Source organism: Lysobacter hankyongensis, from assembly GCF_039543145.1.
Classification (GTDB): Bacteria; Pseudomonadota; Gammaproteobacteria; order Xanthomonadales; family Xanthomonadaceae; genus Lysobacter_I; species Lysobacter_I hankyongensis.
The window spans coordinates 1-55,599 of the sequence record NZ_BAABJE010000007.1; the positions used below are offsets into that span (position 1 = coordinate 1).

Here is a 55,599-nt window from a genome sequence, read left to right on the forward strand (position 1 = left end):
TTGGTCTGTCGAGGGTAGAGAACTCACCTGCCGATCGGCTACATGATTCGTCTCAGGTCACTCTCTCTCTTAAGCTCTCGGCAATCGATGTAACGGCTTCTTTCAACAAGGAATCCCCCTAGGATGATTGGAGTCAGTTCGTGGAGCTAACGCCTGAGTTAAGCCGACGGGGTGGCGGACGCGTGCTAGCGTAGCGCAGGCACGTGGCCGACGCCACGATGCGGGGTCGGCTTGAATTGTTAGCCCTCATACCCTGAGCGTTGAGAGCCATTGTTTGAGCTCATTGGTGTTGCTGAACGGGTAATTTTGGACCGGAACATGAGCGCTGGCTTTTGCAATCCGATACGCGCCGCGCTTTAGTCCGTCGTATCCGAATGCGGAATCTGATGCATCAGCTAAAGCAGTCATCCAGTTGATAATGTGTATGACATCTCGCTCCAATTGTGCTGATTGAATTCCTTGGCCAGTTTGCTGCCCGTGCATGATCTTGTTGCGATAGACTTTAATTCTCTTGATTTCTGCCCATAGCCCAGCATGAGCGTTGCCAAGTAACTTCGGTATTGGTGTTACTCCAAGCTCTTTGATCCCTGAGATAAATGTTTCCGGATTTAAGTTCCTATTAGCTACAAACGCGGAAATAACATCATCCAAGGTCTTCTCGTTGATCTTAGGGTGTTGGAACACGAAGAAGCTAAAGAGACGCCGCAACTGCTTCTCGTACTTAACCCAGCTAACTACGAGAGCGTCTACTCTTCGAGTAGTTCCATTGCAGTACCAGAGGGCCTCAACTGTACTGAACTCTTCTTGGAGTGCTTCTGGGATTATCAGCTTGCGCATGTCTGTCCTGAGGGCTAACTACCAATAGACGCCGAACCGGGGCATATCCAAGAGCCTGCCACTGGCCATGGCCTCGGTCAATTCAATAGACCCTGTAATCATCAACAGGATGGGTCGCCGAGCATCGAAATTCGATGCCACCCGCTCAAGAATCATCGCCCGCCTGCAGGCCAAAAATCGCTTCGGGTTGGTATTGCCAAAAACTACAGCCGCCCGCTTCTGAAAACAACGGGCAATGCCCATCACCCCACCCTCCCCCGCGAAACCACCAACACCCCCGCAGCCACCAGCACCGTCCCCGCCACCTGCCAGGCGCCCATCGGCTCGTGCAGGATCAGCAGGCTGAGGATGATCGTGGAGACCGGGCCGATCATGCCGATCTGTGCGGCGGGGCCGGAGCCGATGCGGCGGATGCCCATCATCGTGGCGAGCACGGGGAGCACGGTGCAGAGCGTGCCGTTGAGCAGCGAGAAGGCGTAGACCTCGCGCGCGACGCTTGCCAGCGGCATGGGGCGCAGGATCAGGTACTGGCCGATGCACAGCAGGCTGGCGACGATGCTGGCGTAGGCGGTGAGGCGGACCGCGCCGATGCGGCCGACGAGTTCGCCGCTGCCGTAGAGGTAGGCGGCATACGAGAGTGCGCTGCAGAACACGAGCACGCTGCCGATGAGCGTGCCCTCGCCGTCCACGCGCAGATCGTGGCCGAAGGCGAGCGCGACGCCGAGGTAACTGACGCCCAGCGCGATCCATTGCAGCCGCGAGGGCCAGCGCCGCGCGAGCAGCACGCCGATCAGCAGCACCAGGGTGGGCGTGAGGTAGAGGATGATGCGTTCGAGCGTGGCCGAGATGTACGCCAGGCCGAGGAAGTCGAACAGACTGGCGAGGTAGTAGCCGCAGGCGCCGAGCGCGAGGATGCGCCAGCGGTCGCCGGGCTGCAGCGGTGCGGCGCGACGCGCGGCCCACACGGCCATCGCGGCGAAGAACGGCAGCGCGACGACCATGCGCAGCGCCAGCAGGCTGACGGCGTCGACGCCGTGCCGGTAGCAGAGCTTGACGATGATGGCCTTGCCGGAGAACGCGATCGCGCCGCCGGCCACCAGCAGCACGCCGATGGCGTCCGGCCTGTGCGGCGCGCTCACGCGAGACAGGCTTCGAGCAGGGCGCGCAGCACCCGCTGCGTGTCCGCCGCACGCGCCTCGTCGTACTCGAAACTGTCCTCGTCCATGTAGATGCGCTGGCTGATCTCCAACTGCACCGCATCGATGCCGTTCGCGGGGTCGCCGTAATGCCGGGTGATGTGACCGCCCTTGAAGCGGCCGTTCGAAACCCAATCGCCGCCGGCCTGCGCCGCGAGCACCGCCTCCAGCCGCGCCTGCAGCGCCGGTGCGCAGCTCGCGCCGGCCGCGGTGCCGAGATTGAAGTCCGGCAGGCGTCCCTCGAACAGGAACGGGCATTCGCCGCGGATCGAATGGCCTTCCCACAGCCGCACGCGGCCATGCGCGGCGCGCAGCCGGTCGAGTTCCTCGCGCAGCGCATCGTGATACGGCCGCCACCAGATCCCGACGCGCGCGGCGATCTCGTCGGGGGCAGGTTCCTCGCCGGGGAGATACACCGGGTCGCCCGAGAACCGCACCCGCGGACACAGGCCGGTGGTGTTCTGCCCGGGATACAGCGAGACATCGTCCGGCGGCCGGTTCAGATCGATCACGTAACGCGAATACGCCGGCACCAGGATCGAGGCGCCCAGCACGCTTGCGAACGCGTACAGGCGCGAGACGTGCCAATCGGTGTCCGGCGCGCGCCGCGCCTCGGGCGTCATCCGCGCGGCGAGCGCTTCGGGAATGGCGCTGCCGTCGTGCGGCAGGCTGATCAGGAGCGGCGCGGTGCCGCGATGCAGCCGAAACACGGGAAGCGTCGGAATCTCGGTCGTCATGTCGTTGCGTGTTCGTCGTGTGCAGGCATGCGTGGACGGGCGGTCCGGTGCATGCGATCGGGCGGAGAGGATGCGTGCGCGTCAGCGCATGAGCACCACTTCTTCCGCGCTGGTGGGATGGATGGCCACGGTGTCCCGCAGATCGTCGAGGGTGATGCCGCGCTTCAGCGCCACCGCGAAGCCCTGCAGGATCTCGTCCGCGCCCTCGCCCAGCAGATGGATGCCCACCACCCGCCGTTCCTCGCCGACGCAGACCAGCTTGAACAGACTGCGCTGCGGCGATTCCGCGAGCGCGTGCAGCATCGGCCGGAAACCGCTGCGATACGCATGCACCGCCGCATCGCCGTGACGGGCGCGCGCGTCCTCTTCGGTCAGGCCCACGCTGGCCAGCGGCGGATGCGAGAACACCACGGTGGGAATGTCGCTGCGGTCGAACCGCGCGGTGGCGCCGGCGAAACACCGGTCCATCAGCCGCCGGGCCGCGGCGATCGCCACCGGCGTCAGCGCCGGATCGGTGGTGACGTCGCCCACCGCGAACACGCCGTCGACATTGGTCGCGTTGTCGGCATCGACGACGATGCGCCGCTTCGCGTCGAGCGCGACGCCGAGCGCCTCCAGCCCGAGATCGTCGGTATTCGCACGCCGTCCGGTCGCGAACAGCACCGCATCGAAGCGCTCGCTCACGCCACCCGCGATATCGCGCAGGCGCAGCCCGGTGCCGTCGGCATCGCGTTCGATCGCATCGAGACCGTAACCGAAGCGGACATGCACGCCGGCCTGCCGATAGTCTTCGGTCAATTGCGCCGCGACTTCGGCGTCGAATTCCGCGAGCAGGCGTTCGCCGCGCGCGAACAGTTCGACCCGGCTGCCCAGGGCCTGGAGCACGCCGGCGAGTTCGGCGGCGATGTAGCCCGCGCCGACGATCGCCACCCGCGGCGGCGGTGCGGTCCAGCGGAAAAAATCGTCGGAGACGCAGCCCAGATCGGCGCCGGGCACATCGGGTCGCAGCGGCCGGCCTCCGGTGGCGATCAGCAGACGTTCGCCGCGAAGATCGATGCCGTCGTCGCAGACCACGGTGCGCACGTCGCGCAGCCGCACCCGCCGCGGCATGACCGCGATGCCCGCTTCGTCGAGACGCCGGCGATAACCGGCGTGGATGTTGTGGATGTAACGCTGGCGGTGGACGAGGAAGGTCGACCAGTCCAGCGTCGCCTGCGGCAGATCGAAGCCGAAGATGCGCGCCAGCTCGACTTTCGCGCCCACGTCCGCGGCCAGCCACATCGCCTTCTTCGGCACGCAGCCGACGTTGACGCAGGTGCCGCCGAGGGCGTCGGGTTCGCACAGCGCGACGCGGGCGCCGTGCGCGGCCGCGCGAAACGCCGCGGCGAGACCGCCGGAGCCGCCTCCGATCACGATCAGGTCGTAGTCACGATCCGCGCCGGCGCTCATGCGACCACCGGCCCGTGCGGGAATCCGCGACGACGCGACGATCCCGGTCGGCCATGCGGCGCGCCGTCCGTCGCGAAGGAAGGCGGGAGGCCGCCGCGATGCGTGCTGTCGATGTCCATGCCGGCAGTCTACCGGCATGGATACGCCAGGATCAGGCCCTGACCCGACAGGTGTTCATGCCGAGCAGCGTGTACAGCGGGCACCAGCCCATCAGCGAGGTGAGCAGGGGCACGACGCCGATCAGGCCGAGGTACTTCATCGGCGCTTCCAGCAGGAACAGCAGGCTGAGCAGGCCGAGACCCAGGACGATGCGGACGATCTTGTCCGCGGAACCGACGTTCTTCTGCATGGCGCTTTCTCCAGTGGTGTGCGGGGAACTGGAGGCAGGTTAGGCGCTGCGGGCCATGGGCTCAGCGACTTTTGTCACCGGCCGGCCGGTCCGCCGGAACCGCCCCCTGGGCCAGCGCACGCAGGCCGTCGGCATCGGCGATGCGCACCCCGGCGCGCGACAGTTCGACGAGGCCCTGCTCCGCCATCTGGCCAAGCGCGCGGGTCACCATCTCGCGCACGCTGCCGATCTCGTCGGCGATCCGCTGGTGGGTCATGGCCACGCTGTGGAAACCCGCCTCGCTGCGTTCGAACAGGAACTCGGCGATCCGCCGGTCGATGCGGTGGAACGCGAGCCGTTCGACCTGCTCCATCAGGTCCGACAGCCGGGCGGACAGCATCGCGAACAGGAAATGCCGGAAGGGCGGCGATTCCGCGATCATGCGATGGAACAGTTCGGGCGGCAGCATCGCCACGCGCAGCGCGCCCTCGGCCACGCCTTCGGCGTTGTAGTCGGCGCCGCCGAGCAGGCAGCTCGACGTGAGGATGCAGGTCTCGCCGCGACCGACGCGATAGAGCACGATCTCGCGGCCGTGCTCGGAGCGCTTGAACACCTTCACCGCGCCCTGCAGCACCAGCGGCAGACCGCCGCAGTGCTGGCCTTCGCCGAAAATCGGGCTGCCGTCGCGGAACTCGTGCCAGCCGGCCGCCGCGGCCACCGCGTCGCGCAGCGGCGTCGGCAGTTCGGCCAGCAGCGGATACGCCGCGACCAGCGCCGACGACGCCTCCGCGTTCACGCGAACCGCTCCGGCCGATACGGCGCGGGATCGATCGCGGGCGCGCGGCCGTTCATCAGTTCGGCCAGGAGCTGCGCGCTGCCGGTGCTCATGCCCACGCCCATCATGCCGTGGCCGGTGTTCATCCACACCCGGCGCAGGCCGGGCGCGCGGCCGATCAGCGGCATGTCGTCGCGGCTCATCGGCCGCCAGCCGTACCAGCGCTCGCGCACTTCCGGCCCCACCGGCGCATGCAGATATTCGCGCGCGCCGCGTTCCAGCGCGGCGAGCCTGCGCGCGTTGAGGGTCTCGTCGAAACCGGAGAATTCCATCGTGCTGCCCAAGCGGAAACCGTCGTTCCAGGCGGTGACGCAGACCGAGCGTTCGCGCAGCACCAGCGGACGCTTCGGCACCCGGTCGGGTGCGCGGTAGGTGATCGAATACCCCTTGCCGGGCTGGATGATCTTCTTCATCCACGGCAGCCCCAGCGTATCGGCGGATTTCGCCGACCATGCGCCGAGCGTCAGCACCGCATTGCGCGCGCGCACTTCGCCGTGGGTGGTGTAGGCGATCACGCCTTCGCGGTCTTCGCGCAGGCCGTGCAGCGCGCAGTCTTCGACGATCAGGCCGCCGCGCTCGCGCACCGCGCGCGCGAGTTCTGCGAGATAGCGATCGGGCCGGAGCGCCGCGTCGCCGGAGAAACGCAGCGCGCCGGCCACGCCCGACAGCAGCGCCGGCTCCTGCGCTTCCATCGCCGCACCGTCGATGAGTTCGACCGCGATGCCCAGTTCGCGCAGCAGCGGAATCTCGCGCTGGCCGTGGGCGAACGCGCGCTTGTCGCGGAACACGTAGTCCTCGCCGGATTCGACGAATTCGCACTGCAGGCCGAAGCGCTCGACCCAGTCGGCGAGGCGGCGGCGCGAGTCGTCCAGCAGCGCATGCTTGCCGCGCGCGCTGGTCTCCCAGTCGCGGGTGTTGCAGCGGCGTGCGAACCCGAGCAGCCAGCTCCAGAGCAGCGGATCGAACCGCGGCGGGATGTACAGCGGCGCGTCGGGCGTCAGGCTCCAGCGCAGCGCCTTCGCGAGCGTGCCCGGCGCCGCCAGCGGCGGCGCGTGGCTGGGGGTGATGGTGCCGCAGTTGCCGTGCGACGCTCCGCTGCCGATCGCCTTCGCCTCGATCACGTGCACGCCGCGCCCGGCTTCGAGCAGCGCCAGCGCGGTCGCCAGGCCGCTGACGCCGCCGCCTGCGATCAGGACATCATCGGTCGATGGCATCGGGACGAAGTTTCGCGAGAGGGAACGGACCTCCATGTTAGCCGCATCGCCGGCTCGCGCCTGCCTCATGCGTCGCATCGCCGCCGGCCCACAACGCGAACGGCCCGCTTGCGCGGGCCGTTCGGGAATCTCGACAGGCGGAACGCCGGTCAGTGGTGATGACCGCCATCGCCGTGCACATGGCCGTGCTCGACCTCTTCGGCGCTGGCTTCGCGCACATCGACGATCTCGATGTCGAAATGCAGGTCCTTGCCGGCCATCGGATGGTTGAGATCGACATCGACCACGCTCATGCCCACCTTCTCGATGGTGACCGCGCGCGGGCCGAAGTTGGTCTGCAGCACGACCTGCATGCCCGGCATCAGGCGCTGTTCGCCGAAATGCTTCTTGGGAATGCGCTGGTTCAGGCCCTCGCGGCGTTCGCCGTAGGCTTCGGCGGCGGGCACGTCGACCGAGAAGGTCTCGCCGGCCTCGCGGCCTTCCATCGCCTTCTCCAGGCCCGGGATGATGTTGCCGTGCCCGATCAGGATCGCCAGCGGCTCGCCGCCATTGGAGCTTTCGGTGGCCGGCTGGCCGACTTCGCCGACGGTGTAGTGGAAACGGACAGCGCGGTCTTTCTCGATTTTCATGGTCTGGCTCGGGTGATCCGGAGAGGGTCTGGCCGCGGAACGCGGCAGGGGCCGGCTTGATCGCCGACCGACGATGCGGCCAAGATGGCCACGATGAAGGCCGCGCATTATCCGTGCTCCACCGCCCCGACGCCATCCGCCGGCCGCGCCGGCATCCGCATCCCCGCGCTCCTGATCGCTATGACGCTCGCCCTCACGGGCTGCGGCGGTCCGGAGACGGTACGCCGCGATCCGCCGCCGGCCCGGCCGACCCGCGACTGGGGCAACACGCCGCCCGCGGATCCGGCCGCGGCCAACGCCATCCTGATGCGTGCGATCGGCCTGGTCGGCACGCCCTACCGCTATGGCGGCAACACCCCGGAGAGCGGGTTCGACTGCAGCGGCCTGGTGAACTATGTCTTCCGCGACATGCTCGATCTGCGGCTGCCGCGCACCTCGCGGGATCTGGCCGCGATCCAGGGCCCGAAGATCGCGCCGAACCGGCTCGCCGCCGCCGATCTGGTGTTCTTCGGCCAGGGCGGCGAGATCACCCACGTCGGCATTTACGTCGGCGAAGGCCGCTTCGTCCACGCCCCGCGGACCGGCGGCACCGTCCGCCTGGACCGGCTCGACGGCCCCTACTGGCGGGACCACTACACCGGGGCCAAGCGGGTGCTGGACTGACGTGCGCAGGGGTATGGATGTCCCGTTTCGCGACTTGAGTCACCTTTTTCAGCCCGGGTCTAACGAAATCTGAACCCCCCGCCGGCCGCCGTCGGGCACTATCCCTGCTCCTCTTGCAAAGTGAATGACGCGTGACGACCCCAGCCACTGGCTCCGGCCGCCCCTCCGCCATCCACCGCTCCCGCGGTTTCTCCTGTCTCATTGTCGCCGGCCTGCTGGCCGTGGGCAGCCTGCCGGCCATGGCGGCCGACGCCGGCGACCCGCTCGATCTCTCGCCGTCGCTGCTCGCGCCCTTGGCCGACTCCGCTCTGCAGAACCCGCTGGCGATCTCCGGCCGCAGCGTGATGTTCGCCCGCGACATCCACGCGATCTTCAACGATGCCCCGGTCCCCGGCGAAACCGCCCAGGACATCGCCGAAACGCCGAAGGAAGGCCGCATCCGCACCATGCTCAAGCGCGCCCTGGCGCTGCTGGGCACGCCCTATCGCTGGGGCGGCACCAATCCGGAATCCGGTTTCGACTGCAGCGGTCTGGTCGGTTACGTCTTCCGCAACAGCCTCGGCATCGAACTGCCGCGCATCTCGCGCGACATGGCCAACGTCGGCGAGCTGATCCGCGACCGCGACGCTCTGGTCGAAGGCGATCTGGTGTTTTTCAGCCGCCGCGGCAAGCATGTCGACCACGTCGGCATTTACATCGGCAACGGCCAGTTCGTCCACGCCCCGCGCACCGGCAAGGACGTGGAAGTGGCCAACATCGCCACCGGCTACTGGAGCCAGAAGTTCCTGCAGGCCCGCCGGGTCGCCACCCAGTAAGCCGACCGTTCCGGTCGCCCCGCAAAAGGCCGCGCAAGCGGCCTTTCGCGTTCATGGCGTTCCGTCGGCGCCGGCCTTGCGGGCGGCGCGCGGCCGGCCCATGCTTCGGCGACCGGAATCGACGTGGGGGCAACGACGATGTGGCGTACCGTTCTGGGCATTCTGTTGGGCGTGGTCACGACGATGCTCGTCATTTCGCTGGTCGAGACCCTCGGCCACGCGATCTATCCGCCACCAGACGGGCTCGATCCGGGCAATCCGGAACACGTCGGCCACATCATCGCCCTGGCCCCGACCGGCGCGCTGGCCATGGTCGTGCTCGCCTGGTGCGTCGGCACCTTCATCGGCGCCTGGGTCGGCGCACGCATCGCCCGTCATCCCCGCGTCGCCGCGCTCGTAGCGGCAGGTGTGGTGATGTTCGGCGTGATCGCCATGATCAAGCTGGTGCCCGATCACCCGACCTGGATGGCGGTGCTCGGACTCTTGCTGCCGCTACCGCTGGCGTTGATCGCGGCGAAGTTGGCGCAGCGCAGGGAGAAGACGTTGCCGAAGTGAGGGTTCCGCAGGAATCTCGACCATCGCGGTCATCCCGAGCGGAGCGAGGGACCTGATTCGCGCTTGCGCCGACGCTGCGCCGCCTCTTCGAGATGAAGTCCTAGTCGCGACTCGCGTCGCTCCCACGACAACCGGTGCGCCGAGGGCGCACCCTATGTGGTTTCTTCGATGCCGACGTTGCTCGATGCGCGTTCGTACACCTCGCGGTCGAGCAGGCCGGTTTCCTTCGCGACCAGCACCGGGACCAGCATCTGGCCTGTCACGTTCGTCATGGTGCGCATCATGTCGAGCACGCGGTCGATGGCGTAGAGATAGCCGATGACTTCCAGCGGCAGGCCGGCGGCGCTGAGCACGACGGTTGCCATCACCACGGCGGTGCCGGGAACGCCCGCGGTGCCGAAGCTGCCGAGCACCGAGGCGATCAGCACGATCAGATACTGCTCCGGCGTCAGTGGCGTGCCGGTGTACTGGGCGATGAAGACCGCACACAGCGCCGGATAGATCGCGCCGCAGCCGTCCATCTTGATGCTGGCGCCCAGCGGCACCGCGAACGCGGCGTAGTCCTTGTCCACGCCCAGGTTGTGGACGACGCTGCGCAGCGACGACGGCAGCGACGCGAAGCTGGACGAACTGACGAACGCGACCTGCATGCCCGGCGCGGCGCCGCGGAAGAACTTCAGCGGATTCAGGCCATGCGCCATCAGCAGACCGCTGTAGATCACGACGATATGGATCGCGCAGGCGATGTACAGCGCGAGCACGAAATTGCCCAGTGGCAACAGTTGTTTGAACCCGTAGTCGCCGACCAGCGCGGCGATCAGACCGAAGGTGCCGATCGGGGTCATCTCCAGCACGAAACGCGTGAGCTGGATGGAAATCTCGCTGGCTTCGCCGGCGAACTTGCGCGCCAGCGCCACCTTGTCGCCGAGCTTCACCATCGCGAAGCCGACCAGCGCGGCGAAGAACAGCACCGGCAGCACCGAGCCCTTGCCCGCGGCCAGCACGGTCTCGCCGGCGGCGTTTTTCGTGGTGCCGATGCCGGTCAGCGCGTAGAACGGATTCGACGGGACCACGTTCAGCAGCACCTGCACCGGGTTCGGAATGTCCTTGGGCACATAGCCCGGATCGACCGACAGCGGAATCTGCAACACGCCCGGCTGCATGAGCGTGCCGACCGCCAGGCCCACCGCGACCGCGAACACCGCGGTGACCGCGAACCACAGGAAGGTACGGCCGCCGAGCGCGGCCACGGATTTCTGCCCGTGCAGCGAGGCCACCGCGTTGATCACCGCGAAGAAGACCAGCGGCACCGCGATCATCTTGATCAGGGTGACGTAGAGATCGCCGAGCGGGCCGAACCAGGTCTTCGCCGCCGGGCCCATCGCCCAGCCGGCCAGCGCGCCGAGCACGAAGCCGGCGAGCACGCGCTGCCAGAACGGAATGCGGAACCAGGCCTTGACGAGGGACATGCGGACTCCGGCGCGGGGCGCGGAACGGGGCGGAGGCCGCACGATAGCCGAGGGCGGCCCTCGGGGCGAGCGCACCGGCGACATCACCGCATTCCACGCCTGTCATGCCGGCCGGGCATAATCCCGGCTTTCCCCGTGCGATCCGCTCCATGACCTGCCGCAACGCCCTGCTCGCCTTCGCCTGCACCCTCGCCACCGCGTCCTGCGTTTCGACACCGGCACCGCGCGCCGCCGACCGGGACGCCGCCATCGCCGTCGTCGAGGTGCCACAGATCCGGCATCCGGACGGCGAAACCCCGGCCTGGTGGTTCCGCGCCGGTGCCGCGCAGGCGGCGGAGCGCGGCGCGATGTCGGGGCGCGCCAAGAACGTGATCCTGTTCGTGGGCGACGGCATGAGCCTGACCACGGTGGCTGCGGCGCGCATCCTCGACGGCCAGCGCAAGGGCGCGTCGGGCGAAGAGAACACGCTGGGCTGGGAGACCTTCCCGCACACCGCGCTGAGCAAGACCTACAACACCGACAGCCAGACGCCGGATTCGGCGGGCACGATGTCGGCCATGGCCACCGGCGTGAAGACCCGCGCCGGCGTGCTGAGCATCGGCCAGGACGCCGAGCGCAACGACTGCGCGGGCGCGCTGCGTTCGCCGATGCTGTCGCTGTGGGAACTCGCGTCCGCCAGCGGCCTCGCCACCGGCGTGGTCACCACCACCCGCGTCACCCACGCCACGCCGGGTGCGACCTACACCCATTCGGCCAACCGCAACTGGGAGAACGACGCCGAGCTGCCCGAAGACGCCGCCGCGGCCGGTTGCGCCGATATCGCGCGGCAGTTCATCGAAACGCCCTACGGCCACGGGCCGGACGTGCTGATGGGCGGCGGACGCGGCAACTTCTTCCCCACCGCCGAGCGCGATCCCGAATACGACGATCAGGTCGGCCTGCGTCTCGACGGCCGCGACCTGGTCGCGGAGTGGAAGCGGCGCCGACCGGACGGCACCTACGTGTGGAACGCGCGTCAGTTGGCGGCCGCGCCGAAGACCGGCCCGCTGCTGGCGCTGTTCGAGCCCAGCCACATGCGCTACGAACACGACCGCGCCAACGACAAGGGCGGCGAACCTTCGCTGGCTGAGATGACACGCATCGCGATCGAGCGCCTGCGCGACAACCCGCAGGGCTATGTGCTGCTGGTCGAGGGCGGTCGCATCGATCACGCCCATCATTCCGGCAACGCCTACCGCGCGCTCACCGACACCATCGCCATGAGCGAGGCCGTGGCGACGGCCGCAGGCCTCACTTCGGCCGACGACACCCTGATCCTGGTCACCGCGGATCATGCGCATACGCTGACCTTCGCCGGCTATCCGGTGCGGGGCAATCCGATCCTGGGCAAGGTCAAGGGCAGCAGCGGCGAAGGCAACAACAGCAGCGGCTATGCGACCGACGCCACCGGCCTGCCCTACACCACGCTGTCCTACGCCAACGGCCCAGGCCATGTCGGCGCCACCGACGAACAGCCGGAAGGCCCCAAGCGGTTCCTGCACGAAGTCAGCGGTTATCGGCAGGCCGAGCACGGTCGGCCGGATCTCAACGCCGTCGACACCGAACACCCCGACTACATGCAGGAAGCGACGGTTCCGCTCTCGAACGAAACCCACGGCGGCGACGATGTCGGGATCTGGGCGCGCGGCCCGGGCGCGTCTTCGGTCCGCGGCAGTCTGGAGCAGAACGCCATCTTCCACATCCTGCTGCAGTCGATGCCTATGCTGCGCGAACGCCTGTGCGCGGCGAACCTCTGCAATGCCGACGGCGTGCCGGTGTCGTTGCCGTCGCCGGAAGGTTTCAAGTCGAAGTGACGCGATGGCCGCCCGGTCAGAACGGCTTCGCGAGCACCAGATACACCACCGCGACCAGCGCGAACACCGGCAACTCGTTGATCCAGCGCAGCGCCTTCGCCGACGGTAGCGGCCGGCCGGCGTCCACGCCTTTCAGCCAGCGCCCGCAGACGATGAAATACGCCAGCATCAGTGCGACCAGCGTCAGCTTGGCGTGCATCCACCCGGTGCCCGGAACGACCATCGTGGGGAACTCCGGGAACGCCCGGTAGCCCAGCCAGAGCACCAGCCCCAGGATCAGCGCCACGCCGAACATGCTGTGACCGAAGCGGTACAGCCGCCGCCCCATCAGCACCAGGCGCTCCCGCACCGGAGGGACGTCCCCGGCTTCGGCGATGTTCACCAGGATGCGCGGCAGATAGAACACGGTGGCCATCCAGGCGATGACGAACACCAGATGGAAAGTCTTGACCCAGAAATAAGCCTGCATGACGTCGGAATGTTGAGCGCGTAGGGATGCGGACAGTAGCAGATGGTCGAAAACCGACCCGACCGTACGGCGCCGAAGTCAATTGTACTGTGACGAAAGTAACGGTTCTCCTCAAAGGAGCCCATCCTGTCGAAAATACGTCAGCGACCTGACCCACTGCGTCAGATCGAGGCTGTCCTCCCGCACCAGCACGAATCGTACGCATTTGCCTTCAACTCCGCGGAGGTTGCCCGACAAACCCGCCTCGGGGTCGCTCATCGGAGTTTCCGGAAAACTCTGGCACGGAACCTGCTTTGCAAACGGTTACAAGCCACCCGGAGCAATCGATGTCGGCAGCACTGAAGTCCCCCTCCCCCGAACACACGAAGGAGACCGTCGTCAGCATGCAGACGAGGATGGAATGCCAGAGTGCGCTGGCGTCCCTGTTGGAACGCACGCCCGCGATCCTGTTCGCATCGGTCGCGACGGTCGACGGGCGCAGCTATGCGCACGCGAACGCGACCACCCACAGCGCGAACGCGCAACGCTCCGCCGCGATCATGAGTTCGCTGATGGGGCTGATCGAATCCTTCAGCAAGGAAGCCCTGAACAGTCGGGCGCTCTACAACAGCATCGCCACCGAACACGGTTCGATCGTGATGGTGCGCATCCCGTCCCGAACGCAGCGCCATGTGCTCTGCGTATGCGCGGACGCCACCGAAAATCTCGCGATGACCATTCGTACAGCGCTCGACACCGCGGCGCTGCTGGCCGAAAAGATCGACGCGGAACACTGATCCTCTCGGCGCCCGGACGCGCCGGAACGAACTCGCCGCATCGATATCCCGGTGCGGCGGACGAGACCTCGCGCGAGCCGTATCGCGGGAGCAACTTGCTGCACCCTCCAAACAGATTCACCCAACCTCCAACCCAGGAAACATCATCATGGCCAAGATCTCCCTCGAACCCCTGCGCAGCCTCGACGGCTACATCGCCGCCGCTCTCGTCGACACCGAAAGCGGCATGCTGCTGGCCGGCGACGGTTCCGGCATCGACCTCGAAGTCGCTGCCGCCGGCAACGCCGAAGTCGTGCGTTCCAAGCGCAAGGTCGCCAACAGCCTCAAGCTCAACGACACCATCGAAGACATCCTGATCAGCCTGACCAAGCAGTACCACGTCATCCGCCCGCTGGAATCGAACCAGAAGCTGTTCCTCTACGTGGTGCTGGACCGCTCGAAGTCGAACCTGGCCATGGCCCGTCATGAGCTGCGCACCTTCGAGAAGGGCGTCGATTTCTCGTGACGCGTCGCCCGCCTTTCGCGGCGGGCAGCCGCACCCGCGGTGAACGGGGGCGTCGCTCCGACGCCCCCGGCCCATGTCCACCATCGCCATCATTCCGATCATGACCCGCGCCGACATCGCCACCGCCGCACTCAGCGAACAGGTCGAACAACGCATCCGCATCGCGATATCGCTGTTGCCGGCCTACCGCATCCGGGCACGGGCGCGCGCCTGGGACGGCACCCGCTGCACGCTGCTCGTGGCCGACCTCGCCGACGCCTACGGCAGGCGCGCGTTCGAGGTCGCGAAGAAGCGCGGCATGCCCATGCTGTTGTTCAACGCCGACGCCGCCGATCTCTGCGCGGGTGTCGCGACCGCGAACGACGGCAGCCCGGCCCCGGTGCTGGCCCAGTCGCTGCGCGACCTGCTCGTGCAGGAAGTCGCCGAAGCCGCACCGGAAACGATCGTCGGCGGCACGCAGCCCGCGCTGTGTCGCCTCGCCGAACCCGAATACAGCGGTCGCGCCGTCGATGCGACGTACGCCGGCCGCATGCTCCGCATCCGACCCGAACAGGGCCGCGTCTATGCGCCCACCTTCAGCGACCTGCTCTCGGCCCGCGACAGTTTTTCCAGCACCGACTGGACCCTCAGCCTTTCCGGCAATGCCGACGACGGGCAGCAGGACGACGGCGCCAGCCGGAGCCTGGAGGCCTTCCTGCTGCAGTCCGCATTCCAGGGACGCGATCATTTGCCGACGTTTCCGCAGGGTCGCTATCGCCTGAGGGAATGGCCGGACGTCGGGTCGGCACCCGAACTCATCGACGCGCTGCGGGTCGCCAGAGCCCTGCTGCGCGCACCGGCCAGCGCCGACGATCTCGGCAAGTGGTGCAGCATGGACGCGCGCGACGTCAACGCCTGCCTGTGGGCATACCGGGCCGCGAACCTGCTCGACGCCCACGACATCGACGCAACGGACACGCCTCCGGCGCCGCAGCCTGTGAGCGCGTTGTCGGGCATGCTGGCCCGCATCGCCAACCGCTTCGGCCTGGGCAGAACCTGACTCCGGCAGACTCGAACACATCACCAAGGACCCGCGCACCGGTCGCCCGGTCGCGCCGCAACCGCATTCACAGAGCGAGAACGCCGTGTCATTCGAAAGCGCAAAACTGGTATTCGCCGGCCCCGTCGGCGCAGGCAAGACGACGGCGATCCGTTCGTTGTCGGACTGCGAACCGGTCTCCACCGAAATGCCGTTGACCGACGGCGCGATGGGCGAGAAGACCACGACCACGGTCGCCCTCGATTTTTCGCCGGTGCTGCTCGAAGACGGCACCCCGCTGCATCTCTACGGGCTGCCGGGTCAGGAACATTTCGCGCACATGCGTGCGATCGTGCTGGAAGGCGCGGTGGGCGTGATCGTGGTGCTGCCGGGGGACAGCGAGCGCATCGCCGCCGAATGCGAACACTGGATCCACTCGATCCGCGGAATCGCCCCCGACGCGGGCCTGGTGATCGGCATCACCCGCACGGATCTGGGACACGCCTTCCGCATGGACACCGTGCGTCAGGCCGTGCGTCGCTGCGGCGCGCCGATCCCGGTCTTCACCTTCGACGCCCGCGACCGCGAGCAGACTTCGCATCTGGTCCGCGCGCTGCTGCTCTCGCTCGATTGAACGCCGGGTCGCACGAGATCGTCTCGGCGTTCGCGCAGGCCGGTCTGGGCCTGCACCGCACGCTGCGCGAAATGCTCGACGAAGATCCGGCGCATCGCACCGAGCGTCGCGGTTGCGGCTACACCCAGGCCACGCGTTTCCTGTCGACGTTCGTCAACCAGCCACGCGCCGCGCTCGATGCGCAGGAAACGAGCGTCTTCGCCGACTGGTCGAAAGCGCGCACCGAAACGATCGCGCGACAGGCGTTCGACGCCGGCTGGCCGCAGGGGTGGCGACGGCTGGACCGCTGTCCTGCCGACATCCTCGAACGACTCGTTCCAGAGTCGATGGTTGCCGCGCTCGTACGCCTGCCGTCCGCACTCGCCGATATCGAAGCCTCGCTGCAGCGCGAGGAAAGCCGGCTGCTGATGACGCTGCTGCGGCAACTGCTGGTGCCCGATGCCCATGCGCGGCCGTCGCTGCGCGAAATGCGCGAGAAACCCGAGATCGGCAGTTGCTCGCAGGCGGAGGAATTCTTCCTCGAAATCGCTCACGGCCGGATCCGTCGCGGCGGTCGCGTCAACATCGTCGTCGATGCGGACGGCGCGCCGCTGCTGGTCGAAAAAATGAATCTCGGCGAATCGCATTCGGCGATGGCGGTGGCGCCGGTCGCGATCTGCGACGTGGTGCTGCCGCCGGGCGCACTGTTCGCGCTGCGCTATTCCGAAGACGCGCCACGGCTGCGCGACCTCGGATGCGGCCACGCGCTGCCCTGCGCCGCGATCGAAGAGGCGCGCTTTCTGCGCCTGACCACGCTGACGGTGTCGCCCGCCGTGCGTCGCCGCGCGTTCAGCGCGCAATTCGAGGCCCAGCTCCGCGGCGACATGCTTTCGCCGGCCACCACCACCATCGAGCACCTGCAGCACTTCGCGCACGAGCGGTTGGCGCGCGGCTGAGGCACGACGGCGATGCGCATTCCCGCCTTTTTCCATCCCGATTACGCGCCTGCGGACATTCCGCTGCTGGCGCGACTGGAGACCACCGCCGCCAAGCTCGAACGCCTGCGCCTGGTGGACCTGATGCGACCGGCGCCGTTCGACCCCGCGCGCCTCGCCGGATTGCACGACGCGCGCTACGTGCAGGCATTCCTGCACGGCGACGAGCCGATGGCGTCGCGCCAGGGCATCCGCTGGTCGCCGCAGGTGCGCGACGCCGCACTGGCGATGCTGGGCGGCCAGCTCGCGGCGGCGGAGACCGCGCGGCGGACCGGCATCGCGATGAACGTGGCGCGCGGTTTCCATCACGCCCTGCCGGATGCGGGCAGCGGTTTCTGTCCGTTGAACGGCCTGGCGCTGCTGGCGCATGTCGCCCCGGCGCAGCGGGTGATGGTGATCGACTGCGACGAACACGGCGGCAACGGCACCGAGGAATTCGCGGCGCGGCTGCCGAATCTCTACAACGTTTCGATCTTCGGCACGCGCTTCGGCTGCCGCGGCGGCGAGCGCTCCTGGGCGATGCAGGTGCGCGCGCGCGAAGAAGGCTTCGGCCGCTATCTCGATGCGCTGCGCGAAGCCGAAGCGCTGATCGACGCGCATCGTCCGGACCTGTTGGTCTATCAGGCGGGCGCGGACTGCCACGAGAACGATCCCAAAAGCCAGGTCGGCCTGACCACCGCGCAGATGTTCGCCCGCGACCTCGACGTTTTCCGGATGGCGCGCGACCGTGCGATCCCGATCGTGTTCGTCGTCGCCGGCGGTTATCAGGACGCGGATCGCGTCGCCCGTCTCAACGCCAATACGGTGCGTGCCGCGCGCAGGGTCTGGCAGCCGCGTTCGGGCGCCGACCATACTTGAGCCTTCCGGGCATCCGCCCCGCGAGAGCCGCATGAACGCCATCTCCGCACCGCCGTCCGACCGTCCGCAGCCGGTCCTGTTCCTCGGTCACGGTTCGCCGATGAACGCGATCGAAGACAACGCCTGGTCGCGCGCCTGGCGCGCGCTCGGCGAACGCCTGCCGCGACCGCGCGCGATCCTGTGCGTGTCCGCGCACTGGGAAACCCCCGGCCCCTGGCTGACCGGCAGCGAAGCGCCGGACACGATCCACGATTTCGGCGGATTCCCGCAGGCGCTGTTCGACGTGCGCTGGCCGGCGCCGGGCGATCCGGCCCTGGCGCAGCGCGTGGTCGAACTGCTCGGCGATGCGTTCGCGGCGCGGATCGACCCAGGGCGCGGCCTCGACCACGGCGCCTGGGGCGTACTGCGACCGATGTACCCGGAAGCGGACATTCCGGTGGTGCAACTGGGCATCGATTCGCGGCGCCCGGGCGCGTGGCACGTCGCGCTGGCCCAGCGTCTGGCGCCGTTGCGCGACGAAGGCGTGCTGGTGGTGGCGAGCGGCGACATCGTTCACAACCTGCGACTGTTCGACTGGCGCGATCCATCGCCGTTGCCGTGGGCGTCGCGCTTCCGCGACCGCGTCAACGCACTGATCCGCAGCGGAGACCTGGCCGCACTCGCCGACTGGCCGGCCCTCGGCGAAGACGCGCGTCTGTCCATTCCGACGCCGGAGCATTACATTCCCCTGCTCTATGCACTGGCGCTGGCCCGAGACGGCGATGCGCTGACCTTCTTCAACGACGATGTCATCGGCTCGCTGTCGATGACCTCGCTGCGCATCGGCCACCCATGACCGCGCCGGACAAGACCTACGACCGCCGCTATTTCGACACCTGGTACCGCAAGGCCGGGATCGGCGATGCGCAGCGGCTCGCGCGGAAGGTCGCGCTGGCGGTGGCCGCGGCCGAATACCATCTCGAACGGCCGCTGCGCAGCGTGCTGGACATCGGCTGCGGCGAAGGCGCGTGGCGCGCACCGCTGCTGAAGCTGCGGCCGAAGGCGCGTTACCTCGGCTTCGACAGCAGCGAATACGCGATCCGCCGCTACGGCGCGCGCCGCGACCTGCACTTCGCGCGGTTCGGCGATTTCGCGCAACTGCGGCCGTGCGCACCGGTCGATCTGCTGATCTGCAGCGATGTGCTGCACTACCTGCCGACCCGCGAACTCACGCGCGGTCTGCCCGGTCTGGCCGACCTGTGCGCCGGTGTCGCGTTCCTCGAAGTGTTCGCGAAGGAAGACGAGACCGAAGGCGACAACGTCGGTTTCCATGCGCGGCCGGCGCGGTTCTACCGCCAGCGCTTCGCGGCCGCGGGTTTCCGCTTCGCGGGTTCGCACTGCTGGCTGTCCCCGGCGTTGGCCGGCGATGCCGCGGCGCTGGAGCTGGGCGCCTGACCTCGGGTAGAGCGGCCTTCAGGCCGCTGCTTTTTGCATCCGTTGTCGATCAGCAGCCTGAAGACCGCTCTACCGCGGGCCCGTGCGCGGTTTCGCGCGTGATGTCTTCGCCCGCTTTTTCGCGGGTTTGGCCAACGCCGCACGCTGCGCCGCTTCCAGCGCGCGCAACGCCCACGGGCGCATCGATTCGGGCGAATCCATCGCCTCTTCCGGCGGCGTCCAGTAGCTGACGGTGATCGGCTTGGCCTTTCCGGCGTAGACGAACGGCGCGCCGCCGGCGGCGGCGAACGCGTCCCGGGTCAGGCCATCGGTCTTGAGATAGAGCGTGCCCTCGATCGCGAGGCCCACGATCCTCCCGTCGGCGTACAGGCCGACGCCCCCGAACATCCCCCGCGCGGCGATCCGGCCCACCGGCGCCAGCAGTTCCATGAACCAGGCGATGTCTTCGTCTCGTGCGGCCATGCGACGAGCGTAGCGCAATCGCCGGACTGCGGCGGGCGGCGCATTCCCCGGCACGGGATCGGTTATGCTGCGGCGCACCATCCCGCCACCGGAACAGGGGTTCGCCGATGTTGCTGTACCAGATGCACGAGCTGGGTCGCGCCTGGATGGCGCCGATGACCTATTGGGCGGAAGCCAATGCGCGGATGTTCTCCGCGCCCGGCAGTTGGCTGTCGAACCTGCCGCACGCAGCGCGCCTGGCCGCCGGCTACGAACTCCTCTACCGCATCGGCAAGGATTACGAAAAGCCGAAGTTCGGCATCCACAGCGTCACCAGCGACGGTCGCACCTATCCGGTGGTGGAGCGCGAAGTGCTGCGCACGCCGTTCTGCCGGCTATTGCGCTTCAAGCGTTTTTCCGACGAGACCGACGGCGTCGCCGACCTCAAGAACGATCCGCCGGTGCTGGTGGTCGCGCCGTTGTCCGGCCATCACGCCACCCTGCTGCGCGACACCGTGCAGACCCTGCTGCGCGACCACAAGGTCTACATCACCGACTGGGTCGATGCGCGCATGGTGTCGAAGGACGCCGGCGCGTTCACCCTCGACGATTATGTCGCCACCATCGAACAGTTCATCCGCCACATCGGTGCCGACGATCTGCACGTCATCAGCGTGTGCCAGCCGACCGTGCCGGTGCTCGCCGCGGTGTCGCTGATGGCGGCGCGCGGCGAACCGACGCCGCGTTCGCTGGTGATGATGGGCGGGCCGATCGACACCCGCGAATCGCCGACGGCGGTGAACAATCTGGCCACCGACAAACCGCTGTGGTGGTTCGAACAGAACCTCATCCACATCGTGCCGGCGAATTTCCCGGGCCGCGGCCGCCGCGTGTATCCGGGCTTCCTGCAACACATGGGTTTCCTCGCGATGAATCCCGAGCGGCACGTGATGTCGCACTGGGATTTCTACCAGGACCTGGTGAAGGGCGATCTCGACGACGCCGACGCGCACCGCCGCTTCTACGACGAATACAACGCGGTGCTGGACATGCCGGCGGAGTACTACCTCGACACCGTGCGCGTGGTGTTCCAGGAACACCTGCTGCCGCGCGGCCTGTGGCACGTGGCCGGCGAGCGGGTGACGCCCGCGGCGATCCGCAGCACCGCACTGATGACCATCGAGGGCGAACTGGACGATATCGCCGGCCTCGGCCAGACCCGCGCGGCGCACAAGCTGTGCACCGGCATCCCCGAAAGCGACCGGGTGCATCTCACCGCCCAGGGCGCCGGCCACTACGGCATCTTCAGCGGCCGCCGCTGGCGCGATCAGGTCTACCCGCAGGTCCGCGATTTCATCGCCCACCACAATGCGGGCGGGTCGAAGGCGGCCTCCGCCACGGTCACGCCGCTGCGTCGGAAAAATACGTGACCGATTCCGCAGTTCCGGGCTGTAACCGGGGCTGCGTCATGAATTCGGGCTATACAGGCGCGAGGGGATCGTGGATCCCCGTGTACGCCCCGAAGGGAGCCCGCCGGGATCGCGCCCGGACCGCTTCCCGCAAGAGATCGTGTGCCCCATGGACCGCAGACACACTTCGATGGCCGCCCTGATGATGCTCGCCACCATGACCACCAGTTGCCAAAGCGCCAACGCGCCGGACGCCGGCAAGCCGCCGACCGCCGCCAATGCCCCCGTCGCCGTCCCCGACATCCGGCCCACCCCGAATCCCGCGCCGAAGCAGACCTACCTGCTGACGCTCCGGTTCGCCGGATTGCCCGCCGCACTGACCGAGATCGCCGCAACCGCGGATTTCGAGGTCGAGAACCGCGAGTGCGTGCCCTACGACTTCGCCCGCGCGGCCGGCGGTGTCCGCCTGCCGCCCCGGCACAGCGTGACGCTCGACCTGCGGAAGGTCGACGACACCATCTGGACCGCCGAACTTCACGAAGACGCGCTGAACGACGAGGACTACTTCGGTCTCGGCGTCTGCCGCTGGGCGCTGAACACCGCCACCGTGCATTTCCACTCCGCGGCCACGCATTTCGTCGGCGGCATCGCCGCCGATCGCCTCGCCGCCGAGGCCGAAGTCACCGATCACTATCTGGTCCGCGACTTCGCGCAGAAACCCGCGCCGATGGACGTGGTGTTCGGCGAGGAATCGCCCGACTTCTACCAGAGCAGCGTCGGTCCGCAGTTCACCTTGACGATTGCCGCGCGCAGGGAGGCCCCATGACGATCACGAGCCGCGACTACGCCGCACTGAGCGAAGACTCCTACCGGCATCCGCAGTCGAATCCGAACTCGACGGTCACGATCGAGGGCGTGAACTATCGCGTCCTCGCGAACAGCGATCGCCCCAGCGGTTATCAGGGCACCATCTACCAGCGCGTCGACACCCACGAGATCGTGGTCGCGCACCGCGGCACCGAACCGAGCCGCGGCACCGGCGAACTGTTCCGCGACGCCGTGCGTACCGACGGCGGCATGGTGGTCAACGGCGTCAACAATCAGACCCAGGACGCGATGGACCTGACCCGCCGCGCGGTGGAAATCGCGCGCGCCGAGGCCGAGCGCACCGGTCGTCCGGCGCCCGAGGTCACCGTCACCGGGCATTCGCTCGGCGGCACGCTGGCGCAGATCACCGCGCACGAATTCGGCCTGAAGGGCGAAACCTTCAACGCCTACGGCGCCGCGGGCCTGCGCCAGGGCGTGCCCGCCGGCGGCAACGACGTGATCAACCACGTCCGCGCCACCGACGTCGTCAGCGCGGCCAGCCCGCACTACGGCCAGACCCGCGTCTACGCCACGCCCGACGACATCGAGGCGCTGCGCGACGGCGGCTATCGCAACGACCGTTCGCGCTGGGACATCCGCAATCCGCTGGAAGTGGCCTGGGATCGCGGCGGCCCCGCGCACGCCATCGGTGCGTTCGTCCGCGCCGAAGGCGGCGGCCCGCTGATGAGCCAGGACAACCTCCAGCGCGCGCAGCAGTTCGATCCGATGATCGACAAGTTCCGCGACGACGTCGGCGGCATCCGCAGCGGCATCACCAACACCTCGATCGGCGTGCAGGACGGCGTGCAGCGCGTCCGCGACGGCTGGAACCGCCTGTTCTCGGAGAACAGCGCAGGGCCTCAGCAGTCGCCGCTGGTGAGCGACAACCCGATGCTGGCCCAGGCCTATCGCGAATTCGACCGCACCGGCCAGCAACCGGATGCGCGCGTGGTCGCCGGCGTGGTCGCAGGCGCGCAGCAACAGGGCCTGACCGGCATCGATCACCTCGCAGCCAACAACGGCACGCTGTTCGCGGTGCAGGGACGGTCTCCGGACGATCCGGCCGCGCGCATCGCCAACGTCAGCGTCGATACCGCGATGCGGCAGCCGCTGGCCGCGAACTCGGAAGTCTCGGCGCAAGGCCAGACCCAGCTCGCGCAGGCGCCCCAGCAGGATCAGGAACAGACGCGCATGGCCATGCGCGCCTGAGCCCGGAAGCATCGGAACACGAAAAAGCCGGCGCTGGACGCCGGCTTTTTCTTTGCCCGTTTCCGGACCTGTCGCATCAGGAAGTCCGCGATCGGCGAAGACCCGCGATCAACCGTACTGCGCGCTCTTCACCAGCAGACGCTTCGCGAACTGACCGTGCATGTAGCCGATGCCGCGCGCCACGTGCAGGGTGCCGAACAGCATCAGGACGCCCAGCACCAGCATCAACGGCAGCGCCATGATTCCCAGCGACGAGAACAGCACGCCGTTCTCGATCGTGAAGTACATCCAGTCGCCGGAACCCGCTCCCATCGTGGCGATGCCGAGCCAGACCATGATCGGCGCGAGGATGAAGGACAGCGACAGCGACAGCAGGGTCACCGCGATCGTGAAGTAGACGATGCCCAGCGGCAGCATCAGCAGCATGTACAGCATCGAACTCCAGTTGCGCGGGTCGGCGAACAGTTCGCCGATGCGGGCCATCAGCGGCTTGCCGCGGTTGCTGTACAGCGGGCGGCGCGGCATGCGCTCGCCCAGCATCACCTCGACGATCCGGCCTTCGAGCAGCGACAGCATCCGCACCGAACCGAAGAACAGGATCGCGAACGGAATGCCGATGATCAGCACCGCGAGCCCGATCGACAGCGAAATGCCGGTGACCACCCAGGTGAAATAGAACACGCCGGTCGCCAGCGACAGCAGCATGTAGAACAGCGCCGCGTAGGTGCGCGGCTCGGCGACGACGCCGAAGAATTTGCCGAAGACCGAGCGCCTCGGGCGCGAGGGCGGCGTGCGCAGCGCGGTCTGCACCTTCACCTCGGTGTCGCGGTAGATGTCGGCGACCTCCTCCGGCGCACCGTAGCTGGACGCGACCTGGGCGATGACCTCGGCTTCGGTCTTGCCGGGGTTCTCGGCCAGTTCCGAACGCAGGTATTCCTCGGCGTCGTAGAGCGCGTCTTGGATCAGCGCCGGATCGGCGCCCGCCAGCGAACGCCGCAGGTGTTCGAGGTACTCGGGGATATTGGTCGGCAGCGGCGGCTGCGCGGTGGTGTTCATGAGAAGCCCCCTTTCAGGACGGAGTCGACGGAATCTCGGGTGGCGCACCAGGCCTGGGTCCAGGCCTGGAGGATGTCGCGGCCGGTCGGCGTGATGCGGTAGTAGCGGCGCGGTGGGCCGCTGATGGACGGTTCCACTTCGCTGGCCAGCAGACCGGCGGCTTCCAGATTGCGGAGCACCGGATAGAGCGCGCTCTGCTTGCCGCTCAGCACGCCGTCGCCCTGGCGCTCCAGAGTCTTCGCGATCTGGTAGCCGTACATCGGTTCTTCTGCGGCCCCCAGCACGGCCAGCAGCGCCAGCGACACGGTCCCGGCGGAGAGCTCCTTCTGGAACTTCCGCAACAGGGCGTCGCTGGCATCGTCGTGGGTGGCGGACTGCGGGTTCATGGCGCTCCCCTGCGGTGGTGGGCTGCGGCAGGTCGACTTGAAACGACCTGCTGAATATCTTGAAGCTCACTCTATTCATAACTTTGACATAGTGGATGTGCCGGAGGTCATTCACGGGCGCCATCACGGTCGCGACGCCGCGTCGCGCTGGCCCGGGTCGAAGTTCTCGGCCAGAATCGGCGGAACATCGAAAAGGAGATCCCGCCATGACGTCCCGCAAGCGCCTGCCCCGCCCACGTGCCCGGATGGCAGCACCGCTGCTGGTCGCCGCGCTCCTCACCGGCGCCCTCGCCGCCGGCGCGCAGACACCGTCACCGGAGGCGAAGCCGCGCTCGATGCAGGAGATCCTCGATGGCTCGAAAGCGGGCGACTGGCGCAACCTCGACCCCATGCGCACGCTGTACATGGACTTGGACGCCGGCCGTGTGGTGATCGAACTGGCGCCGGAATTCGCGCCCGCGCACGTCGCCAACATCCGCGCGCTGGCCAAGGGCGGCTTCTGGAACGGGCTCAGCATCAACCGCTCGCAGGACAACTTCGTGGTGCAGTGGGGCGACCCGGCCGAGGAAGAGAAGGACCGCAGGCCGCTGTCGAAGGGCGCCAGGGCGAAGCTGCCGGCGGAGTTCACCCGCAGCAACCGCAACATCCCGTTCACGCCCCTGCCCGACGCCGACGGCTGGGCGCGCCAGGTCGGTTTCAGCGACGGCTTCCCGATCGGTCTCGACACCTCCGACGGCACCGCCTGGCTGGCGCACTGCTACGGTGCGGTCGGCGCGGGTCGCGACGTCGCCGCCGATTCCAGCACCGGCGCCGAGCTCTACGTCGTCATCGGCCAATCGCCGCGCCAGCTCGATCGCAACATCACCACCGTCGGCCGCGTCGTGCAGGGCATGGAGCTGCTGAGCGTGCTCCCGCGCGGCACCGGGCCGCTGGGCTTCTACGAGAAGCCCGAGCAGCGGGTGACGATCCGATCGATCCGCCTCGCCGCCGACCTCAAACCGGCCGAACGCCTGAAGCTGCAGGTGCTGCGCACCGACACGCCGCTGTTCGCCGAACTGGTCGAAGCCCGCCGCAATCGCCGCGACGATTTCTACAAGCGCCCCGCCGGCCACATCGACCTGTGCAACGTGCCGCTGCCGGTGCGCACCGCGCCGGAGCCCGCGCCCGCGGCGAAACCGAAACGCTGACGACCGCAGCGATCGCGGCGACCTGGTTCGACCAATCGCCAATCGCCGATCGCGCGGCATCGGCCTAGCATGGGCGCGATCTCCCGCCGGTCCACGCCATGCGCCTCGCCCTGCTCGCCGATCTGCACGCCAACCGCGAAGCGACCGAGGCGTGCCTGTCGAAACTGCGCAAGCTGGGCTTCGACCGCGCCGTGCTGCTCGGCGACATCGTCGGTTACGGCGCCGATCCGGAATGGACGGTGGACGAAGCGCAGCGGCTGATCGACGACGGCGGCCTCGCGGTCTACGGCAATCACGACGAAGCGGTACTGCGCGACGCGCAGGCGGATGCGCAATCGACGAAGCACGCGCACGCGCAGGCGGCGATCGACTGGACCCGCGGGCGGCTCTCCGCCGCGCAGCGCGCGTTCCTCGCCGCACTGCCGGCGAGCATCGAGGACGAGGATCGGCTGTACGTCCACGCCAACGCCTGGGCGCCGCTGCAGTGGGGCTACATCAGCAATGCGCTGGCCGCGGCCCAGAGCATCGCGGCCACGCGCCAGCGGGTCACCTTCTGCGGCCACGTCCACGACCCCGCGCTGTATCACTCGCAGCCCGAAGGCGGCGCCCGCCATTTCGCGCCGACGCCCGGCGTGGCGATGCCGCTGCTCGGCAGCCGGCGCTGGCTGGCCCTGCCCGGTTCGCTGGGGCAGCCGCGCGACGGCAACCCCGCCGCCTGCTGCGCGCTGTACGACACGACGCGGGGTTCGCTGACGCTGCTGCGCGTGGCCTACGACCATCACGCCGCGGCCCGCAAGATCGCCGCCGCCGGCCTGCCCGAATCGCTCGCGAAACGTCTGGTGGAGGGTCGCTGACATGCCTGTACCGCTGACGCCCGGGCTGGTCATCGACGGGTTCGAACTGATCGCCCCGCTGCACGAAGGCGGCATGGCCACGCTGTGGCGGGTCGCCCATCCCGATCACGCGATGCCGCTGCTGATGAAACTCGCGCGCATCGGCTATGGCGAAGCCGCCACCCAGATCGTCGGCTTCGAAGTGGAACGCATGATCCTGCCGCAGTTGCGCGGCCCGCACGTGCCGCGGTTCGTCGCCGCCGGCGATCATCACGACCAACCGTGGCTGGTGATGGAGCATCTGGCCGGCGATACGCTGCGACCGCTGCTCGACAGCGCGCCGTTGCCGCCGCAGCAGGTCGCCGAACTCGGTGCGCTGGCCGCGACCGCGATCCACGCCCTGCACCAGCAGGAGGTGATCCATCTCGACATCAAACCCAGCAACCTGCTGCGCCGGCCGGACGGCAGCGTCGCGCTGATCGATTTCGGTCTCTCGCATCACGCGCACCTGCCCGACCTGCTCGACGAACAGTTCCGCGTCCCGATCGGCACCGCGCCCTACATCGCGCCGGAGCAGGTGCTGGGCGTCCGCGACGAACCGCGCAGCGATCTGTTCGCGCTCGGGGTGACGCTGTACCACCTCGCCACCGGCGAACGGCCCTTCGGCAATCCCGGCAGCCCCGCCGGCCTGCGTCGCCGCCTGTATCGCGATCCGGTGCCGCCGCGCGCGCTGCGCCCGGAGATTCCGCGCTGGCTGCAGGAAGTGATCCTGCGCTGTCTCGAGGTCGATCCCGACGCGCGCCACGCCACCGCCGCGCAGCTCGCGCACGATCTGCAGCATCCCGAACAGGTGCCGCTGACGGCGCGCGCCGACCGCAGCCATCGCGACGGACGCGTGGCCGTGATCCAGCGCTGGTGGAAGAATTTCGGGCGCGAGCGCGAACCGCGCCGCGCGGTGACCGATCATCTCGACCAGGCGCCGCTGCTGATGGTCGCGGTCGACCTGAAGCACGAGGATGCGGCGCTGTGCGCCGCGCTGCGCGGCACGCTGCAGCGGATCGTCTCGACCTTCCCGCATTCGCGCCTGGCCTGCATCACCGTGATGCGCACCGCGCGCATCGGCCTGGACAGCAATCTCGACAGCGAAGGCCGCAACCGCCACGTCAAACGCCTGATCGCCCTGCGCGACTGGGTCCGCCCGCTGGGCCTGGACGAGCATCGCATCACCGTGCACGTGCTCGAACACAGCGATCCCGCGCACGCGCTGCTCGACTACGCCCGCGACAACGGCGTCGATCATCTGATCATGGGCGCGCGCGGCGTCACCGGCGTGCGTCGGATTCTCGGCAGCGTCTCCGCGCGCGTGGTCGCGGAAGCGCCGTGCACGGTCACGGTGGTGCGTGCGCCCGCGGCGCACGACGGCGACGCGGAAGAACCCGCATAGCCGTCGGCACGTCGACGCGCTCAGCAGGCCTTCAATCGCGCCAGCGAATACGCCCGATACGACGCGACCGATTCGAAACCCACGGATTCCATGTAACCGAGACCATCGGCGTACTGGCCCGACAGATCGGTGTAGTCGGCCGGAATCTCGGCGCAGATCGCGCCGTTCGGGCCGTTGAACGTGCCGTCCGGAAACCAGGGCGTGGCCACGCCCGACAACGGTTTGCCCACGAAGATGTTCTCGACGCCGCTGTAACCGCGCACCACCGGGATATCGACCATGGGCCCGGACGTGCCGACGCGCGCCGGGAATGCATTCGGAAACAGCAGATCCAGCTTGCCCTGGATGAAGATCGCGTCCCAGCCGCCGTTGTTCGGCGTCAGGAAATAACCGTAAGACAGCGCGGGCGCATCGTTCATCGCTCCGAGCACGAACCCGGCGCCGGTGAACGCCTGGCCGTTGTCGAGATTGTGGAACTGCCACACCCAGCCGTTGTAGGGCGTCGCATCCTCCACGAACGGCACCGGATGCACCGCGCCGTCCGGATTCTCCAGGCTGCTCATCATCAACTCGTGATCGATCCAGCCGGTGCCGGAAATGATGGTGTAGCAGGTGCCGTCGATGGCGATGCTGCCGCTCACCTGCAACTGCGGCCAGCTGTAGTAGATGCCCGGCGTGGGCAGCGGCGTGAGCCCGGTACCGCCGGCGGTGACGCTTTCCGTCTTCGGCACGCCCTGCAGGAAAAACGCGGAATCCACCTTCGTCGCGGCGTTCTGGGTCAGCACGATGTCGACGGTCATGTGGTCGCCGTCGTTCACCTTCACGGCGAGCGGCAATACGTCCAGCGAACCGCGCAGCGAATCGTCGCCGCAGACGAAGTACAGGCTGTCGGCGCCCGGCTGGCTGAAATCCGCCTGCCCGCCCTTCGCCGGCCACTGCACGTTCGGGCGCCGGCGATGGATCGAACGTTTGCCCGGTCCCATGTCGACGGTGACCGTCACCAGATTCGTCGCCACCGTGGCATCGAGCGCCGACCAGCCGGCCGCCTGCTGCGCCGCCGTGCCGATCGCGCGGATCTTCTCCATCGACAGCAGCAGCGATACCCGTCCGGTCTCGCCCTCCGGGGTCATCACGTTCATGTGGCAACCGACCCAGTACCACTCCAGGCCCATGTCGGCATGCATGTGGTGATCGTCCGGAAACGACAGCGCATACGACGCCGTCGGCGCCACGCTGCCCACGCTGCTGGCGCGGCCGAGCAGCGTGTTGATGGTCCACATGATCGCGCCGGGATCGGCGGCATCGTCGAGGCGGCCCGCCGCTTCGTAGATCTCGGCGAAATCCGGAATCTGCAGCGGCTGGTTCGTATCGGGGTCGTCGATGGCGTTGACCGCGGCCAGCACGTCCTTCAGATAGGCCTGCACCACGGGTGCGACCGGCGTTCCGTTGCCCATGTCTTCGTTCCTTGAGGTTGTCGATGACGCGGTGGAACCATAGCACCGGCGGGCAGCCCGGCGCACCATCATCGAAGGGTGGGAGCCGCGCGCCGAAGCCTGCGTGACCCGTCACGCACGAACGCACCGTCGTTGACGCGCGACGCCCCCGCGCATCAGGATGCACGCTGTGCACTTTGCGGATGTCCAAAAAAACAGGCCGCCCGAAGGCGGCCTGTCGATGCTGCGATGACACTGCGGCGTCCGGTCAGAATTCCTGACTGAACTTGACGCCGAAGGTGCGCGGCTGGCCGGCGGTCGAATAGACCTGTGCGGCGCAGACCTGCTCCGGGCACTGCACGTTGCGGCCGTACTGCGCGTTCTCGTCGAACAGATTCTTGATGAAGAAATCCACCGACCAGTTGTCCTTGCGCACGCCGAGGGCGAAGTCGGCGAGCGTGTAGGACGGCAGATCGCCGAGGATGTTGCGCTCGACGATGCGCAGGTCCGAGGTGCGACGGCCTTCGTGCACCACCGAACCCTGCCAGTAGGCTTCGAGCGAGCCGATGTCGAAGGTGTAGCGCGCGGTCAGGTTGCCCTTGTAGTCGGCGGTGACCGGCAGGCGGGTGCCGTCCGGCGCCAGCGGCGCGGCGCAGACCGTTTCCGGATTGCCGTTGCCGTCGACTTCGCCGCAATAGTTCTCGGTGAGTTCGGCGTCGTAGAAGCCCACGCCCGCGGACAGCCGCAGGTTGTAGCTCGCGGCCCAGTTCACGTCCATTTCCAGGCCCTGGATGCGCGCCTGGTTGGCGTTGCGGATTTCGGTGAGACCGTTCTGGCCAAGGATCGGGAACTGGAAGTCGTCCCACACCTGATGGAAGGCCGCGCCGTTGAAGGTCAGGCGGTTGTCGAGCCACGACGTCTTCCAGCCGAGTTCGTAATTGGTGAGGAACTCGGTGATGTATGGCGGCAGCGTGCCGCGGCGGTTGATGCCGCCCGGACGGTAGCCTTCGGACCAGGTGAAGTAGGCCAGCTTGCCCGGCGCGAACTTGTACGACAGGTTGAACTTGCCGAGGGTGTCCTTCTCCTGCACGTCCTTGTCGAACACCTTGCAGGGCGCGCCGTTGAACGACGGCCAGTTGGCCGGGTTCGGACCGTACTGCACGATGCACGCGGCCTCACCGTAGCGGTTCTGCGGCAGCTGGCTGCCCTGCGAGGAGTAGCCGTTGGCGAAACCGAAGAAGCCCTTCAGCGCGTTGTCGGCGCGGAAGTGGCGGAAGCCGACGGTCGCGGTGAGCTTGTCGGTGAAGTCGAAGGCCAGTTCGCCGAAGATCGCTTCGTCGTGGTCCTTGCGCTCCTGCTGCGTCAGCCAGATCGTGTCTTCCCAGCCACGCACCGACAGCACGTCGGCGAGACCGTCGATGCGGTAACGCTGCTCGATGTCGTGCGACTGGTCCATCCAGAACAGGCCGGCGACGAAACGCAGGCGCTGGTCCTGCGGCGAGGCGAGGCGCAGCTCGTGGCTGGTCTTTTTGTAGCCGTCCTGCGCCTGGATGTACTGCGCCGGATTGATCAGGTCGCCGCTGTCGTCGTAGAAGTACGCGCCGTAGCCGAACAGGGTGTCGTACCAGAAGCCGTAGTCGCTGTAGTCGGAGTCGCTGTCGACGTCGCGCTTGAGGTGGGCGAAGGCGTAGGTCAGATCGAAGTTGCCGATCTTGCCCTGCACGGTCAGCGCGGCCTGCGCCCAGCGGTCGTCCGAGGACTCGGGATAGGCGTGGCTGATCTGGCGCTCGCCGATGGTGGTGTCGTAGCCGAAGCTGCCGTTGGCCTTCTGGCGCTGGCCCATGATCGTGGGCGTGATCGTCCAGTTTTCGTTGAGGTCGAGCTTCAGCGCCAGGCGCGCGCCGACGGTGTCGACGTCGTTGTAGTTGTCCTCGACGCGGTCGGCGTTGTTCTGGGTGATGCCGGAGGTCGGGAAGGTGCGCTCGCTGTAGACGTTGTCGATCCAGCCGGCGTCCTTCTTCTCCCAGCCGACGAGACGGATCGCGGCGCGATCGGAGATCGGCACGTTGACGAAGCCTTCGACCACGTGGCCCCAGCCGCCGCCGTCGATGGCGTTGGCTTCGACGCCGTAACCGGCCGAGAAGCCGGCGGTGTCGGGCTTGCGGGTGATCAGGCGCAGGGTGCCGGCTTCGGAGCTGGCGCCGTACAGCGTGCCCTGCGGGCCCGACAGCGCTTCGACGCGCTCGATGTCGTAGACGTGCAGGTCGAGCGCGCCCTGGATGGTCGTGATCGGCTGTTCGTCGAGATAGATGCCCACGCTCGGCAGCGGGCCGGAGTGGTTGCCGTCGCCGCCGCTGGCGACGCCGCGCATGTAGACCTGGCCGAAGCCGGGGCCGTTGGGCGAGATCGAGACGCTCGGCAGCATCTTCGCGTAATCCTCGAAATCGTTGACCTGCAGTTCGTCGAGCTGCTGGGCGCCGATGACGTTCAGGCTGATCGGCACGTCCTGCGCGTTCTCGGTGCGCTTCTGCGCGGTGACGGTGATGGTGTCGAGCGAGGGACTCTCGTCCTTGGCTTCGCTCTGCTGGGCCATCGCCGCACCGGCGAAGACCATGCTGCCGAAGGCGACGTAGATGGCCGCGGTCAGCGGCATCCTCGCCAGGTTCGCCTTGCGGCGGGTTGCGGAACCACGTGTGTGACGCATTGGACTCTCCCCGGGTGGTAGGAACATCTCGATGGAAGCGGTTGCACTGAAATGGATGGATTGAAGCAACTGGAACGGAACGAACGGAACGCTGGAACGCGACGGGACGGTGGCGACCTCAGGCGGGCTGCGCGCCGGCCGGCGCGGGAAATTCGGGCACCTCGGGATACGCCTGCAGCACCGCCCCAAGCGCGGATTCGAGCGGGCCGAGCCACGGCGCGTAGTGCCGCCACTGGTCGACGCCGTCGCGGTTGATCGGGCGGCGCACCTGTTCGGAGCTCGCGGTGCGCACCGGCCGGTCGTTCTCGAAGAAGCGCAGGCAGCGCTCCTCGAACGGCAGGCCGCAGTAATCGAGCAGGCGGCGGACTTCGGCCTCGGTGTCCTCCACCATGCGCTCGTAGATCACGCGATGGACGCGGTCCGGCTGGCCGATGGCCGCGAACACCGCGTCGAAATGCGCCATCAGTTCGACGTAGTCGTGGTAATAGCGACCGATGTCGCCGAGGCGGTAGCTGAAGCTCTGGCCACGCGCGAAGTGCTGCTTGAAACCGGAGAAACAGCAGGCCATCGGATGCCGGCGCGCGTCGATGATCTTCGCGTTCGGCAGCATCAGGTGGATCAACCCCAGATGCAGGAAATTGTTCGGCATCTTGTCGATGAACAGCGGCGCGTCGGTCTTGCGCTGCACCCGGGTGCGATCGAGGAACTGCCGGCCGAGTTCGGCGAAGGTCTCCGGCGGCAGTCCGGCCAGGACTTCGTGGTAGTGCGTGGCGCCTTCGACGCCGCGGCGCAGGGCGCGGGTCATCGAGATGATTTCGGGCAGCTCCATCGTGCCTTCCACCGCGGAATGGCTCGACAGGATCTGCTCCAGCAGCGTGGAACCCGAGCGCGGCAGGCCGACGATGAAGATCGGGTCCGGCGCGGGATCGCCGCAGCCGGCGCGTTCGGCGAAGAATGCCGACGTGTAGACCTGCTTCGACTGCGCGACGCGGGCGCTGGTGTCGCCGGCGCGGTACGGCACCAGCTCGACGCGGAGCCGGTTGCCTTCGGCGTAATGCGCGAACGACGCTTCGTATTCGGCGCGATCTTCCAGCGCCTTGCCGAGACTGAATTCAAAATGCAGACGATGCTCGGTGTCGAGATCGTCGCGCTCAAGCTGCGCGCGCATCGTCGCGATGTCGTCGTCGTCGAAGCGGATCGTCTTCAGATTGGCCAGGCTCCACCAGGCCTCGCCGAATTCCGGCTCCTCGCGCACGCAGTTGCGATAGGCCGCGATCGCATCGGCCTGCCGGCCTTCGGTCTTGAGCGCATGGCCATAGCTCATCCACAGCCGCGCGTTGTGCGAGTATTCGCGCACCAGCGCGTCGTACAGCGCGATACCCTGCCCGTATTCGCCCAGGCGGCACAGCACCGCGGCCTTGAGCGTGCGTGCGCCGGGATTGACCGGGTCGTCGTCCAGCAGCAGGTCGAGCTGTTCCAGCGCCTGCTGCGACTGCTGGTCGCGATGCAGCATCAATGCGTAGTGCTGGCGCGCCTCGCGGAACCCGGGCGCCAGTTCCAGACAGCGCCCGAACAGGCGCAGCGCCTCGGGCGTCCGACCCACGCGCACCGCCAGTTCGCCGAGCATGCGGATCGCGACCACGTCGGTGGGATGCTGTTTGAGCCAATCGCGCAGCAGGCGCTCGGCCTCGGGCAGGCGGTTGGCGTTGAGATCGTCGGCCGCCTGCAACAGGTGCGGGTCGCGCACCGAAGTCCGGACGTAGCCGGCGTAGGCGGCATCGGCGTCCTTCGGCCGGCCGACCGCGCGCTGCAGGTCGGCCAGCGCCAGCCAGACCTGCGGCAGGCCGGCATTGAGCGCGAGCGACTGCTGCAGGGCGACGATCGCTTCTTCGGTGCGGCCGGTCCGCGACAGCGCCAGGGCGTATTCGTAATGCACCCGCGGCATCTCCGACGCGGTGCGGGTCAGCGGACCGAGCACCTCGATCGCGCGATCGAAACGACCGCCGAGCCGGTGCGAAATGCCGAGGATCATCAGTGCGACCGGATGGTCGCGCACCACCCGCAGCACTTCGACGGCCTGTTCGCCGGCCAGCTCCGGATCGCTGCCGAGCAGGCGGGAAGCGTGGTTCAGGGCGACATCGAGCGTGGCGGTGGCTTCGGACAAAACGGGTCTGCTTGGTAGGTTTCGGGCGACAGGCATCAGGCCCGCGTTCCTGGGGCCAAGCCGACAATCTACGCTGGCGGGCTTTCCGGCGTCCAGCGCCGCGGCCCGGCGGCGCGGCCCGTCCCCGGGCGGCCTGCGTTAGCATGCGGGCATGGCAGAACACCGCGATGACGAAGCGCCGATCCGGCCGTACGACAAGCCCGCCGGCGGATGGGATGCACTGAAGGCCTCCTGGCAGGCGCTGCGCCGGCAGGATGCGGTGCTGCGCGGACCGGGCACCCTGCTGCGCACCAACCAGCCCACCGGCTTCGACTGCCCGGGCTGCGCCTGGCCGGACCGCAACCCGCACTCCACCTTCGAGTTCTGCGAGAACGGGGTGAAGGCCGTCGCCAACGAATCGACCGGCAAGCGGGTGACCGCCGCATTCTTCGCCGAGCATCCGGTGGCCTGGCTGGCGGAACAGAGCGACGAATTCCTCGAAGCGCAGGGCCGGCTGACCGAACCGATGGTCTACGACCCCGGCAGCGACCGCTACGTCCCGATCGGCTGGGACGCGGCCTTCGCGAAGATCGCCGCCGCGCTGAACGCCCTCGCCTCGCCGGACGAGGCGATCTTCTACACCTCCGGGCGCACCTCGAACGAGGCCGCCTTCCTGTACCAGCTGTTCGTGCGCGCCTACGGCACCAACAACCTGCCCGACTGTTCGAACATGTGCCACGAACCCTCGGGCGTGGCGATGACCGAACAGATCGGCAGCGGCAAGGGTTCGGTGACGCTGGACGACTTCGAACGCGCCGATGCGATCTTCGTGTTCGGCCAGAACCCCGGCACCAATCATCCGCGGATGCTCGGCGAACTCCGCCGCGCCGCGAAGCGCGGCTGTCGCATCGTGGTCTTCAATCCGCTGCGCGAACGCGGGCTGGAACGCTTCACCGATCCGCAGTCGCCGGCGGAAATGCTTGGCGGCGGTTCGACCGCGATCGCGTCGCATTATTTCCAGCCGAGGATCGGCGGCGATCTCGCGGTGGCGCTGGGCATGGCCAAGGTCGTGATCGAGCACGCCGACGCCGAGTCCGAGCCGCACGCCACCGAAGGCGCGGCGCTGGATCGCGCCTTCATCGCCGCCAACACCCAGGGTTACGACGATTTCGCAGACCTGGTGCGCGAGACCGCGTGGCCGGAGATCGAGCGCGAATCCGGCCTGTCGCGCGTGCAGATCGCGCAGGCCGCGCAGGTCTATCTCGACAGCGGCGCGACCATCCTGTGCTGGGGCATGGGCATCACCCAGCACCGGCGCAGCGTCGCCACCCTGCAGACCTTCCTCGGCCTGCTGCTGCTCCGCGGCAACATCGGCAAACCCGGCGCCGGCCCCTGCCCGGTGCGCGGCCACTCCAACGTGCAGGGCGACCGCACGATGGGCATCTACGAGAAACCGTCGCCGACGTTTCTCGATCGTCTGGGCGCCGAATTCGGTTTCGCGCCGCCGCGCGCGGACGGTTTCGACACCATCGCCGCGATCGAGGCGATGCGCGACGGCCACGGCAGGGTGTTCTTCGCGATGGGCGGCAATTTCGCCGCAGCCACGCCCGACACCGCGCTCACCCACGCCGCGCTGCGCAACTGCGCGCTGACCGTGCAGGTCAGCACCAAGCTCAACCGCTCGCATGTTGTCCACGGCCGCGAGGCGCTGATCCTGCCCTGCCTCGGCCGCACCGAGATCGATCAGCAGGCCGGGGGCCTGCAGGCGGTGACGGTGGAGGATTCGATGAGCATGGTGCATCTGTCCTCGGGCATGAACGCGCCGGCGTCGACCACGCTGCTGTCGGAGCCGGCGATCGTCGCGCGGCTGGCGGCGGCGACCTTGCCCAACAGCGGCATCCCGTGGCTGTCGATGATCGAGGACTACGACCGCATCCGCGACCGCATCGCGCGGGTGATTCCGGGCTTCGAGGACTTCAACGCGCGCGTCCGCCATCCCGGCGGATTCCATCTGCATCATCCCTGCCGCGAGCGGGTGTTCCCCACGCCCTCGGGCAAGGCCCGGTTCTTCGCGCATGCGCTGGTGGATCGCATGCATTCTGCCGGAGAGACCGTAGGAGGGGCTTCAGCCCCGATTGACCCACCCGCGACGTCATCGGGGCCGAAGCCCCTCCTGCAGTTGATGACGGTGCGCTCGCACGATCAGTACAACACCACCGTCTACGGCAACGACGACCGCTATCGCGGCGTCCACGGGCTGCGTCGCGTCTGTTTCATCTCGCGCGCCGATCTCGACGCGCAGGGCCTCGCCGACGGCGAGCATGTCGATCTGGTGTCGGTGTGGCACGACGGCGAGCGCGTGGCGCCGGATTTCCGGCTGATCGCATACGACATTCCCCCGGGCTGCCTCGCCGCGTATTTCCCCGAAACCAACGCGCTGGTGCCGCTGGATCATCACGCCGAGCGCGCGCGCACGCCGGCGTCGAAATCGATTCCGGTGCGACTGCAACGACGCAGCGTCACCGCATGAGCGAGGACGCCGCCCTCGCCCTGCTCCGCCTGCTCGCGGAGGACGGCGACGTGTCGATGCCGCGCGCGGCGAAGCGCCTCGGCCTCGGCGCGAGCGAACTGCAGCGGCTGCTGGTCGCGCTGGGCGACGATCCGCGGTTCGACGGGCTGGATCTGGTCGAACGCCACGTCGAACCGCATGCCGGCGGCGCGCGCACGAGGCTGCGCCTGACCGCACGCGGACGCGCGCTGTGCGCCGGACACCTGCCGGACGCGACGGCATGAGCAATGGCCTGCGCCTGCGCGAAGCGCTGCATGTCGCCGACGGCGGCGCCGCGCCGCGCGAGGAATGGGTGATCGAGGAAACCCCGGTCGCCCTGCTCTACAACGGCCTGTCGTTCGCGGTGATGATGGCGACGCCCGCGGACCTGGAGGATTTCGCGCTCGGCTTCGCGCTGTGCGAGGGCATCGTCGAGACGCCTGCGGAGTTCGCGCTGGTCGATCTGGTGCGCAGCGAACGCGGGATCGCGCTGCACGCGGCGATTCCGCAGGCGCGCTTCGATGCGCTGGACGCGCGGCAGCGCGGCCTCGAAGGCCGCAGCGGCTGCGGCCTGTGCGGCATCGCCAGTCTCGACGCCGCGCTGCGTCCGGCGCGACCGGTCGGCGCCGGACCGCGATTCGACGCGGCCGCCATCCACGCCGGCCTCGCCGCGCTGTCCGCGCAGCAGCCGCTGAACGCGCGCAGCGGCGGCGTGCACGCCGCCGGCTTCGTCGACGGCGATGCATTGCTGGTGCGCGAGGACGTGGGCCGGCACAACGCGGTCGACAAGCTCGTCGGCGCGATGCGGCGCGCCGCGCCCGCGATCGATCCGTCGAACGGGTTCCTCGCGATCACCTCGCGCGCCTCGTACGAAATCGTGCACAAGGCCGCGAACGCCGGCATCCGCATCGTCGCGGCGATGTCGGCCCCGACCGACCTGGCGATCCGACACGCCGAGTCCGCGGAACTCACGCTCATCGCCTTCGCCCGCGATGGGCGGATGAACGTCTACAGCGGTCGCGAACGCATCGCGCCGTGATCGCATCGCCCTCCCCCGCACGCGGGGGGTGAGACAGCGCGTTTTCGGACCATTGGTCCGTGCGCTGACGAACGCCAGCAGGCTCTGCCTGCTGGCCGGGCGGGTTGGGGTGGGGGCACGCCGTCATGACATTGCGTCACGGCAACGCCTTCAGCGCCGCCACCAGTCCCGGTTTCATCTTCGCCATGCCCGGGTCGTCGCCCAGATCCACCTGCAGATAGAGCATCTGCAGGACCGCGGCCAGATCGTGCCGTCGCGCCAGCCAGCCCGCGTCTTTCCACGCCAGCGCCGGATCGCCCAGGCGCGCGGACAATGCCGCGAACCATGCAGACCAGTCGGCCTCGTCGTGCAGATCGCGTTTGGCGATGAACAGCAGCGGCCGCGCCAGCCGCTCGCTTTCGCCGAACACGTAGGCATGCCCGGCAGCGGGCACCGCCTGGATCGCGACGGCCTGCCGCAGGCGATCGAGCTGCGCGCGGTCCAGCGCCGGATTCAGGGCGAGCTGCATCGCCCAGTCCGCGCCGTGGGCGACGCCGTGGCGCCAGCCGACCTCCGCGTCGTAGCCGCGATAGTCGCGCACCGATTCGAGATAACTCGCGGCACGCTCGACCATCGCCTCGCGCTCGTCCAACCGCATCCACGGCGCGATGCGATCCGTCCGCGCGAGTTCCGACAGCACCAGCGCCGCGAACGGCCGCGCGACGCCGTCGGGGTCGGGCGCATCGAGCTGCGCGAACAATCGCGTCCGCAGCGCACGCAGCGTCTCCGGCGAAAAGACCTTCGCACGCAGCCAGCGCTGCAGCCCTTCGTAGGCGATGCCGTCGCGCATCGCCGGATCGGGCGACGCCAGGCAATCGATCAACGCGAAGGCCATGGTCTCGCGCGCCGCGGCGTCCGCCATCTCGAAGTCCGCGGTCTTCAGCGCGATCAGCGCGGCCGCATCGCGATCGGGCGGCGGGCAGGCCGCGGCCGCGGCCTGCGACGCGCACAGCGTCGCCGCCGCGAGCGCGGCGATGCGCAGCGTTCGCATCACAGGCTGGCGCCGTCGAAGGGCGTGATGCGGATCGCGGCCAGATCCAGCTCCGGCAGGCAGCGCACGTTCACCGCGACGATCTTCGCGCCGCTGCGCGGATCGACGCCTTCGCTGAAGGGCGCGATGCCGCAGGTGAGGCAGAAGTGATGATCGATGTGATGCTTGTTGAAACCGTAGGTGGCGTAGTCGCCCTCGATGGTCTGCAGGCGCAGCGCGTCGCGCGGGAAGAACGCGAGCAGGCCGCCGCGCCGGCGACAGAGGGAACAATTGCAATCCAGCGCTTCGGCGACCTCGCCCTCCAGTTCGAAGGCGATCCGACCGCAATGACAACTGCCGCGATGCAACATGAGCCGCTCCTCATCATGATGTTGGAATGGGCAATGTAAACCCGCAGCATGGCAGATGCGCCGACGGGGGTTAGCGCCTATCCTTGGCGTTTTCGTTCAGCCGGACCTCCGACCATGCGCCTGACGCCGCTCGCCATCGCACTGCTCACCGCCACGCTCGCCGCCTGCACCGGCGGGGGCACCGGCACCGCCCCGGCAACCGCCGACAAGACCGCTGCGGCGACCGCTTCGGACGCTGCGCTCGACGCGAAGTTCGCCGACCTCAGCAAGCGCTGGCTCGACGGCTTCCTCGCCCTCAATCCGGTCGGCGCGACCCAACAGGGCGACCACCGCTTCGACGCCGAGCTCGACGACCTGAGCGCCGCGGGCCGCACGAAATACGTGGACTTCGCGAAGAAGACGCTGGCCGAACTGGACGCCATCGACGCCGCGAAACTCTCGCGTGAGAACCAGATCGACGCGGCGATCCTGCGCAATCAGCTGCAGTCCGACATCTGGGGCATGGACACGTTGCAGGCCTGGGCCTGGGACCCGCAGGTGTACAGCGGCCTCGCCGGCGGCGCGATCTACAACCTGATGGCGCGCGAATTCGCGCCGCTGCCGGAACGCCTGAAATCGGCGACCGCGCGCATGGAGAAACTGCCGACGCTGTTCGCGCAGATGCGCGAGAACATCGATCCGGCGCGGGTGCCGAAGATCCACGCCGAAACCGTCGCCCGGCAGAACGCGGGCGTGATCTCGCTGGTCGAACAGTTCATCGTGCCCAACGCCGATCAGCTGCAGGGCGATGACCGCAAGCGTCTCGACGCCGCGGTGGAAGGCCTGCGCAAGGCGGTGGCCGAACACCAGCTGTGGCTGGACAAGACCCTGGTGCCGAACGCGAAGGGCGATTTCCGCATCGGCCAGCAGTTGTACGACGACAAGCTCAAGTTCGCGCTGATGTCCTCGCTGTCGCGCGCCGAGATCAAGCAGCGCGCCGAGGCCGAACTGGTGCGCGTGCGCGGCGAGATGTACCGGATCGCGCAGCAGGTGCTGAAGGACAAGCCCGGCGTGCCGCCGCTGCCCGACGGCGCGAACGACGACCAGCAGCAGAAGGCGATCGAAGCCGCGCTCGAACTGGCCTACGCCGACAAGCCCGCGCGCGACAAGGTGGTCGAGACCGCCAAGGCCACGCTGGCGCAGGCGACCGAATTCACGAAGGCGAAGGATCTGGTGACGGTGCCGGACGATCCGGTCGAGATCATCCTGATGCCGGAATTCCAGCGCGGCGTGGCCGTGGCCTACTGCGATTCGCCCGGCCCGCTCGACAAGGGCCTCAAGACCTACTACGCGATCTCGCCGATCCCGGACGACTGGACCGACGCGCAGACCGACTCGTTCCTGCGCGAATACAACACGCGCATGATCCACCTGCTGTCGATCCACGAGGCGATGCCGGGCCATTACCTCGAAGGCGCGTTCTCGGCGCGCTATCCGTCGACGCTGCGCGGCGTGCTGCGCTCCGGCATGTTCGCCGAAGGCTGGGCGGTCTACACCGAGACGGTGATGATGGAAGCCGGCTATCTCGACAACGATCCGCTGTTCCACCTGATGCGCTACAAGTTCTACCTGCGCGCGGTCGCGAACGCGATCCTCGACCAGGGCGTGCACGTCGACGGCTGGAGCAAGGAACAGGCGATGGAACTGATGGTCAAGCGCACCTTCCAGCAGGAGCGCGAAGCCGAGGGCAAGTGGGTCCGCGCGCAGTTGGGCAGCGCGCAGTTGCCGACCTACTTCGTCGGCGTGCAGGAACACTTCGACCTGCGCAGGGCGATGGAAGCGAAGCTGGGCAAGGACTTCAAGCTGAAGGCCTACCACGACCAGGTGCTGTCCTACGGCGCGCCGCCGGTGCGCTTCGTCCGCGCGATGATGCTGGACGAACCGATCCGGTAAGACCCGATCGGGCATGGTCACGGCCCCGGCGGGGGCCGCTTGGCCCCCCGGGCGCGGGTCGCTATGCTTCCCGCGTCCGTCCGGGGCCGCGATTGCCGTTTTGACATGGAATGTTGGATCAGGGCCGGCCGCGCCGGCATCCGTCCGGGAGAGCACAGCGCGTGAGTATTTTCGATTCGGTCAAACGATGGCGGGACACCCTGCGCGGGCGCGACACGCCTGCCGTGCCGGCGCCGCAACCCGCAGCCATTCCGTTGCCCCCGCGTCCGCCGACCCCGACGGCCGAGGAGCTCGACGCGCTGGCCGAGGCCGCCACGCCAGAGATCCTCGCCGAAGCCGCGGTCGCGCCGCCCGTGGTCGACGATGGCTATCTCGGACCGGAACGCCGCGAAAAGCCGCGCCCGCTGGCGAAGCCCGGCACCCGCGTGCTGATCGTCGACGACTCCACCACGATAGTGGCCGTGCTTCGCAAGATGCTGCAGCAGAACGGCTACCAGACGCTCGAGGCCTACACCGCCGAGGAAGCGCTGGAACTGGTGCGCGATATCCCGCCCGACCTGATCTTCCTCGACATCGTGCTACCGGGCATGGACGGTTTCGCCGCCCTGCGCGCCCTGCGCCGCGAACCGGCGACCAAGCAGGTGCCGATCATCATGATCAGCGGCAACGTCCAGGCCACCGAGCAGTTCTACGTGCAGCGCATCGGCGCCGACGATTTCATGAAAAAGCCCTTTTCGCGGCCAGAAGTGTTCGCGCGGATCGAACGGCTGCTGGACGAGGACGGCGTGCCGCGCCGGGTGGGCATGCAGACCGCGACACCGCCCTGATCCGAAACGTTGGCGGTAGAGCGGCCTTCAGGCCGCTATGTTTCCGACGCGGCCGAAGGCGCGCTTCCGGCGCCGGTCCGTTTGTGCGGCTCCTCGATGATGCGTTTGCGCAGGATGCGCACCGCGCCGACCATCAACAGATGCAGGTCGCGGACGAGGTATCGCGCCAGCGTGCCGTCGTCGATGTCGCCATCGCGCATGTCCGCATCGTGCAGGTCGAGGCGGAAATCCTGTCCCTGCAGTCCGCCGCCGTTGCTGAAATCGATCTCGAAATCGAAAACGACGCGACGCTGCGGTCGCACGCTCGCCGCCATCACTTCGGCGCCCGCTGGCTCAGCACCACGCTGCCCAGGATCAGCGCACCGGCGATCGCCATCGCGAGGGTCAGCGGCTCGTCCAGCAGCAGCCACGCCCAGCCCACGCCGAACAGCGGCACGAGATAGGTCGTGGTCGCGGCGCGCGGCGCGCCGATGCGTGCGATCAGCCGGTAGTACATGACGAAGGCGATGCCGGTGCAGATCACGCCCAGCGCCGCGACCGCCGCCCAGGATGTCGCCGACACCGCATGCGCCGGCCATTGCGCGATCGCGAACGGCGCGGTCATCAGCGCGGCGCAGGTCAGCGTCGCCGCCGCCACCGCGGTCGCCGGCAGGCCGGCGAGGTGGCGCTTCACCAGATTCGCGCCGATGCCGTAGAGGAAGGCCGCGGCGGTGCCCGCGGCCACCGGCAGGCCGATGCTGGCGCCGCCGACCTTGCCGCTGGCAAGCACGATCACGCCGGCGAAGCCCGCGACCAGCGCGATCGCCCGGCGCGTGCCGATCTTTTCGCCGTAGAACAGGAAGGCGATCAGGGCGACGAACAGCACCGCCATCGAATTGGTGATCGCGCCGACGCCGGCGGGCGCGCGCTGCGCGGCCCATGCGAACAGGGTGAAGGGAATCGCCGAATTCACCGCGCCGATCAGCGCCAGCCGCGGCCACAGCGCGGCGGAGAACGCGCGGCGCTCGCGCCACAGGAACGGCAGCAGGATCAGCGCGCCGAGCCCCAGCCGGATCGCGACCAGCGGCGTCGAGCCGAATTCCGGCGCGGCCACGCGCATGAACATGAAGGACGCGCCCCAGATCGCCCCGAGCAGGCCGAGTTCGAGCGGGGTGAGCCACGCTGGCGCGGCGCGCGCGCTCAGCAAGGGATCGGACACGGAAGCGTTCATCGGAATGCCTGAAGGAAGAAGTGATCAGCCCTGCTGCACGTGCAGCTGGCCGGACAGCGCGGCGGGATCGCCGCCCGCGCCGAGATACGCGCCGACATCGAGGTTGAAGCCGAGCAGGCAGGTGCCGGTGTCGGTGCGCGGGCGATGAAGACTGCCCGGCGCGAACACGACCTGAGTGCCGGCTGGGTAGCGGACATCGCCTTCGATCACCTCGCCGCTGAGCACGAAGTACGCCTCGCCGGTGTCGTGACGATCGATCCGCGGCCATTCGCTGCCCGCGGCCATCTCCACCAGCCAGGCACGGGCACCGGGCGGCGCCGGCAGGTCGCGGCGCAGGCAACCCTCGCCGACCACGATCGCCTCGATGCCTCCGGCCGCGACCGCGACCGCCGCCGGGCGCTCGCCGACGATATCCGCAAGTCGATGCACTCCCTCCATCCGGCCCATCCCGACCTCTGTCGATCACGACGCTGTTGTCTCGACACCGATCATAGAGCGTGCATGAGGCCTGACAAGCGCGTACTTTGTCGCCCAGACGCAAATCAGATTTGAGGCTTGCCATGGCGCTCAGACCCGACTGGCTGCCGGCGCTGTCCGCGTTCGAGGCCGCCGCCCGCCACCAGAATTTCGCCCACGCCGCCGAAGAGCTGCATCTGACCGCCAGCGCGGTCAGTCATCACGTGCGCAAGCTCGAAAGCCGGCTCGGCGTGTCCCTGTTCCAGCGCCATGCGCGCGGGGTCGCCCTGACCGCGGAGGGCCGGCAACTCGCCGACGCGGCCGGCAGCGCGCTGGCCGATCTGGAGGCGACCCTGGGCGGCCTGCGCCACGGCCGCGACGAGCAGGATCGCGTCCGCATCACCACCCTGCACTCGCTGCTCAACACCTGGCTGTTGCCGCGGCTGCCGGCGTTCTCCGCGCGGCATCCGGAGGTCAGGCTCGCGATCGACACCGAAATCGCGCTGACCCGCTTCGACGAGGGCGGCCCGGACATCGGCATCCGCCACGGCCCGGGCCACTGGCCGGGACTGACCGCGCACCTGCTGATGGACGACGCGCTGTTCCCGATGGCCGCGCCCGCGATGGCGGCACGCACGCGGACCGCGGCCGAGGTCGCCGCGCTCCCGCTCGTCGCCGACCTCGCCCGGCAGGGCTGGCACGACTGGTTCCGCGCCGCGGACGTGCACGGCGCGCGGCTCGACATCCGCCACACCTTCAGCGACAGCACCGATGCGCTGGAAGCCGCGGCGCAGGGACTCGGCGCGGTGCTCGCTCGCGCACGGATCGCCGCGCCCTGGTTGGACAGCGGTCGGCTGCAGCGGCTGCCCGGCCCCGCCCTGCCCACCCGCTGGCGCTACTACGTCGTGTATCCCGCGCACCGTCGGCTGCGCCCGGCGGCGCAGGCGTTCGTGGATTGGCTGCTGCTGGCGAGCGCGGAGGAACGCGATCCCGACCTGCACGCGCGCAGCGGCGATAATGCCCGGCCTTCCGCCCCGGAGCCGCGATGACCGCCACGCCCGCCACCCGCACCGCCTGGCTGCAGATCCATTTCTGCGTGCTGCTGTGGGGCTTCACCGCGATCCTCGGCAAGCTCATCACCCTGCCGGCGCTGCCGCTGGTGTGGTGGCGCATGCTGCTGGTCGCGGCATTGCTCATGCTGCTGCCGCGCGTGTGGCGCGGACTGCGCGCGATGCCGGCGCGGCTGCGCTGGGCCTACGCCGGCGCCGGCGTGCTGGTGGCGCTGCACTGGCTCACGTTCTACGCCGCCATCAAGCTCTCGAACGCCTCGGTCGGCGCCACCTGCATGGCCCTGGCCACCGTGTTCACCGCGCTGGTCGAGCCGTGGATGACCGGCAAGCGGCTGTCGAAGCGCGAAGTCGGGCTCGGCATCGCGGTGTTGCCGGGCGTGGCCCTGGTCGCGGGCGGCGTGCCCGACGGCATGCTCGTCGGCGTCGCGGTCGGTGCGGTGTCGGCGCTGCTGGTCGCGATCTTCGGCTCGCTCAACAAGCGTCTGGTGGAACACGCCGATGCGCTGTCGGTCACGGCGCTGGAAATGGCCGCAGGCGTCGCCGCGATGACCCTGCTCGCTCCCCTGTCCGGGCTGCTGTCGCCCGCGGCCTTCGGCGGCGACCCGTTCCTGTTGCCGGACCTGCGCGACGGCCTGTATCTGCTCGGGCTGGCCATCGCCTGCACCCTGGTGCCGTTCGTGCTGTCGCTGATGGCGCTGCGCCACCTCAGCGCGTTCGGCGCGCAGCTCGCGATCAATCTGGAGCCGGTCTACGCCATCGCCCTGGCGATGCTGTTGCTGGGCGAACAGCGCGAACTCACGCCGACCTTCTACCTCGGCGTCGCCATCATCCTCGGCACGGTGCTGATCTACCCGCTGGTGGTGCGGCCGCGGCGGATCGAACATCCGGAAGCGCTGGCGCTGACCGAGGCCAAGGTGATCGGTGAAGCCGGCGAAGCGAGCGAGGCCGACGCGCCCGGTCCGCGCTGACCCCGCGGCGCCGCTGTGGCAGTCTAGACGCCCCTTCGCCGCAGACCCGCGCCGGCCCGTCCCCCATGTACCTGGAGTACTACGGCCTCGAACAGGCGCCGTTCTCGATCACGCCCGACCCGCACTACGTGTTCCTCAGCGAACACCATCGGGACGCGCTGGCGCATCTGCTCTACGGCATCCAGCAGGGCGGCAGCGGCGGGTTCGTGCAGCTCACCGGCGAAGTGGGCACCGGCAAGACCACGCTGAGCCGGCTGCTGCTGAACCGATTGCCCGAGAACACCCACGCCGCGCTGGTGCTGAACCCGCGGCTGGAGCCCGTGGAACTGCTGCAGACCATCTGCGAGGAATTGCGGCTGCCGGTGAACAAGGCCACACCCGTGCCGCCGGCCGCACCGGCGTCGGGCAAACGCAAGGGCAAGGCCGCCGCACCCGCGGCCCCGCGCGCGACCGCGACACCGGGCGGCAAGGCGCTGTTCGACGCGCTCAGCGCGTATCTGCTGGCGGCCTATGCGAAGGGCGATCGCGTGGTGCTGATCGTCGACGAGGCGCAGAACCTGTCGACCGAAGCGCTGGAGCAGGTGCGCCTGCTCACCAACCTCGAAACCGAAACCCAGAAGCTGTTGCAGATCATCCTGATCGGCCAACCGGAACTGCGCGACACCCTCGCGCGGCCGGAACTGCGCCAGCTCGCGCAGCGGATCACCGCGCGCTATCACCTGCGCCCGCTCGACGAAGCCGCGACCGGGGCCTATCTGCGTCACCGGCTCAACACCGCCGGCGCGAAACGCTTTCCGTTCTCGCAGGACGCGGTGCGGCGGCTGCACCGGCGCAGCGGCGGCGTGCCGCGGCTGATCAACGTCGTCGCCGAGCGCGCACTCCTCGGCGGCTACGCGCACGATCTGCTGACGATCGACGCGAAGACGGTCGATCGCGCCGCCGACGAAGCGCTGGCGCCGTCGTCCGCCGGCCAGCGTCGCGAACTGGCCAAGCTGTTCGTGATCGGCGGGCTGGCGGTCGCGGCGACGGTGCTGGCGGTGGTGGTCGCGCGTCCGGACGCAAACCGTCCCGCGTCGGCCGCCGCAGCGACGCGCACGGCGGCCGCATCGCTTGCGAGCCCATCGCCCGCGCCCGATGCCGACGCGCTGCTGCAGCGGCTGCGCACGACGCCGGCGGCGTCGACGCGCGAGTGGGCGGCATTGGTCGCGGCGTGGAAAGCGCCGGCCGCGCTGCGCACGGTGTCGCCCGATGCCTGCCCCGCCGTGCCCGCGCCCGGCTGGCGCTGCCTGCGCAGCCGCGCGCAGCTCGAACCGCTGCTGCGCATCGACCGCCCGGTGCTGCTGCGCCTGCGCGCGGAACCGCAGGCCGCGTGGGCGACCCTGCTCGGCGCCGATGCGCGCCGCGTGACGCTGTCGCTCGACGGCGCGCCGCTCACGATCGACCGGGTGGTGCTGGCCGGCGTGTGGAACGGCGAATACCTCGCGATCTGGCCCGCGCCGGCGACGCTGGAAACGCGCTTCGCCGCCAACGATGCGAAAGCCCTCGCCTGGGTGCGACAGCGGCTGCCCGCGGGCAGCGCGGCCGATCCCGCCGCCGCGCTGCGGGCGTTCCAGGCCCGCGCCGGCCTGCGCGGCAGCGGCGCGCTGGATGCCGACACCCTGTTCGCGCTGACCGCCGGCGACCCCGGCCCGCATCTGTCCGCACGGACGGAGTGACCGATGTCCTTCATCCTCGACGCCCTGCGCAAATCCGAAGCCGCCCGCCGCCGCAGCGAAGCGCCCGATCTGTTCGCGACGATGCCGCAAACCGCCGAACCCGAGCGCGCGCGGCGCACGTGGCCGCTGTGGGCCATTGCCGGCCTCGGCGTGCTGTCGCTGATCGCCGCGATCTGGCTGGTCGCGCTGCGGCCGGCAATGCCGCCGGCCACGACACGCGTCGACGACACGCAGGCACCGGCGCTCGAAGCGCCATCGCCGCAGGCGGCCGCACCGACCGCCGCGGCACCGGCCGCGGACAGCCCGCCGGTCGTCGAAGTCCCACCGGCGTCGACGACTTCGATCCCGACGCCTGCGCCGCTGCCATCCGTGCCGGTGCCATCCACACCTGCGGCATCCGCGCCCGTGGCATCGCCTCCCGTCGCAACGCCGACGACCGCGACACCGCGCGAACTGCCGTCGCCGCCACCGACCGCAACACCGCCGGTGCCGCCGCCCGCGAGCGACCAGCCGATCGCGCTCGCCGATCTCGACCCGGCCACGCGCAACCAGTTGCCGCCGCTGAAACTCAGCATGCATCTGTGGAACGAAACGCCGTCGGGACGTTTCGTGATTCTCGACGGTCAACGCCTGAAGGAAGGCGACGTGCTCGGCGAAGTCGTGGTCGAACGCATCACCCGCGACGGCGCGGTGCTGGTCTGGCGCGGCGGGCGACTGAAGATCGCGTTGCAGTAGCGCTCAGCCGACATCGTCGCAATCGTAGAGTCGCATCAGATCCGGCAATGTCCGCCCGGGTTCGTCGCGGAAACGCGCGTCGAGGGCTTCGATCGTCTGGATGCGGTCGACGCGGAAATTGCGGAAATCCTCGCGCGATTCGCACCAGGCCGCGAGCGTCCACACCTGACCCCAGAAGAAGCAGCCCAACGGCCGCACCGTGCGCACGCTGGTGTCGTCCTTGAGATCGAGATACGTCAGCCGCAGCTTGATCCGCTGTTCGGTCGCCTGCCGCAGCCGCTGCAGGCGCTCGCGGGTCTGCGGATCGGTGCCGATCGAGGGCGCGTACACGCTCAGGCTTTCCGCCGCCGCGCGTTCGGCGGCCGGCAACACCGCGAGGATCTTCGCCAGCGCATCCTCGGCGCCCGCCGCCAGCGCGGGATCGATGCGCGGCTGCGCGATGCGTACGCAGGCCACCAGCGCCTGCGCTTCGCGCGCGTCGAACATCAGCGGCGGCAGATCGAAGCCGCGGCGCATGCGGTAACCAACGCCGGCTTCGCCTTCGATCGGCACGCCCTGCGCCTGCAGCGCGGCGACGTCGCGATAGATCGAACGCGGCGAGATTTCCAGGCGCTCGGCGAGAAACGCGGCCGTCGTCAGGCGACGGCCGCGGATGAGTTGCACGATCTGGAACAGGCGGTCTGCGCGGCGCATGCGGCTACAGTCTTCGACGGAGGTCGCCGCCACATCCTGCCATGTCAGGCCGGCGCGTGCAGACCGACGCGATTGCCTTCGCTGTCGGCGATGTGCGCGAAGCAGCCCATGCCTTCGGGCAGCTCGGTCCGCGGCAGCATCACCCGGCCTCCAGAAGCGTCCACCCGCGCCAGTACCGCATCCAGCGAGGAACCGGCGTTGAGATAGACGATCGCGCCTTCGGTGCCGGGCGTCGCGTGCGGCGCGGCGAACAGACAGCCGCCGACGCCGTATTGCTCGTAGGGGAAGATCGCGAGCGTGGTCTCCGGGCCCATCGCCTCGCGGCGCAGCGGCGTGGCGAACAGGGTTTCATAGAAGCGCTGTGCGCGATCCAGATCGGCGACCGGGATCTCGAACCAGTTCACGGCGTTGTGTCGTGTGTGTTGCATGCGATGTCCTCGATGCGGGTGACGGGAGAACGCATGCTGCGCGCATGCCACTGACGCTGGCTGTCAGCAATAGTGGCCTTCGATATCGTCGAATGTCAGCCAAGCACGGCTTCGTGCGGATCGTCCGTCGTTTCGCGCACCGCAACCGGCGTCGCATCCGCAATGACGACGTGCGCCTCGCCGTGCGCGGCGCAGCGCTGGCAGGCGGCTTGACCATGCGCCTGCCAGATCGCATCCGCACCGCAGGACGCACAGGCCTTGCCCGGCTGCGGATGCGCGCCGCAGGCATCGCAACAGCGCACGCGTCGCGTGCGTTTCGCATTCTTCGCGAATGCCGCCAGGCAGATCGGACAATGGCGACCGCCGCGCCGCAGCTTCGACGGCGCGTCCCTGCGGTTGCGCGGTACATGGCGGACGAGCGTCGCCGCGTCCGCCGTATCGGAAGGGAATGGCCGCGTCATTCGCCCATGTAGCAACAATTGAGCTTGTTGCCGTCGAGATCGCGAAAATAGGCGGCGTAGAAACCGGGATAACGCTGACCCGGCGCACCCTCGTCGGTACCGCCCAGCTCGATCGCCCTGGCATAGACGCGATCCACCTGTTCGCGGCTGCTCGCGCCCAGCGCCACCATCGTGCCGTTGCCGACGCTTGCCGGTTCCTTGTTGAACGGCCAGGTGATGCCGAGGCCGGCGCCGTCCTTGGAATTGCCCCAAGCGATGAAGTAGTCGGGTTCTTCCATGAAACGCTCGGCGCCGAGTTCGGCCAGGACCGCGTCGTAGAAGGCGGCGGCGCGCGCCAGGTCGTGGGTACCGAGGGTGGTGTAGGCGATCATCGCAGGTCTCCGGAAAGGGAAGCCGCAGTATCCGCGGGTCCTGCTGACAACCCTGTGTCAGCAGCCGCGCAACCGGCCCGTTATGCTACGCCGGACCGGGCGGACATCGCCGCCCTTCTCTCGTCGACGCGCCCATGCAGATTCTCCGTTTCGAACTCGACCGCGACCACGTCGAACTCCATCAATTGCTCAAGCTCACCGGCATCTGCGACAGCGGCGGCGCGGGCAAGCACCTGGTCGCCAGCGGCGAGGTGCGGGTGGACGGCATCGTCGAACTGCGCAAGACCTGCAAGATCCGCGGCGGACAGCGCGTCGAGGTCGGCGATGTCGCGATCGAGGTCGTCGCCGGCTGACGCCGCTCAGGCCAGCGGCAATTCGCGCTCCGCCTGACAAAGCAGATCGTGGAGGGCCTGTACCGATTCGGCGCCCGGATCGCTCGGACCGCTGCCCACGGTTTCGAGATATCGGCAGGCGGCATAGCCCTGCGCTTCGCGGTCGTAACGCTCGATCCACGCGCGCCGCGCAGGCAACGACGCGTGCTCGGGCCGCCACGCCGCCGAATACGGCGCGCGCAGACGCTGCAGCCCCATGCGCCAGGGCTTGGGCGTGACCCGTGCGCGGAAACAGTTCTGGTTGAGGCACATCCGCGCGTAGAGCGGGTCGACGCCCAGCGCATCGAAGCACGTGCGGACCGCGTCCTCGCGCGGATCGAAGCGGCGATGCAACGCGAGCAGGCGCAGGCCGGCCGGCGTGCGATAGACGCGCAGGCGCCAGTCGGGATGCGACGCCACGAACCGGCGCACGCGACGCAGCGCGACCTGCTCGGGACCGCCGCGCAGCGCGACGACGACCTTGCGCAGCGCGCCCGGCAGCGGCACGCCGAGCAGCAGCGACGCGAAGAAGGCCACGATCAGCGACGCGATGACCTGCACGTGGAACACCCCGATCAGCGCGGCGGCCGCCGCCACGAACACCAGCGCCATCGCGGCCAGCACATGCCGCGGACGACTGTGCTCGGCGAAATCGATATCAGCGAACAGGACGTCCGGCGTGTTCAGGCACAGCGCGCCGTAGCCGGTGCGGGTGATCGCGCTGTCGCCGTGACGGTCGACGATCTCCTCGCGGATCGGCACGCCCTCGGCGCCGTTGTAGGCGACCCGGCGTTCGCGGCGCGGCAGCGTTTCACCCGACAGCACCCGCGCCATCGCCTCCCGTGCGCGGGTGTCCGCATGCGCCTGCGCCTCGGCCTCGCCGACCTCCGACCAGCCGAAGCGTCGCAGCGTGACCGTGCGCCGTCCTTCCCGGTGCTGTAGACGGGCTTCGGCCCAATAGGTCGGAATGAGCATCGCGGATCTCCTGCGTGGGCGGTGTCGTCGTCGGAAGCGCTCAGCGCGTCGCGAGGTGGGTGCGCAGAAACGCCAGCACGCGATCGTAATACTCGCGGCGGTTCTCTTCGCCGTAGATGCCGTGGGTTTCGTCGGTGAAGAACAGGGTATCGACCGGCTTCCGCGCCTTCTCCATCGCCGCGACCATCGCCCGTGCATGTTCGAACGACACCCGATCGTCGTGCTGCCCGTGCACCAGCAGCAGCGGCGCGCGAATGCGGTCGACGTGCCGCACCGGAGATTGTTCGAACAGCGCCTGCTCGTCGTCGCCGACGGCCTCGTCGAGATAACGGCGGCCCCACGCGGTGCGCTGGGTGTCGCCCCACTTGCGGGTGACCACCAGATTCGTCGCACCGGCGGTCGAAATCGCGCAGCGGAAAAGATCCGGCTCGCGCGCGACGCCCATCAGCGATGCGTAGCCGCCGAAACTGGTGCCCCAAAGGCAGACGCGCGCAGGATCGACCCGGCCGCTGGCCGTCGCCCAGCGCGTGGCGTCGACGATGTCGTCCATGATCTTCAGGCCCCACTGGCGATGGCCGGCACGCTCGAACGCCCGACCGAAACCGTCGGAACCACGGTAGTTCACCCGCAGTACGGCATAACCGTTGGCCGCGAGCAGTTGCGACTCTTCGTCGTAGGCCCATTCGTCGCGGACGCCGAACGGTCCGCCGTGCGGCATCACCACCAGCGGCGGCGGCGAAGCGGCGGCGAGCGGCAGGGTGAGATAGCCGTGCAGTTCGATGCCGTCGCGGGTCGTGAAGGCGATCGGTTCGTTGCGCGCCAGCGCTTCCGGATCCAGCCACGGCTTCTCGCGCGCGAGCAGATCCATGCGCCGGGTGTCGCGGTCGAGCATGTAGAAACTGCCCGGATCGCGATCGCTCCAGACCTTGACCACGACATGCCGGCCGTCGCGCGAACCGTCGATGAAGGCGACCGCATCCTGGGGAAACGCCGCCTCCATGCCGCGCAGCAGCTTCGCGTCCGGATCGGCGGGATCCCAGAAGCGCGCGCGCGGCACGCCGAGACCGTAGGCGGCGCCGATCGGCTGGCGGCCGTCGGCCGACCACACCACGAACGCGGGATCGAGTTTCGGATCGCTCATCGCGACCGTGCGTTCGCCGGTCGCGAGGGTGAGACGTTCGATGCGGTCCGGTCCGTCCCTGCGTTCGACCTGCATGAAGACCTGCGCGTCGTCGCGCGAGACGCCGATCAGCGCGATCTCGACGCCGCTCTGCGATTCGTCGTTGAAAATCTCCCAGCGCTCGCCGCGGCGGATCCAGACGCGCTGGTTGCGATTGTCGTCCGTGGCGTGCGCGAACAGCACGCGGCCCGCGTTGTCGGTGAAGAAGCTGGCGCCGACCGCCGGCGCATCGACGATGCGCGGGCCGCCGACGCCGCCACGCGTGCCGACCTTCTGGACGTAGCTGAGGCAGCCTCGGGTCGTGGACTTCGCGCAGCGCTCGACGAGCATGTGCTCGTCGTCGTCGACCAGGGTGTCGACGATCGCGTCATAGATGATGCGCTTGCCGGTGCCGTCGACATTGATCGCGACCACCCGCGGATCGGTGTAGTACTGCTGGAACATGTCGCCACGCCAGCGGGTCTGCACGAACAGGCGGTCGTCGCCGACCCACCAGACCCGGCCGATCTCGGACTTTTCCTCGGGGTCGAGCACCCGGACCGGCGTGTTGGTCTCGCGATCGATGATCGCCAGCAGCACCCGCGGGTGCTTCCGGTCCTGCTCGCGCACGGTCGCGGCGACATAGCGGCCGTTCGGCGAAATCTTCACCAGCCCGTGCTGCGCGGGCCGGAGCAGTGCCTCAGTCGTCGGCGGCGACGTCGCGCACGCGGGCGCGCACCACAGCGCGCAACACAACGAAGCCACCGCAACGACACGCCGCATCATCGCCCCTCCGGGCCACCATCATGCGGACAGTCGATCAAATCCACGGGGCACTGACAAGCCCGGCGCGCGGGAGGCGCCGGGCGCGATGCGACGCGATCAGGCCCCGCTCGGCGGGCCCTTGCGGTGCGGCTTCTTCGGCCCGGGCTTGAAGCCGCCGGGTTTGAAGCCGCCGGGCTTGAACCCGCCGGGTTTGCCGCCGCCCGGCGCGAAGCCGCGCGGTTTGAAGCCCTGCGGCTTCGATCCGCCGCCGTCGTATTCGTCCAGCTTCTGCAGGCGCAGCGCCTGGCCGGCCACGCGCACTTTCTTGAGGTGCATCAGCAGCGGCTTGGGCATGCCTTCGGGCAGATCGAGGATCGAATGATCGTCGTGGATGTCGATGCGGCCGATGTACTTGCTGTCGAGCCCGGCCTCGTTGGCGATCGCGCCGACGATGTTGCCCGGCTTGACGCTGTGCATGTGGCCGACCTCGATGCGATAGGTCTCCATGCCTGCTTCCGGCGGCTGGCGCGGTCCGACGTCCTTCTTGGGCCGCGGCGCGCGCTCCTCGCCCTCGCCGCGGGGCGCGCGCTCGCTGCGGTCCGGACGCTCGCCGCCGGGACGGTCGCCGCGCTCGGGGCGCGGTTCGCGCTGGGCGCGCTCGGCGTATTCGCGACGCTGCTGGAATTCCTGCGGTTCGCGCTTGCGCTCCGGCGCCAGCAGCAGCGGCGTGTCGCCCTGCAGCAGTTTCGCCAGCGCCGCCGCGATCTCGATCGCCGGCACGTTGTGTTCGCGTTCGTAGCGTTCAACCAGCTCGCGGTACAGGCCCATCTCGCCGCCGCTGTTCTCGTCCAGCGCCAGGGTGTCGGTGATGCGGGCGAGGAATTTCGTCACCCGCGCATCGTTCACGCTCTCGACCGTCGGCAACTGCATTTCCGCGATCGGCTGGCGCGTCGCGCGTTCGATCGCGCGGAGCATGCTCTTCTCGCGCGGACTGACGAACAGGATCGCCTCGCCGCTGCGCCCGGCGCGGCCGGTGCGGCCGATGCGGTGGACGTAGCTCTCGGTGTCGTAGGGAATGTCGTAGTTCAGCACGTGGCTGATGCGCTCCACGTCGAGGCCGCGCGCGGCCACGTCGGTGGCGACGAGGATGTCGAGCTTGCCGTCCTTCAACTGCTGGATGGTCTTCTCGCGCTGCGCCTGCTGCACGTCGCCGTTGATCGCGGCGGCGGCGAGGCCGCGCGCCTGCAGTTTCTCGGCCAACTCGTCGGTAGCCGATTTGGTGCGCGCGAAGATGATCATCGCGTCGTAGGGTTCGGCTTCGAGGATGCGGGTCAGCGCATCGAGCTTGTGCAGGCCGCTGACGAACCAGAACCGCTGGCGGATGTTGGTCGCGGTGGTGGTCTTGGCGGCGATGGTGACTTCGGCCGGATCGCGCAGGTAGGTCTGGGCGATGCGGCGGATCTGCGACGGCATGGTCGCGGAGAACAGCGCGACCTGGCGCTGCTCGGGCACTTTCTTCAGCACGGTTTCGACGTCGTCGATGAAGCCCATGCGCAGCATTTCGTCGGCTTCGTCCAGCACCAGCGCCTTGAGGTCGGACAGATCGAGGGTGCCGCGTTCGAGGTGATCGATCACCCGGCCCGGGGTGCCGACGACGACATGCACGCCGCGCTTCAGCGCCTGCAACTGCGGGTAGTAGCTCTGGCCGCCGTAGATCGGCAGCACGTGGAAGCCGGGCAGCTTGTGCGCATAGCGCTGGAAGGCTTCGGCGACCTGGATCGCGAGTTCGCGGGTCGGCGCCAGCACCAACACCTGCGGGGTGTGCTTCGACAGATCGAGGCGCGACAGCAGCGGCAGCGCGAAGGCGGCGGTCTTGCCGGTGCCGGTCTGGGCCTGGCCGAGCACGTCGCGGCCGGCCAGCAGCGCGGGAATGGTCGCGGCCTGGATCGGGGACGGCGTTTCGTAGCCGACCTCCTGGACTGCGGCCATGACCTGCTCGGACAGGCCGAGATCGGCGAAACGCAGGGAGGGAACTTCGGTCGACATTGCGGTACATCCACGGCTGACAGCCGGATATTGTGCGCCCTCGCGGTGGGGCAATGACTCAGGGCGGCGAAGGACCGCATCGACGGACGC

The 55,599-nt window shown here is 68.7% G+C and carries 56 protein-coding genes; 29 read left to right on the forward strand and 27 right to left on the reverse strand.

Annotated elements, in window-relative coordinates; translation table 11 throughout:
* Nucleotides 1–246 precede the first annotated feature (246 nt).
* From ABD974_RS08095 to ABD974_RS08130, 8 genes are all read right to left on the reverse strand, one after another.
* Nucleotides 247–837 carry a hypothetical protein gene (locus ABD974_RS08095; protein ID WP_345302806.1) on the reverse strand — a complete coding sequence of 197 codons (591 nt, stop codon included), beginning with the start codon at nt 835–837 and terminating at the stop codon, nt 247–249.
* Nucleotides 838–1,079: 242 nt separating this feature from the next.
* On the reverse strand, nt 1,080–1,976 hold the full coding sequence (locus tag ABD974_RS08100; RefSeq protein WP_345302807.1) for a DMT family transporter: 897 nt from the start codon (nt 1,974–1,976) through the stop codon (nt 1,080–1,082).
* Nucleotides 1,973–2,770, reverse strand: a complete 798-nt coding sequence (gene hutG, locus ABD974_RS08105; RefSeq protein WP_345302808.1) for an N-formylglutamate deformylase — start codon at nt 2,768–2,770, stop codon at nt 1,973–1,975. The genes ABD974_RS08100 and hutG overlap by 4 nt, the downstream gene beginning before the upstream one ends.
* 81 nt (nt 2,771–2,851) lie before the next feature.
* Nucleotides 2,852–4,219, reverse strand: a complete 1,368-nt coding sequence (gorA, locus tag ABD974_RS08110; protein ID WP_345302809.1) for a glutathione-disulfide reductase — start codon at nt 4,217–4,219, stop codon at nt 2,852–2,854.
* A gap of 151 nt (nt 4,220–4,370) precedes the next feature.
* Nucleotides 4,371–4,568: a YgaP family membrane protein gene (locus ABD974_RS08115; protein ID WP_345302810.1), complete on the reverse strand. Its 198-nt coding sequence runs from the start codon at nt 4,566–4,568 to the stop codon at nt 4,371–4,373.
* 61 nt (nt 4,569–4,629) lie between these two features.
* Nucleotides 4,630–5,343, reverse strand: a complete 714-nt coding sequence (locus ABD974_RS08120; protein ID WP_345302811.1) for a Crp/Fnr family transcriptional regulator — start codon at nt 5,341–5,343, stop codon at nt 4,630–4,632.
* Nucleotides 5,340–6,596 carry an NAD(P)/FAD-dependent oxidoreductase gene (locus tag ABD974_RS08125; protein ID WP_345302812.1) on the reverse strand — a complete coding sequence of 419 codons (1,257 nt, stop codon included), beginning with the start codon at nt 6,594–6,596 and terminating at the stop codon, nt 5,340–5,342. Before ABD974_RS08125 ends, ABD974_RS08120 begins: the two co-directional genes overlap by 4 nt.
* Nucleotides 6,597–6,745: 149 nt before the next feature.
* A complete protein-coding gene (locus tag ABD974_RS08130) occupies nt 6,746–7,225 on the reverse strand; it encodes an FKBP-type peptidyl-prolyl cis-trans isomerase (RefSeq protein WP_345302813.1) in 480 nt (159 codons plus the stop codon).
* 84 nt (nt 7,226–7,309) lie between these two features.
* Here ABD974_RS08130 and ABD974_RS08135 point away from each other — a divergent pair, with 84 nt between their 5' ends.
* The 3 genes from ABD974_RS08135 to ABD974_RS08145 all read left to right on the forward strand — a co-directional run bounded on the left by ABD974_RS08135 (nt 7,310) and on the right by ABD974_RS08145 (nt 9,258).
* Nucleotides 7,310–7,888, forward strand: a complete 579-nt coding sequence (locus ABD974_RS08135; RefSeq protein ID WP_345302814.1) for a C40 family peptidase — start codon at nt 7,310–7,312, stop codon at nt 7,886–7,888.
* Between the two features lie 131 nt (nt 7,889–8,019).
* Complete coding sequence (locus ABD974_RS08140) at nt 8,020–8,703, forward strand: C40 family peptidase (protein ID WP_345302815.1); 684 nt, start codon at nt 8,020–8,022, stop codon at nt 8,701–8,703.
* A 138-nt stretch (nt 8,704–8,841) separates the two neighbouring features.
* Nucleotides 8,842–9,258, forward strand: a complete 417-nt coding sequence (locus ABD974_RS08145; RefSeq protein ID WP_345302816.1) for a hypothetical protein — start codon at nt 8,842–8,844, stop codon at nt 9,256–9,258.
* Between the two features lie 152 nt (nt 9,259–9,410).
* On the opposite strand, the gene ABD974_RS08150 is transcribed toward ABD974_RS08145, so the two are convergent.
* Nucleotides 9,411–10,727 carry a dicarboxylate/amino acid:cation symporter gene (locus ABD974_RS08150; RefSeq protein ID WP_345302817.1) on the reverse strand — a complete coding sequence of 439 codons (1,317 nt, stop codon included), beginning with the start codon at nt 10,725–10,727 and terminating at the stop codon, nt 9,411–9,413.
* Nucleotides 10,728–10,876: 149 nt separating this feature from the next.
* On the opposite strand from ABD974_RS08150, the gene ABD974_RS08155 reads away from it, so the two are divergent.
* Nucleotides 10,877–12,580, forward strand: coding sequence for an alkaline phosphatase (locus tag ABD974_RS08155; protein ID WP_345302818.1), 1,704 nt, complete (start codon nt 10,877–10,879; stop codon nt 12,578–12,580).
* A gap of 16 nt (nt 12,581–12,596) precedes the next feature.
* Here ABD974_RS08155 and ABD974_RS08160 read toward each other — a convergent pair whose 3' ends face one another.
* Nucleotides 12,597–13,049, reverse strand: coding sequence for a CopD family protein (locus tag ABD974_RS08160; protein ID WP_345302819.1), 453 nt, complete (start codon nt 13,047–13,049; stop codon nt 12,597–12,599).
* Nucleotides 13,050–13,375: 326 nt separating this feature from the next.
* Between ABD974_RS08160 and ABD974_RS08165 the strand changes: the two genes are divergently transcribed.
* From ABD974_RS08165 to ABD974_RS08200, 8 genes are all read left to right on the forward strand, one after another.
* Entirely contained in the window at nt 13,376–13,825 is a 450-nt protein-coding gene (locus ABD974_RS08165) for a roadblock/LC7 domain-containing protein (RefSeq protein ID WP_345302820.1), read from the forward strand.
* A gap of 148 nt (nt 13,826–13,973) precedes the next feature.
* Nucleotides 13,974–14,330: a roadblock/LC7 domain-containing protein gene (locus ABD974_RS08170; protein WP_345302821.1), complete on the forward strand. Its 357-nt coding sequence runs from the start codon at nt 13,974–13,976 to the stop codon at nt 14,328–14,330.
* Nucleotides 14,331–14,403: 73 nt separating this feature from the next.
* Entirely contained in the window at nt 14,404–15,369 is a 966-nt protein-coding gene (locus tag ABD974_RS08175; RefSeq protein ID WP_345302822.1) for a hypothetical protein, read from the forward strand.
* A gap of 85 nt (nt 15,370–15,454) precedes the next feature.
* Nucleotides 15,455–15,982 carry a GTP-binding protein gene (locus tag ABD974_RS08180; protein ID WP_345302823.1) on the forward strand — a complete coding sequence of 176 codons (528 nt, stop codon included), beginning with the start codon at nt 15,455–15,457 and terminating at the stop codon, nt 15,980–15,982.
* Nucleotides 15,979–16,917 (forward strand): hypothetical protein, encoded by a 939-nt coding sequence (locus ABD974_RS08185; RefSeq protein WP_345302824.1) that lies wholly within the window; start codon nt 15,979–15,981, stop codon nt 16,915–16,917. Before ABD974_RS08180 ends, ABD974_RS08185 begins: the two co-directional genes overlap by 4 nt.
* Nucleotides 16,918–16,929: 12 nt before the next feature.
* Entirely contained in the window at nt 16,930–17,814 is an 885-nt protein-coding gene (locus tag ABD974_RS08190; RefSeq protein ID WP_345302825.1) for an arginase family protein, read from the forward strand.
* Nucleotides 17,815–17,845: 31 nt separating this feature from the next.
* On the forward strand, nt 17,846–18,649 hold the full coding sequence (ygiD, locus tag ABD974_RS08195; RefSeq protein ID WP_345302826.1) for a 4,5-DOPA-extradiol-dioxygenase: 804 nt from the start codon (nt 17,846–17,848) through the stop codon (nt 18,647–18,649).
* Nucleotides 18,646–19,248 carry a class I SAM-dependent DNA methyltransferase gene (locus tag ABD974_RS08200; RefSeq protein WP_345302827.1) on the forward strand — a complete coding sequence of 201 codons (603 nt, stop codon included), beginning with the start codon at nt 18,646–18,648 and terminating at the stop codon, nt 19,246–19,248. Before ygiD ends, ABD974_RS08200 begins: the two co-directional genes overlap by 4 nt.
* Nucleotides 19,249–19,317: 69 nt before the next feature.
* Here ABD974_RS08200 and ABD974_RS08205 read toward each other — a convergent pair whose 3' ends face one another.
* A complete protein-coding gene (locus tag ABD974_RS08205) occupies nt 19,318–19,710 on the reverse strand; it encodes a TfoX/Sxy family protein (RefSeq protein ID WP_345302828.1) in 393 nt (130 codons plus the stop codon).
* A gap of 107 nt (nt 19,711–19,817) precedes the next feature.
* Here ABD974_RS08205 and ABD974_RS08210 point away from each other — a divergent pair, with 107 nt between their 5' ends.
* From ABD974_RS08210 to ABD974_RS08220, 3 genes are all read left to right on the forward strand, one after another.
* Entirely contained in the window at nt 19,818–21,119 is a 1,302-nt protein-coding gene (locus ABD974_RS08210) for a polyhydroxyalkanoate depolymerase (RefSeq protein WP_345302829.1), read from the forward strand.
* 148 nt (nt 21,120–21,267) lie between these two features.
* Entirely contained in the window at nt 21,268–21,924 is a 657-nt protein-coding gene (locus tag ABD974_RS08215) for a hypothetical protein (RefSeq protein ID WP_345302830.1), read from the forward strand.
* Nucleotides 21,921–23,174: a Tle-like phospholipase domain-containing protein gene (locus ABD974_RS08220; RefSeq protein WP_345302831.1), complete on the forward strand. Its 1,254-nt coding sequence runs from the start codon at nt 21,921–21,923 to the stop codon at nt 23,172–23,174. Before ABD974_RS08215 ends, ABD974_RS08220 begins: the two co-directional genes overlap by 4 nt.
* A gap of 108 nt (nt 23,175–23,282) precedes the next feature.
* On the opposite strand, the gene ABD974_RS08225 is transcribed toward ABD974_RS08220, so the two are convergent.
* Together ABD974_RS08225 and ABD974_RS08230 are read right to left on the reverse strand one after the other, a co-directional pair.
* On the reverse strand, nt 23,283–24,230 hold the full coding sequence (locus tag ABD974_RS08225; RefSeq protein WP_345302832.1) for a sensor domain-containing protein: 948 nt from the start codon (nt 24,228–24,230) through the stop codon (nt 23,283–23,285).
* The gene (locus ABD974_RS08230; protein ID WP_345302833.1) at nt 24,227–24,616 is read right to left on the reverse strand and encodes a PadR family transcriptional regulator; all 390 of its coding nucleotides are present in this window, start codon (nt 24,614–24,616) and stop codon (nt 24,227–24,229) included. Before ABD974_RS08230 ends, ABD974_RS08225 begins: the two co-directional genes overlap by 4 nt.
* 206 nt (nt 24,617–24,822) lie before the next feature.
* On the opposite strand from ABD974_RS08230, the gene ABD974_RS08235 reads away from it, so the two are divergent.
* The 3 genes from ABD974_RS08235 (at nt 24,823) to ABD974_RS08245 (ending at nt 28,080) form a co-directional block, all read left to right on the forward strand.
* Nucleotides 24,823–25,803 (forward strand): peptidylprolyl isomerase, encoded by a 981-nt coding sequence (locus ABD974_RS08235; RefSeq protein ID WP_425562649.1) that lies wholly within the window; start codon nt 24,823–24,825, stop codon nt 25,801–25,803.
* A gap of 98 nt (nt 25,804–25,901) precedes the next feature.
* Nucleotides 25,902–26,657 carry a metallophosphoesterase family protein gene (locus ABD974_RS08240; RefSeq protein ID WP_345302834.1) on the forward strand — a complete coding sequence of 252 codons (756 nt, stop codon included), beginning with the start codon at nt 25,902–25,904 and terminating at the stop codon, nt 26,655–26,657.
* Nucleotide 26,658: 1 nt separating this feature from the next.
* Nucleotides 26,659–28,080: a serine/threonine protein kinase gene (locus ABD974_RS08245; RefSeq protein WP_345302835.1), complete on the forward strand. Its 1,422-nt coding sequence runs from the start codon at nt 26,659–26,661 to the stop codon at nt 28,078–28,080.
* A 20-nt stretch (nt 28,081–28,100) separates the two neighbouring features.
* Here ABD974_RS08245 and ABD974_RS08250 read toward each other — a convergent pair whose 3' ends face one another.
* The 3 genes from ABD974_RS08250 to ABD974_RS08260 form a co-directional block, all read right to left on the reverse strand.
* A complete protein-coding gene (locus tag ABD974_RS08250) occupies nt 28,101–29,534 on the reverse strand; it encodes a lipocalin-like domain-containing protein (protein WP_345302836.1) in 1,434 nt (477 codons plus the stop codon).
* Nucleotides 29,535–29,781: 247 nt separating this feature from the next.
* Nucleotides 29,782–32,217 carry a TonB-dependent receptor gene (locus ABD974_RS08255; RefSeq protein WP_345302837.1) on the reverse strand — a complete coding sequence of 812 codons (2,436 nt, stop codon included), beginning with the start codon at nt 32,215–32,217 and terminating at the stop codon, nt 29,782–29,784.
* 118 nt (nt 32,218–32,335) lie between these two features.
* Complete coding sequence (locus ABD974_RS08260; RefSeq protein WP_345302838.1) at nt 32,336–34,381, reverse strand: tetratricopeptide repeat-containing sulfotransferase family protein; 2,046 nt, start codon at nt 34,379–34,381, stop codon at nt 32,336–32,338.
* A gap of 151 nt (nt 34,382–34,532) precedes the next feature.
* Here ABD974_RS08260 and ABD974_RS08265 point away from each other — a divergent pair, with 151 nt between their 5' ends.
* Genes ABD974_RS08265 through fdhD form a run of 3 tightly spaced genes read left to right on the forward strand, consistent with a single transcriptional unit; the run spans nt 34,533 to nt 37,947 of the window.
* Entirely contained in the window at nt 34,533–36,890 is a 2,358-nt protein-coding gene (locus ABD974_RS08265) for an FdhF/YdeP family oxidoreductase (protein ID WP_345302839.1), read from the forward strand.
* Nucleotides 36,887–37,153 (forward strand): hypothetical protein, encoded by a 267-nt coding sequence (locus tag ABD974_RS08270; protein ID WP_345302840.1) that lies wholly within the window; start codon nt 36,887–36,889, stop codon nt 37,151–37,153. Before ABD974_RS08265 ends, ABD974_RS08270 begins: the two co-directional genes overlap by 4 nt.
* Nucleotides 37,150–37,947, forward strand: coding sequence for a formate dehydrogenase accessory sulfurtransferase FdhD (gene fdhD, locus ABD974_RS08275; protein WP_345302841.1), 798 nt, complete (start codon nt 37,150–37,152; stop codon nt 37,945–37,947). Before ABD974_RS08270 ends, fdhD begins: the two co-directional genes overlap by 4 nt.
* A 136-nt stretch (nt 37,948–38,083) precedes the next feature.
* Here fdhD and ABD974_RS08280 read toward each other — a convergent pair whose 3' ends face one another.
* Nucleotides 38,084–38,977 carry a DUF2785 domain-containing protein gene (locus tag ABD974_RS08280; protein WP_345302842.1) on the reverse strand — a complete coding sequence of 298 codons (894 nt, stop codon included), beginning with the start codon at nt 38,975–38,977 and terminating at the stop codon, nt 38,084–38,086.
* Complete coding sequence (locus ABD974_RS08285) at nt 38,977–39,327, reverse strand: GFA family protein (protein ID WP_345302843.1); 351 nt, start codon at nt 39,325–39,327, stop codon at nt 38,977–38,979. The genes ABD974_RS08280 and ABD974_RS08285 overlap by 1 nt, the downstream gene beginning before the upstream one ends.
* Before the next feature lie 114 nt (nt 39,328–39,441).
* On the opposite strand from ABD974_RS08285, the gene ABD974_RS08290 reads away from it, so the two are divergent.
* Complete coding sequence (locus ABD974_RS08290; RefSeq protein ID WP_345302844.1) at nt 39,442–41,259, forward strand: DUF885 domain-containing protein; 1,818 nt, start codon at nt 39,442–39,444, stop codon at nt 41,257–41,259.
* Between the two features lie 353 nt (nt 41,260–41,612).
* Complete coding sequence (locus ABD974_RS08295) at nt 41,613–42,086, forward strand: response regulator (RefSeq protein ID WP_425562665.1); 474 nt, start codon at nt 41,613–41,615, stop codon at nt 42,084–42,086.
* Between the two features lie 35 nt (nt 42,087–42,121).
* Here the strand turns inward: ABD974_RS08295 and ABD974_RS08300 are convergent, their stop codons facing one another.
* Genes ABD974_RS08300 through ABD974_RS08310 form a run of 3 tightly spaced genes read right to left on the reverse strand, consistent with a single transcriptional unit; the run spans nt 42,122 to nt 43,725 of the window.
* The gene (locus ABD974_RS08300; RefSeq protein ID WP_345302845.1) at nt 42,122–42,388 is read right to left on the reverse strand and encodes a cyclase; all 267 of its coding nucleotides are present in this window, start codon (nt 42,386–42,388) and stop codon (nt 42,122–42,124) included.
* An 11-nt stretch (nt 42,389–42,399) separates the two neighbouring features.
* Complete coding sequence (locus ABD974_RS08305) at nt 42,400–43,296, reverse strand: DMT family transporter (RefSeq protein WP_345302846.1); 897 nt, start codon at nt 43,294–43,296, stop codon at nt 42,400–42,402.
* A 24-nt stretch (nt 43,297–43,320) separates the two neighbouring features.
* A complete protein-coding gene (locus ABD974_RS08310) occupies nt 43,321–43,725 on the reverse strand; it encodes a cupin domain-containing protein (RefSeq protein WP_345302847.1) in 405 nt (134 codons plus the stop codon).
* A gap of 131 nt (nt 43,726–43,856) precedes the next feature.
* On the opposite strand from ABD974_RS08310, the gene ABD974_RS08315 reads away from it, so the two are divergent.
* From ABD974_RS08315 to ABD974_RS08330, 4 genes are all read left to right on the forward strand, one after another.
* Nucleotides 43,857–44,801, forward strand: coding sequence for a LysR substrate-binding domain-containing protein (locus tag ABD974_RS08315; RefSeq protein WP_345302848.1), 945 nt, complete (start codon nt 43,857–43,859; stop codon nt 44,799–44,801).
* Nucleotides 44,798–45,790 (forward strand): DMT family transporter, encoded by a 993-nt coding sequence (locus ABD974_RS08320; protein WP_345302849.1) that lies wholly within the window; start codon nt 44,798–44,800, stop codon nt 45,788–45,790. The genes ABD974_RS08315 and ABD974_RS08320 overlap by 4 nt, the downstream gene beginning before the upstream one ends.
* Nucleotides 45,791–45,855: 65 nt before the next feature.
* Nucleotides 45,856–47,505: an ExeA family protein gene (locus tag ABD974_RS08325; RefSeq protein ID WP_345302850.1), complete on the forward strand. Its 1,650-nt coding sequence runs from the start codon at nt 45,856–45,858 to the stop codon at nt 47,503–47,505.
* Between the two features lie 3 nt (nt 47,506–47,508).
* A complete protein-coding gene (locus tag ABD974_RS08330) occupies nt 47,509–48,240 on the forward strand; it encodes a general secretion pathway protein GspB (RefSeq protein WP_345302851.1) in 732 nt (243 codons plus the stop codon).
* 3 nt (nt 48,241–48,243) lie between these two features.
* On the opposite strand, the gene ABD974_RS08335 is transcribed toward ABD974_RS08330, so the two are convergent.
* A complete protein-coding gene (locus tag ABD974_RS08335; protein WP_345302852.1) occupies nt 48,244–48,933 on the reverse strand; it encodes a helix-turn-helix transcriptional regulator in 690 nt (229 codons plus the stop codon).
* Between the two features lie 44 nt (nt 48,934–48,977).
* Complete coding sequence (locus tag ABD974_RS08340; protein ID WP_345302853.1) at nt 48,978–49,361, reverse strand: VOC family protein; 384 nt, start codon at nt 49,359–49,361, stop codon at nt 48,978–48,980.
* Nucleotides 49,362–49,453: 92 nt separating this feature from the next.
* On the opposite strand from ABD974_RS08340, the gene ABD974_RS08345 reads away from it, so the two are divergent.
* Nucleotides 49,454–49,834, forward strand: a complete 381-nt coding sequence (locus tag ABD974_RS08345; protein ID WP_345302854.1) for a hypothetical protein — start codon at nt 49,454–49,456, stop codon at nt 49,832–49,834.
* On the opposite strand, the gene ABD974_RS08350 is transcribed toward ABD974_RS08345, so the two are convergent.
* On the reverse strand, nt 49,819–50,193 hold the full coding sequence (locus ABD974_RS08350) for a VOC family protein (protein ID WP_345302855.1): 375 nt from the start codon (nt 50,191–50,193) through the stop codon (nt 49,819–49,821). The two genes, ABD974_RS08345 and ABD974_RS08350, sit on opposite strands and share 16 nt — an antisense overlap.
* Nucleotides 50,194–50,327: 134 nt before the next feature.
* On the opposite strand from ABD974_RS08350, the gene ABD974_RS08355 reads away from it, so the two are divergent.
* Nucleotides 50,328–50,546 carry an RNA-binding S4 domain-containing protein gene (locus ABD974_RS08355; RefSeq protein WP_345302856.1) on the forward strand — a complete coding sequence of 73 codons (219 nt, stop codon included), beginning with the start codon at nt 50,328–50,330 and terminating at the stop codon, nt 50,544–50,546.
* Nucleotides 50,547–50,552: 6 nt separating this feature from the next.
* Here the strand turns inward: ABD974_RS08355 and ABD974_RS08360 are convergent, their stop codons facing one another.
* The 3 genes from ABD974_RS08360 to ABD974_RS08370 all read right to left on the reverse strand — a co-directional run bounded on the left by ABD974_RS08360 (nt 50,553) and on the right by ABD974_RS08370 (nt 55,509).
* The gene (locus ABD974_RS08360) at nt 50,553–51,539 is read right to left on the reverse strand and encodes a hypothetical protein (RefSeq protein ID WP_345302857.1); all 987 of its coding nucleotides are present in this window, start codon (nt 51,537–51,539) and stop codon (nt 50,553–50,555) included.
* Nucleotides 51,540–51,579: 40 nt separating this feature from the next.
* Nucleotides 51,580–53,367 carry an alpha/beta hydrolase family protein gene (locus tag ABD974_RS08365; RefSeq protein ID WP_345302858.1) on the reverse strand — a complete coding sequence of 596 codons (1,788 nt, stop codon included), beginning with the start codon at nt 53,365–53,367 and terminating at the stop codon, nt 51,580–51,582.
* Between the two features lie 213 nt (nt 53,368–53,580).
* Nucleotides 53,581–55,509, reverse strand: a complete 1,929-nt coding sequence (locus ABD974_RS08370; protein ID WP_345302859.1) for a DEAD/DEAH box helicase — start codon at nt 55,507–55,509, stop codon at nt 53,581–53,583.
* Nucleotides 55,510–55,599 lie beyond the last annotated feature (90 nt).

Coding starts and splice junctions, on each gene's coding strand:
- ABD974_RS08245 (WP_345302835.1), top strand. CDS start 26,659: ATGCCTGTACCGCTGACGCCCGGGCTGGTCATCGACGGGTTCGAACTG.
- ygiD (WP_345302826.1), top strand. CDS start 17,846: ATGAACGCCATCTCCGCACCGCCGTCCGACCGTCCGCAGCCGGTCCTG.
- ABD974_RS08170 (WP_345302821.1), top strand. CDS start 13,974: ATGGCCAAGATCTCCCTCGAACCCCTGCGCAGCCTCGACGGCTACATC.
- ABD974_RS08345 (WP_345302854.1), top strand. CDS start 49,454: ATGTCAGCCAAGCACGGCTTCGTGCGGATCGTCCGTCGTTTCGCGCAC.
- ABD974_RS08165 (WP_345302820.1), top strand. CDS start 13,376: ATGTCGGCAGCACTGAAGTCCCCCTCCCCCGAACACACGAAGGAGACC.
- ABD974_RS08280 (WP_345302842.1), bottom strand. CDS start 38,977: ATGCGAACGCTGCGCATCGCCGCGCTCGCGGCGGCGACGCTGTGCGCG.
- ABD974_RS08095 (WP_345302806.1), bottom strand. CDS start 837: ATGCGCAAGCTGATAATCCCAGAAGCACTCCAAGAAGAGTTCAGTACA.
- ABD974_RS08320 (WP_345302849.1), top strand. CDS start 44,798: ATGACCGCCACGCCCGCCACCCGCACCGCCTGGCTGCAGATCCATTTC.
- ABD974_RS08190 (WP_345302825.1), top strand. CDS start 16,930: ATGCGCATTCCCGCCTTTTTCCATCCCGATTACGCGCCTGCGGACATT.
- ABD974_RS08315 (WP_345302848.1), top strand. CDS start 43,857: ATGGCGCTCAGACCCGACTGGCTGCCGGCGCTGTCCGCGTTCGAGGCC.
- ABD974_RS08355 (WP_345302856.1), top strand. CDS start 50,328: ATGCAGATTCTCCGTTTCGAACTCGACCGCGACCACGTCGAACTCCAT.
- ABD974_RS08210 (WP_345302829.1), top strand. CDS start 19,818: ATGTTGCTGTACCAGATGCACGAGCTGGGTCGCGCCTGGATGGCGCCG.
- hutG (WP_345302808.1), bottom strand. CDS start 2,770: ATGACGACCGAGATTCCGACGCTTCCCGTGTTTCGGCTGCATCGCGGC.
- ABD974_RS08290 (WP_345302844.1), top strand. CDS start 39,442: ATGCGCCTGACGCCGCTCGCCATCGCACTGCTCACCGCCACGCTCGCC.
- ABD974_RS08160 (WP_345302819.1), bottom strand. CDS start 13,049: ATGCAGGCTTATTTCTGGGTCAAGACTTTCCATCTGGTGTTCGTCATC.
- ABD974_RS08335 (WP_345302852.1), bottom strand. CDS start 48,933: ATGCGCCGCGCAGACCGCCTGTTCCAGATCGTGCAACTCATCCGCGGC.
- ABD974_RS08235 (WP_425562649.1), top strand. CDS start 24,823: ATGACGTCCCGCAAGCGCCTGCCCCGCCCACGTGCCCGGATGGCAGCA.
- ABD974_RS08145 (WP_345302816.1), top strand. CDS start 8,842: ATGTGGCGTACCGTTCTGGGCATTCTGTTGGGCGTGGTCACGACGATG.
- ABD974_RS08250 (WP_345302836.1), bottom strand. CDS start 29,534: ATGGGCAACGGAACGCCGGTCGCACCCGTGGTGCAGGCCTATCTGAAG.
- ABD974_RS08255 (WP_345302837.1), bottom strand. CDS start 32,217: ATGCGTCACACACGTGGTTCCGCAACCCGCCGCAAGGCGAACCTGGCG.
- ABD974_RS08265 (WP_345302839.1), top strand. CDS start 34,533: ATGGCAGAACACCGCGATGACGAAGCGCCGATCCGGCCGTACGACAAG.
- ABD974_RS08125 (WP_345302812.1), bottom strand. CDS start 6,596: ATGCCATCGACCGATGATGTCCTGATCGCAGGCGGCGGCGTCAGCGGC.
- ABD974_RS08330 (WP_345302851.1), top strand. CDS start 47,509: ATGTCCTTCATCCTCGACGCCCTGCGCAAATCCGAAGCCGCCCGCCGC.
- ABD974_RS08270 (WP_345302840.1), top strand. CDS start 36,887: ATGAGCGAGGACGCCGCCCTCGCCCTGCTCCGCCTGCTCGCGGAGGAC.
- ABD974_RS08230 (WP_345302833.1), bottom strand. CDS start 24,616: ATGAACCCGCAGTCCGCCACCCACGACGATGCCAGCGACGCCCTGTTG.
- ABD974_RS08305 (WP_345302846.1), bottom strand. CDS start 43,296: ATGAACGCTTCCGTGTCCGATCCCTTGCTGAGCGCGCGCGCCGCGCCA.
- gorA (WP_345302809.1), bottom strand. CDS start 4,219: ATGAGCGCCGGCGCGGATCGTGACTACGACCTGATCGTGATCGGAGGC.
- ABD974_RS08130 (WP_345302813.1), bottom strand. CDS start 7,225: ATGAAAATCGAGAAAGACCGCGCTGTCCGTTTCCACTACACCGTCGGC.
- ABD974_RS08205 (WP_345302828.1), bottom strand. CDS start 19,710: ATGGCCGCACGAGACGAAGACATCGCCTGGTTCATGGAACTGCTGGCG.
- ABD974_RS08115 (WP_345302810.1), bottom strand. CDS start 4,568: ATGCAGAAGAACGTCGGTTCCGCGGACAAGATCGTCCGCATCGTCCTG.
- ABD974_RS08135 (WP_345302814.1), top strand. CDS start 7,310: ATGGCCACGATGAAGGCCGCGCATTATCCGTGCTCCACCGCCCCGACG.
- ABD974_RS08175 (WP_345302822.1), top strand. CDS start 14,404: ATGTCCACCATCGCCATCATTCCGATCATGACCCGCGCCGACATCGCC.
- ABD974_RS08240 (WP_345302834.1), top strand. CDS start 25,902: ATGCGCCTCGCCCTGCTCGCCGATCTGCACGCCAACCGCGAAGCGACC.
- fdhD (WP_345302841.1), top strand. CDS start 37,150: ATGAGCAATGGCCTGCGCCTGCGCGAAGCGCTGCATGTCGCCGACGGC.
- ABD974_RS08285 (WP_345302843.1), bottom strand. CDS start 39,327: ATGTTGCATCGCGGCAGTTGTCATTGCGGTCGGATCGCCTTCGAACTG.
- ABD974_RS08220 (WP_345302831.1), top strand. CDS start 21,921: ATGACGATCACGAGCCGCGACTACGCCGCACTGAGCGAAGACTCCTAC.
- ABD974_RS08340 (WP_345302853.1), bottom strand. CDS start 49,361: ATGCAACACACACGACACAACGCCGTGAACTGGTTCGAGATCCCGGTC.
- ABD974_RS08370 (WP_345302859.1), bottom strand. CDS start 55,509: ATGTCGACCGAAGTTCCCTCCCTGCGTTTCGCCGATCTCGGCCTGTCC.
- ABD974_RS08200 (WP_345302827.1), top strand. CDS start 18,646: ATGACCGCGCCGGACAAGACCTACGACCGCCGCTATTTCGACACCTGG.
- ABD974_RS08225 (WP_345302832.1), bottom strand. CDS start 24,230: ATGAACACCACCGCGCAGCCGCCGCTGCCGACCAATATCCCCGAGTAC.
- ABD974_RS08325 (WP_345302850.1), top strand. CDS start 45,856: ATGTACCTGGAGTACTACGGCCTCGAACAGGCGCCGTTCTCGATCACG.
- ABD974_RS08150 (WP_345302817.1), bottom strand. CDS start 10,727: ATGTCCCTCGTCAAGGCCTGGTTCCGCATTCCGTTCTGGCAGCGCGTG.
- ABD974_RS08360 (WP_345302857.1), bottom strand. CDS start 51,539: ATGCTCATTCCGACCTATTGGGCCGAAGCCCGTCTACAGCACCGGGAA.
- ABD974_RS08350 (WP_345302855.1), bottom strand. CDS start 50,193: ATGATCGCCTACACCACCCTCGGTACCCACGACCTGGCGCGCGCCGCC.
- ABD974_RS08215 (WP_345302830.1), top strand. CDS start 21,268: ATGGACCGCAGACACACTTCGATGGCCGCCCTGATGATGCTCGCCACC.
- ABD974_RS08155 (WP_345302818.1), top strand. CDS start 10,877: ATGACCTGCCGCAACGCCCTGCTCGCCTTCGCCTGCACCCTCGCCACC.